64 protein-coding genes and 2 pseudogenes are annotated in these 55503 nt (G+C 58.4%); 2 read left to right on the forward strand and 64 right to left on the reverse strand.

Going from position 1 to position 55503, the window contains the following annotated elements; all coding sequences use genetic code 11:
- Nucleotides 1-286: 286 nt before the first annotated feature.
- The 41 genes and pseudogenes from RIN49_RS25515 to rimP all read right to left on the reverse strand — a co-directional run bounded on the left by RIN49_RS25515 (nt 287) and on the right by rimP (nt 41483).
- Entirely contained in the window at nt 287-1228 is a 942-nt protein-coding gene (locus RIN49_RS25515) for a dipeptidase (RefSeq protein WP_309122955.1), read from the reverse strand.
- A 123-nt stretch (nt 1229-1351) separates the two neighbouring features.
- A complete protein-coding gene (locus RIN49_RS25520; RefSeq protein ID WP_006211249.1) occupies nt 1352-1612 on the reverse strand; it encodes a stage V sporulation protein S in 261 nt (86 codons plus the stop codon).
- A 147-nt stretch (nt 1613-1759) separates the two neighbouring features.
- Nucleotides 1760-2554, reverse strand: a complete 795-nt coding sequence (locus RIN49_RS25525; protein WP_309122956.1) for a TIGR00282 family metallophosphoesterase — start codon at nt 2552-2554, stop codon at nt 1760-1762.
- Nucleotides 2555-2645: 91 nt separating this feature from the next.
- On the reverse strand, nt 2646-4190 hold the full coding sequence (gene rny / locus RIN49_RS25530) for a ribonuclease Y (RefSeq protein WP_138193930.1): 1545 nt from the start codon (nt 4188-4190) through the stop codon (nt 2646-2648).
- A gap of 199 nt (nt 4191-4389) precedes the next feature.
- Nucleotides 4390-5067, reverse strand: coding sequence for a RecX family transcriptional regulator (locus tag RIN49_RS25535; RefSeq protein ID WP_309122957.1), 678 nt, complete (start codon nt 5065-5067; stop codon nt 4390-4392).
- A gap of 104 nt (nt 5068-5171) precedes the next feature.
- Entirely contained in the window at nt 5172-6224 is a 1053-nt protein-coding gene (recA, locus tag RIN49_RS25540) for a recombinase RecA (protein WP_309122958.1), read from the reverse strand.
- Between the two features lie 411 nt (nt 6225-6635).
- Nucleotides 6636-7883, reverse strand: coding sequence for a competence/damage-inducible protein A (locus tag RIN49_RS25545; RefSeq protein WP_309122959.1), 1248 nt, complete (start codon nt 7881-7883; stop codon nt 6636-6638).
- Between the two features lie 79 nt (nt 7884-7962).
- On the reverse strand, nt 7963-8541 hold the full coding sequence (pgsA, locus tag RIN49_RS25550) for a CDP-diacylglycerol--glycerol-3-phosphate 3-phosphatidyltransferase (RefSeq protein WP_309122960.1): 579 nt from the start codon (nt 8539-8541) through the stop codon (nt 7963-7965).
- On the reverse strand, nt 8538-9869 hold the full coding sequence (rimO, locus tag RIN49_RS25555; RefSeq protein ID WP_309122961.1) for a 30S ribosomal protein S12 methylthiotransferase RimO: 1332 nt from the start codon (nt 9867-9869) through the stop codon (nt 8538-8540). Before rimO ends, pgsA begins: the two co-directional genes overlap by 4 nt.
- Before the next feature lie 126 nt (nt 9870-9995).
- Nucleotides 9996-10487, reverse strand: a complete 492-nt coding sequence (locus RIN49_RS25560) for a YajQ family cyclic di-GMP-binding protein (RefSeq protein ID WP_309122962.1) — start codon at nt 10485-10487, stop codon at nt 9996-9998.
- A 124-nt stretch (nt 10488-10611) separates the two neighbouring features.
- On the reverse strand, nt 10612-10776 hold the full coding sequence (locus RIN49_RS25565; protein ID WP_202914506.1) for a hypothetical protein: 165 nt from the start codon (nt 10774-10776) through the stop codon (nt 10612-10614).
- 74 nt (nt 10777-10850) lie between these two features.
- Entirely contained in the window at nt 10851-11756 is a 906-nt protein-coding gene (locus RIN49_RS25570) for a helix-turn-helix domain-containing protein (RefSeq protein ID WP_309122963.1), read from the reverse strand.
- Nucleotides 11757-11774: 18 nt separating this feature from the next.
- Nucleotides 11775-12539, reverse strand: coding sequence for a DUF3388 domain-containing protein (locus tag RIN49_RS25575; protein WP_309122964.1), 765 nt, complete (start codon nt 12537-12539; stop codon nt 11775-11777).
- 180 nt (nt 12540-12719) lie between these two features.
- On the reverse strand, nt 12720-12971 hold the full coding sequence (locus tag RIN49_RS25580; RefSeq protein ID WP_138193921.1) for a DUF3243 domain-containing protein: 252 nt from the start codon (nt 12969-12971) through the stop codon (nt 12720-12722).
- Between the two features lie 101 nt (nt 12972-13072).
- Nucleotides 13073-13822 (reverse strand): elongation factor P 5-aminopentanone reductase, encoded by a 750-nt coding sequence (ymfI, locus tag RIN49_RS25585; protein WP_309122965.1) that lies wholly within the window; start codon nt 13820-13822, stop codon nt 13073-13075.
- 11 nt (nt 13823-13833) lie between these two features.
- Complete coding sequence (gene yfmH, locus RIN49_RS25590) at nt 13834-15114, reverse strand: EF-P 5-aminopentanol modification-associated protein YfmH (protein ID WP_309122966.1); 1281 nt, start codon at nt 15112-15114, stop codon at nt 13834-13836.
- Between the two features lie 3 nt (nt 15115-15117).
- Entirely contained in the window at nt 15118-16401 is a 1284-nt protein-coding gene (gene yfmF, locus RIN49_RS25595) for an EF-P 5-aminopentanol modification-associated protein YfmF (RefSeq protein WP_309122967.1), read from the reverse strand.
- Nucleotides 16402-16576: 175 nt separating this feature from the next.
- Nucleotides 16577-17359, reverse strand: a complete 783-nt coding sequence (sleB, locus tag RIN49_RS25600) for a spore cortex-lytic enzyme (RefSeq protein ID WP_309122968.1) — start codon at nt 17357-17359, stop codon at nt 16577-16579.
- Nucleotides 17360-17440: 81 nt separating this feature from the next.
- Entirely contained in the window at nt 17441-20053 is a 2613-nt protein-coding gene (locus RIN49_RS25605; protein ID WP_483874284.1) for an FtsK/SpoIIIE family DNA translocase, read from the reverse strand.
- Nucleotides 20054-20102: 49 nt separating this feature from the next.
- Nucleotides 20103-20315, reverse strand: coding sequence for a YlzJ-like family protein (locus RIN49_RS25610; protein ID WP_309122970.1), 213 nt, complete (start codon nt 20313-20315; stop codon nt 20103-20105).
- Nucleotides 20312-21073, reverse strand: coding sequence for a ClpP family protease (locus tag RIN49_RS25615; RefSeq protein ID WP_309123013.1), 762 nt, complete (start codon nt 21071-21073; stop codon nt 20312-20314). The genes RIN49_RS25610 and RIN49_RS25615 overlap by 4 nt, the downstream gene beginning before the upstream one ends.
- Before the next feature lie 197 nt (nt 21074-21270).
- A complete protein-coding gene (locus RIN49_RS25620; protein WP_309122971.1) occupies nt 21271-22947 on the reverse strand; it encodes a ribonuclease J in 1677 nt (558 codons plus the stop codon).
- 241 nt (nt 22948-23188) lie between these two features.
- Nucleotides 23189-24079 carry a 4-hydroxy-tetrahydrodipicolinate synthase gene (gene dapA, locus RIN49_RS25625; RefSeq protein ID WP_309122972.1) on the reverse strand — a complete coding sequence of 297 codons (891 nt, stop codon included), beginning with the start codon at nt 24077-24079 and terminating at the stop codon, nt 23189-23191.
- Between the two features lie 93 nt (nt 24080-24172).
- The gene (gene dapG, locus RIN49_RS25630; RefSeq protein ID WP_309122973.1) at nt 24173-25387 is read right to left on the reverse strand and encodes an aspartate kinase; all 1215 of its coding nucleotides are present in this window, start codon (nt 25385-25387) and stop codon (nt 24173-24175) included.
- 55 nt (nt 25388-25442) lie between these two features.
- Nucleotides 25443-26039: a dipicolinate synthase subunit B gene (locus RIN49_RS25635; protein WP_309122974.1), complete on the reverse strand. Its 597-nt coding sequence runs from the start codon at nt 26037-26039 to the stop codon at nt 25443-25445.
- Nucleotides 26036-26935, reverse strand: coding sequence for a dipicolinate synthase subunit DpsA (dpsA, locus tag RIN49_RS25640; RefSeq protein ID WP_309122975.1), 900 nt, complete (start codon nt 26933-26935; stop codon nt 26036-26038). The genes RIN49_RS25635 and dpsA overlap by 4 nt, the downstream gene beginning before the upstream one ends.
- A 170-nt stretch (nt 26936-27105) precedes the next feature.
- A complete protein-coding gene (gene dut / locus RIN49_RS25645) occupies nt 27106-27558 on the reverse strand; it encodes a dUTP diphosphatase (RefSeq protein WP_309122976.1) in 453 nt (150 codons plus the stop codon).
- Entirely contained in the window at nt 27536-28807 is a 1272-nt protein-coding gene (locus RIN49_RS25650; protein ID WP_309122977.1) for a M16 family metallopeptidase, read from the reverse strand. The genes dut and RIN49_RS25650 overlap by 23 nt, the downstream gene beginning before the upstream one ends.
- Before the next feature lie 57 nt (nt 28808-28864).
- A complete protein-coding gene (locus tag RIN49_RS25655; RefSeq protein ID WP_309122978.1) occupies nt 28865-29902 on the reverse strand; it encodes a polysaccharide deacetylase family protein in 1038 nt (345 codons plus the stop codon).
- 142 nt (nt 29903-30044) lie between these two features.
- Nucleotides 30045-32183 (reverse strand): polyribonucleotide nucleotidyltransferase, encoded by a 2139-nt coding sequence (pnp, locus tag RIN49_RS25660; protein WP_309122979.1) that lies wholly within the window; start codon nt 32181-32183, stop codon nt 30045-30047.
- A gap of 204 nt (nt 32184-32387) precedes the next feature.
- Entirely contained in the window at nt 32388-32657 is a 270-nt protein-coding gene (gene rpsO, locus RIN49_RS25665; protein WP_138193905.1) for a 30S ribosomal protein S15, read from the reverse strand.
- Nucleotides 32658-32817: 160 nt separating this feature from the next.
- Nucleotides 32818-33783, reverse strand: a complete 966-nt coding sequence (locus RIN49_RS25670) for a bifunctional riboflavin kinase/FAD synthetase (protein WP_309122980.1) — start codon at nt 33781-33783, stop codon at nt 32818-32820.
- Between the two features lie 35 nt (nt 33784-33818).
- On the reverse strand, nt 33819-34736 hold the full coding sequence (truB, locus tag RIN49_RS25675; protein ID WP_309122981.1) for a tRNA pseudouridine(55) synthase TruB: 918 nt from the start codon (nt 34734-34736) through the stop codon (nt 33819-33821).
- Complete coding sequence (locus RIN49_RS25680) at nt 34733-35728, reverse strand: DHH family phosphoesterase (RefSeq protein WP_309122982.1); 996 nt, start codon at nt 35726-35728, stop codon at nt 34733-34735. Before RIN49_RS25680 ends, truB begins: the two co-directional genes overlap by 4 nt.
- Complete coding sequence (gene rbfA, locus RIN49_RS25685; protein WP_309122983.1) at nt 35725-36081, reverse strand: 30S ribosome-binding factor RbfA; 357 nt, start codon at nt 36079-36081, stop codon at nt 35725-35727. The genes RIN49_RS25680 and rbfA overlap by 4 nt, the downstream gene beginning before the upstream one ends.
- Nucleotides 36082-36087: 6 nt before the next feature.
- Nucleotides 36088-38952, reverse strand: coding sequence for a translation initiation factor IF-2 (gene infB / locus RIN49_RS25690; protein ID WP_483874285.1), 2865 nt, complete (start codon nt 38950-38952; stop codon nt 36088-36090).
- 108 nt (nt 38953-39060) lie between these two features.
- A pseudogene (locus RIN49_RS28945) lies at nt 39061-39171 on the reverse strand (translation initiation factor IF-2 N-terminal domain-containing protein); the annotation flags it as partial.
- Between the two features lie 23 nt (nt 39172-39194).
- Entirely contained in the window at nt 39195-39524 is a 330-nt protein-coding gene (locus RIN49_RS25695) for a L7Ae/L30e/S12e/Gadd45 family ribosomal protein (protein WP_309122985.1), read from the reverse strand.
- Entirely contained in the window at nt 39521-39853 is a 333-nt protein-coding gene (gene rnpM, locus RIN49_RS25700) for an RNase P modulator RnpM (RefSeq protein ID WP_138193898.1), read from the reverse strand. The genes RIN49_RS25695 and rnpM overlap by 4 nt, the downstream gene beginning before the upstream one ends.
- 28 nt (nt 39854-39881) lie before the next feature.
- The gene (gene nusA / locus RIN49_RS25705) at nt 39882-40976 is read right to left on the reverse strand and encodes a transcription termination factor NusA (protein WP_309122986.1); all 1095 of its coding nucleotides are present in this window, start codon (nt 40974-40976) and stop codon (nt 39882-39884) included.
- Nucleotides 40977-41009: 33 nt separating this feature from the next.
- Complete coding sequence (gene rimP, locus RIN49_RS25710) at nt 41010-41483, reverse strand: ribosome maturation factor RimP (protein WP_309122987.1); 474 nt, start codon at nt 41481-41483, stop codon at nt 41010-41012.
- Nucleotides 41484-41695: 212 nt separating this feature from the next.
- On the opposite strand from rimP, the gene RIN49_RS25715 reads away from it, so the two are divergent.
- Both RIN49_RS25715 and RIN49_RS25720 read left to right on the forward strand, forming a co-directional pair.
- Complete coding sequence (locus tag RIN49_RS25715; RefSeq protein WP_309122988.1) at nt 41696-42070, forward strand: MerR family transcriptional regulator; 375 nt, start codon at nt 41696-41698, stop codon at nt 42068-42070.
- Nucleotides 42067-42399: a thioredoxin family protein gene (locus RIN49_RS25720; protein ID WP_309122989.1), complete on the forward strand. Its 333-nt coding sequence runs from the start codon at nt 42067-42069 to the stop codon at nt 42397-42399. The genes RIN49_RS25715 and RIN49_RS25720 overlap by 4 nt, the downstream gene beginning before the upstream one ends.
- On the opposite strand, the gene RIN49_RS25725 is transcribed toward RIN49_RS25720, so the two are convergent.
- From RIN49_RS25725 to RIN49_RS25835, 23 genes and pseudogenes are all read right to left on the reverse strand, one after another.
- Nucleotides 42362-43051: a DUF6483 family protein gene (locus tag RIN49_RS25725; RefSeq protein ID WP_309122990.1), complete on the reverse strand. Its 690-nt coding sequence runs from the start codon at nt 43049-43051 to the stop codon at nt 42362-42364. The genes RIN49_RS25720 and RIN49_RS25725 overlap by 38 nt on opposite strands.
- A 5-nt stretch (nt 43052-43056) precedes the next feature.
- Nucleotides 43057-43458, reverse strand: coding sequence for a RidA family protein (locus RIN49_RS25730; RefSeq protein ID WP_309122991.1), 402 nt, complete (start codon nt 43456-43458; stop codon nt 43057-43059).
- A 12-nt stretch (nt 43459-43470) separates the two neighbouring features.
- Nucleotides 43471-44229: a class I SAM-dependent methyltransferase gene (locus tag RIN49_RS25735; RefSeq protein ID WP_309122992.1), complete on the reverse strand. Its 759-nt coding sequence runs from the start codon at nt 44227-44229 to the stop codon at nt 43471-43473.
- Nucleotides 44226-45023, reverse strand: a complete 798-nt coding sequence (murI, locus tag RIN49_RS25740; RefSeq protein WP_309122993.1) for a glutamate racemase — start codon at nt 45021-45023, stop codon at nt 44226-44228. The genes RIN49_RS25735 and murI overlap by 4 nt, the downstream gene beginning before the upstream one ends.
- A 114-nt stretch (nt 45024-45137) precedes the next feature.
- A complete protein-coding gene (locus RIN49_RS25745) occupies nt 45138-45524 on the reverse strand; it encodes a DUF5071 domain-containing protein (RefSeq protein ID WP_309122994.1) in 387 nt (128 codons plus the stop codon).
- Entirely contained in the window at nt 45524-46069 is a 546-nt protein-coding gene (locus RIN49_RS25750) for a GrpB family protein (protein WP_309122995.1), read from the reverse strand. The genes RIN49_RS25745 and RIN49_RS25750 overlap by 1 nt, the downstream gene beginning before the upstream one ends.
- Before the next feature lie 22 nt (nt 46070-46091).
- Nucleotides 46092-46232, reverse strand: coding sequence for a GNAT family protein (locus tag RIN49_RS25755; protein ID WP_309122996.1), 141 nt, complete (start codon nt 46230-46232; stop codon nt 46092-46094).
- A 105-nt stretch (nt 46233-46337) separates the two neighbouring features.
- Nucleotides 46338-46589, reverse strand: coding sequence for a hypothetical protein (locus tag RIN49_RS25760; RefSeq protein ID WP_309122997.1), 252 nt, complete (start codon nt 46587-46589; stop codon nt 46338-46340).
- Complete coding sequence (locus RIN49_RS25765) at nt 46586-47023, reverse strand: SRPBCC domain-containing protein (protein WP_309122998.1); 438 nt, start codon at nt 47021-47023, stop codon at nt 46586-46588. The genes RIN49_RS25760 and RIN49_RS25765 overlap by 4 nt, the downstream gene beginning before the upstream one ends.
- Nucleotides 47020-47394, reverse strand: coding sequence for a glyoxalase superfamily protein (locus RIN49_RS25770; protein ID WP_309122999.1), 375 nt, complete (start codon nt 47392-47394; stop codon nt 47020-47022). Before RIN49_RS25770 ends, RIN49_RS25765 begins: the two co-directional genes overlap by 4 nt.
- 103 nt (nt 47395-47497) lie before the next feature.
- Nucleotides 47498-47956 carry a GNAT family N-acetyltransferase gene (locus RIN49_RS25775; protein WP_309123000.1) on the reverse strand — a complete coding sequence of 153 codons (459 nt, stop codon included), beginning with the start codon at nt 47954-47956 and terminating at the stop codon, nt 47498-47500.
- Nucleotides 47953-48099, reverse strand: a pseudogene (locus tag RIN49_RS25780) (antibiotic biosynthesis monooxygenase); the annotation flags it as partial. The pseudogene RIN49_RS25780 and the gene RIN49_RS25775, both read right to left, overlap by 4 nt.
- Before the next feature lie 65 nt (nt 48100-48164).
- On the reverse strand, nt 48165-48626 hold the full coding sequence (locus tag RIN49_RS25785; RefSeq protein ID WP_309123002.1) for an NUDIX hydrolase: 462 nt from the start codon (nt 48624-48626) through the stop codon (nt 48165-48167).
- Nucleotides 48627-48652: 26 nt separating this feature from the next.
- Complete coding sequence (locus RIN49_RS25790; protein WP_309123003.1) at nt 48653-49078, reverse strand: GNAT family N-acetyltransferase; 426 nt, start codon at nt 49076-49078, stop codon at nt 48653-48655.
- A 30-nt stretch (nt 49079-49108) separates the two neighbouring features.
- Complete coding sequence (locus RIN49_RS25795) at nt 49109-49651, reverse strand: DUF6886 family protein (RefSeq protein ID WP_309123004.1); 543 nt, start codon at nt 49649-49651, stop codon at nt 49109-49111.
- A 49-nt stretch (nt 49652-49700) separates the two neighbouring features.
- Nucleotides 49701-50162 (reverse strand): DinB family protein, encoded by a 462-nt coding sequence (locus tag RIN49_RS25800; protein ID WP_309123005.1) that lies wholly within the window; start codon nt 50160-50162, stop codon nt 49701-49703.
- 35 nt (nt 50163-50197) lie between these two features.
- Nucleotides 50198-50728 carry a hypothetical protein gene (locus RIN49_RS25805; RefSeq protein WP_309123006.1) on the reverse strand — a complete coding sequence of 177 codons (531 nt, stop codon included), beginning with the start codon at nt 50726-50728 and terminating at the stop codon, nt 50198-50200.
- 32 nt (nt 50729-50760) lie between these two features.
- On the reverse strand, nt 50761-51156 hold the full coding sequence (locus tag RIN49_RS25810; protein WP_309123007.1) for a VOC family protein: 396 nt from the start codon (nt 51154-51156) through the stop codon (nt 50761-50763).
- 151 nt (nt 51157-51307) lie between these two features.
- Nucleotides 51308-52429 carry a glycoside hydrolase family 88 protein gene (locus RIN49_RS25815; RefSeq protein ID WP_309123008.1) on the reverse strand — a complete coding sequence of 374 codons (1122 nt, stop codon included), beginning with the start codon at nt 52427-52429 and terminating at the stop codon, nt 51308-51310.
- Between the two features lie 104 nt (nt 52430-52533).
- Nucleotides 52534-53472, reverse strand: a complete 939-nt coding sequence (locus tag RIN49_RS25820; RefSeq protein WP_309123009.1) for an acetamidase/formamidase family protein — start codon at nt 53470-53472, stop codon at nt 52534-52536.
- Between the two features lie 2 nt (nt 53473-53474).
- Nucleotides 53475-54053 carry a histidine phosphatase family protein gene (locus tag RIN49_RS25825; RefSeq protein ID WP_309123010.1) on the reverse strand — a complete coding sequence of 193 codons (579 nt, stop codon included), beginning with the start codon at nt 54051-54053 and terminating at the stop codon, nt 53475-53477.
- A 72-nt stretch (nt 54054-54125) separates the two neighbouring features.
- Nucleotides 54126-54770: a pyridoxamine 5'-phosphate oxidase family protein gene (locus tag RIN49_RS25830; protein WP_309123011.1), complete on the reverse strand. Its 645-nt coding sequence runs from the start codon at nt 54768-54770 to the stop codon at nt 54126-54128.
- Nucleotides 54771-54803: 33 nt separating this feature from the next.
- A complete protein-coding gene (locus RIN49_RS25835; protein WP_309123012.1) occupies nt 54804-55388 on the reverse strand; it encodes an SDR family NAD(P)-dependent oxidoreductase in 585 nt (194 codons plus the stop codon).
- Nucleotides 55389-55503 lie beyond the last annotated feature (115 nt).

Consider the following 55503-nt stretch of genomic DNA (forward strand, 5'->3'; position numbering starts at 1 on the left):
CGAGCCGGTTGAGCGCAGTCGAGAAAATACGGTCGGTACTTTCAACGCCTTCCCCTTGTTGTCCGCCGATTTTCCATGACAATTGGCTAATCAAGAAAGTCCACTCCTTTGGAGGCCGAAAAATAGTTACGTTCGAAGTGAAACCATGAAAATCAGTTTCATATGTCAGTAGTTAGTTTATGATGCCGACATATAAAAAGCAAGAGCTTTCAAGTATCTCAAAAGATAGTATTTTTCGATTGTATCCATACCGTTTCGAGATGGGTTGAGCAACGGACGTTCCGGATTACATAAAGCGCCCTTGATAATAGGATAACCAATTTCGCCGCAGAAAGCCCTCTACTTGCTCGGAAGTGTAATTTTTTTCGAGTCGTTCCGCTAGCGTCTCATATCCGCCCGGATGCTCCAGCCCTTTCACCCACGTCTCGATGCCGTCGAAGTCCGAACCGAAGCCGACATGATCCGCCCCGCCCAAGCCGCAGACATAATCGAGATGGCGCAGCACGTCGTCGATCCCGGCTTCGCGTCCGTCGCTTCGAAGGAAATACGGGACGAACGTAATGCCAATGCGGCCGCTCGCCGCGATCAGCGCTCGAATTTGATCGTTGGACAAGTTGCGGGGATGGTCGCAGAGCGACTTCGCATTGGAATGCGAAGCGATCGGGGCGTACCGCGACGTCTCGATTATGTCCCAGAACCCCTTCACCGACAAATGAGAAACGTCGAGCGCCATGCCCAACCGATCGCATTCGGCGACCAGTCTTCTGCCCGCCGCCGTAAGCCCGCCGCCTCTCGGCTCCCGGACGCCGTCCGCGGCCCAGTTCGCGACGTTCCACGTCACGCCGAGCGTCCGCACGCCGAGCGCGTACGCGATGCGTAAGTACGCGAGATTTCCCTCCAGCGCATCGGCGCCCTCCATCGTCAGCATCGCGCCGATTCTCGTCTCCCCGGGACGCATGAGCGTCTCGATGTCCTGCTTCGACCGAATCGGCAGGATGTCGGGCCTGGCCGCGACGCGCTGTTCGAACGCGTCGATGCTGGCAAGCACCGCGTCGAACGGCCTCCCCTTCCACGCTTCGGGGACGTAGATCGCGAACGCTTGCAGTTGGACGCTCCCCTCTTTCAGCCGTTTCGCCGTGACGTCCAGGCGTCGGTCGTCCTCGAAGCGGATATCCGAGGCAAGAATCATTTTACTTAAGGCGTCGCAATGCAGGTCCCAACGTTTCATCTCGAATCGCCCCTTCCTCAACCCTTGGTTTGGACAAAAGAAAAAGCCTCTCAGGGAGGCCATGCGAGCGGAAACGCGTTATGAATGCGGGATGCCGATGTCCCGGGATGAACGAGGTTCGAACTACCGCGGTTCTACGATCAGCTTGATCGCCGTCCGGTCTTCCCCGTCGATGACGATATCGGTGAATGCCGGGATGCAGATCAGGTCGACGCCGCTCGGCGCCACGAAGCCCCTGGCGATCGCTACCGCCTTGATCGCTTGATTCAGCGCTCCCGCGCCGATCGCTTGCAACTCCGCCCCTCCCCGCTCTCGCAACACCCCTGCCAATGCGCCAGCCACCGAGTTCGGATTCGATTTCGCTGATACTTTTAATACTTCCATGAATTGGACCTCCTCGGGAAAGCTTCACTCATTCCGGTATTCATGTATATTCGCATGTTTTCGGAATCATTCCACCCGAGGAGGCTTGGCTTGGGTCTCTTTTTGATTTATCTCACAATTCTGAATAGTTCCACATGGAACAATCGATTAGAACATCTTAAACTCGCCTTCGTAGATTCGAATCGACTTTATCGACTTCGCCTTGCCCGTCGACTCGTCGATGTCGATCACGACGCCGTGAAACTGGTACTTCCCTTCGGCGGCCGCGAACCGGACAGGCAGCTGCGTTAGAAATTTCGTCAGGACGGCTTCCCGTTCCATCCCGAGAATCCCTTCTCTAGAGCCCGTCATCCCGACGTCCGTAATGTACGCCGTTCCGTTCGGCAGCAGCTGCTCGTCGTTCGTCTGCACATGCGTATGCGTCCCGACGACCGCGGACGCCTTGCCGTCCAAATACCATCCGACCGCCAGCTTCTCGGAGGTCGCCTCCGCGTGGACGTCGACGAGCGTCGCGACGGGACGCTTCTTCGACTTGTCGAACAACTTGTCGAGCGTTCGGAACGGACAATCGAGCGGCGGCAGGAAGGCGCGCCCCATTATGTTGATCAGCAGCAGCTCCTTCCCGTTCGCCTTCAGCGTCACGCTGCCTTGGCCGGGCGTACCCGGCGGGAAGTTCGCCGGTCGGATGAGCCTCGGCTCCTTATCGATAAACTCGAAGATGTCTTTATTATCCCACGTATGGTTGCCCATGGAGATGCCGTGCACGCCCAGCTCGAAAAATTCGTTCGCGATCGCGCCCGTAATTCCCTTGCCGCCTGCGGCGTTCTCGCCGTTCACGACGATGAAATCCGGCTTATGCGTTTGTTTCAACGCCGGCAAATTTTCCTTCAGCGCCCGCCGGCCCGTCGAGCCGACGATATCGCCGATAAACAATACTTTCACTTTCGTCCCAGCTCCTTTTCGTGCGCGACTGTCGCGAAACAGGAACGGCTGTCCCAGTCGGAATCGCACCGGGACAGCCGCCTTGTCGATATTATTTTGCGTATTCCACCGCGCGGGTTTCGCGAATGACCGTGACCTTAATATGCCCCGGATAATCGAGTTCGTTCTCGATTTTCTTCGTGATGTCCCGTGCCAGACGGAACGATTCCGCATCGTCGATGCGCTCCGGCTGCACCATGACGCGAATTTCGCGTCCGGCTTGGATCGCGTACGACTTCTCGACGCCTTCGAACGACTCTGAGATTTCCTCGAGACGCTGCAGACGCTTGATATACGTCTCCAACGTTTCGCGGCGCGCTCCCGGTCTTGCCGCGGACAAGGCGTCCGCCGCGCCGACGAGCATCGCGATGACCGACGTCGCCTCCGTATCGCCGTGATGCGATGCGATACTGTTGACGACGACCGGATGCTCCTTGTATTTCTTGCCGATCTCGACGCCGATCTCGACGTGGGAGCCTTCGACCTCGTGGTCCAGCGCTTTCCCGATATCGTGCAGTAAGCCCGCACGCTTCGCGAGGGTGATGTCCTCGCCCAGCTCTCCGGCCATCAGACCGGCCAAGTAGGCGACCTCCATCGAATGCTTCAGCACGTTCTGGCCGTAGCTTGTACGGAACTTCAGGCGACCCAAGATCTTGATCAAATCCGGATGCAACCCGTGAACGCCGACCTCGAACGTCGCTTGCTCGCCGTATTCGCGAATCCGCTCGTCCACTTCCTTGCGGGATTTCTCCACCATCTCTTCGATCCGAGCCGGGTGAATCCGTCCGTCCGCGACGAGCTTCTCGAGCGCGTTGCGAGCGATCTCTCTTCGAATCGGATCGAAGCCCGACAAGATGACGGCCTCCGGCGTATCGTCGATAATGAGATCGATGCCCGTCAGCGTCTCGAGCGCGCGAATGTTGCGACCTTCGCGACCGATAATGCGGCCCTTCATCTCCTCGTTCGGCAGCGCGACGACGGATACCGTCGTCTCCGCGACGTGGTCCGCCGCGCAGCGCTGGATCGACAAGGTGATAATTTCCCGCGCCTTCTTGTCCGCTTCTTCTTTCGCTTGCTGCTCGATTTCCTTCATCAACTGAGCCGCTTCGAGACGTACTTCGCTCTCGACGTTGCTCAGAATCATCTGCTTCGCATCTTCCTGCGTCAAGCCGGAGATGCGCTCCAGTTCCTCGACTTGCTTGCGATAGAGAGCGTCGATCTGCTGTTGCGTCTCTTCTACGCGCTTCTCTTTGTTGGCAAGCTGCTCTTCTTTACGCTCTAAAGAATCGAGTTTCTTATCCAGCGTTTCCTCTTTCTGCTGTAACCTTCGTTCCTGTCGTTGCGTTTCGTTGCGACGTTCGCGAATGTCTCGTTCGGCTTCGGAGCGAAGCTTATGGATTTCGTCTTTCGCTTCCAGGACCGCTTCTTTCTTCAGCGCCTCGGCTTCTTTCGAAGCGTTATCGAGAATATTCCGAGCCGCTTCCTCCGCACTTGAGATTTTGGCTTCGGCAATGGACTTGCGAATAAGGTAACCGATCCCAAAGCATGCTGCGCCAACAAGGAGAGCGATGATGAGCGTGACCCACCAGTAGGTCATCTAGTTCACCTCCCCGTTGCCACACAACGATTGAGCTTATCCTTCGAGGCCCAACGATGTGTTCTTTTTTAGTTGTAGTTGCGTTCGCTTTGACATTGCAGTTCTCTCTTCTCGCGCGTTCCGTAAAGAATTGGCGAAAATGAAAATTGAATATACCATTTCATTGTAGCTGTCACTAAAGAAAATTGTCAAGCAACGACTATTCCCATCCCCAATCCTCTTCCTCGGCGCCGGTCGGCTCGTCCGCCGTCGCCTCGCGCACCGCTTCCCGGACCGCGGCCGCGGAGAAGCCTCGCCGAGCCAAGTACGCATACAGTTTCCGCTTCGCGGCGACGCGATCCTCTTGTCCGGACAGCGTCCTCCACCGCTTGCGCGCGACCGTCGTCGCGGACGCCTTCTCCTCCTCGGGGTCGATGTCTCCCACCGCTTCTTGAACGGTAGCTTTGGCGACGCCCTTCTGCAGCAGCTCCTGCTTGATCCACTGCTTGCCCTTGCCCTGCCGCTGCAGCCGCTCCTCCGCCAGCGATCGGCTGAACCGTTCGTCGTCTACGTACCGCTGCTCGGTCAGCCGCCTCACGCAGTCGTCGATCGCAGACGGTTCGTATTCCTTGCGGACCAGGTACGTCCGGATTTCCTTCTCGGTTCGGGGACGGTTGCCGAGCCAACGTACGGCCTTCACGTACGCGTCCTGACGTTCTTCGTCACGCAGCACCTCTTCCAACCGGTCCGGCGGTACGGACTGCCCCTTGAACAGGCGGTGCCGCATCAAGACGTCCTCATGAACCGCGAAGGCGAACTCGTCGTCGATGAACACGTTATATCGATACTGCTGTTTCTTCTGCTTCTCTACCGATGTAATGACGCCTTGCGGTTCCATTCGTCTCTTCCTCCTTACGCAACCGAAAACCGGCACCCGACGGTGGCCGGGTGCCGGTGCGTATTGTTCTTATGAGAGTTCTTACAACGGATCTACAACGATTCTTACGCTTCCGCTTCCTCGTCGAAATCGTCGTCTTCGTCCTCGGCAGCTATGCCTGCAGGCAATCCGGGCGCGACGACCGTCGCTTCGCGGATCTTCTTGTCGATCACTTCCGCGATCTTCGGATTGTCCTTCAAGAATTGCTTCGCATTCTCCCGTCCTTGACCGAGGCGTTCGCCGTCGAACGAGAACCACGCGCCGCTCTTCTGAACGATATCGAGCTCCGTCCCGATGTCGATGATGCTGCCCTCTCGCGAGATGCCTTCGCCGTACATGATGTCGATCTCCGCTTGCTTGAACGGCGGAGCGACTTTATTCTTCACGACCTTGATCCGCGTGCGGTTACCGACCATGTCGTTGCCTTGCTTGATCGTCTCGATCCGTCGAACTTCCAAACGGACGGAGGAGTAGAACTTCAATGCGCGGCCGCCCGGCGTCGTCTCCGGGTTGCCGAACATGACGCCGACCTTCTCGCGAAGCTGGTTGATGAAGATCGCGATCGTCTTGGACTTGCTGATCGCGCCGGACAGCTTCCGCAGCGCCTGCGACATGAGTCGCGCTTGCAAGCCTACGTGAGAATCGCCCATCTCGCCTTCGATCTCGGCCTTCGGCACGAGCGCCGCGACGGAGTCGATGACGATAATGTCGACGGCGCCGCTGCGAACGAGCGCTTCGGCGATCTCGAGCGCCTGCTCGCCCGTATCCGGCTGGGACAGAAGCAGCTCGTCGATGTTGATGCCGAGCTTCGAAGCGTACACCGGATCGAGCGCATGCTCGGCGTCGATGAAGGCGGCTTGTCCGCCTCTCTTCTGTACTTCCGCAATCGCGTGCAGCGCGACCGTCGTCTTACCGGACGATTCCGGTCCGTAAATCTCAATGATTCGGCCTCTCGGGAAGCCGCCTACCCCGAGCGATATATCAAGCGCGAGCGATCCGCTGGACACGGTCTCGACTTGCATATGCGCGCTTTCTCCAAGCTTCATGATTGAACCCTTGCCGAATTGTTTCTCGATCTGGCGGAGCGCCATCTCTAATGCGGCTTTCCGATCGCTCACAATGAACACTTCCTTTTCTCTGATAATTGTATGATACCTTCTTTTCGTCTCCTTGCCAACCATTTTTTCGAACATACATTCGACTTTTTTTGTTTCGCGTCGCTGTTGACGTTCGCTTCCATATCGTCCGCGCAACGGTGTGTATACCGCCGCCGTCGATCTTCCTTCGGCAGACGCCTACTACTCCGCCGCACTGCGCACGCTGTACGCAAATCTTCTTTCGCGCACTTCCTGCGCGCACTCGCCTAGCGTCGGTAACGGCGCTGCCCAACGGTCCACGCCGCTTGACCGCAGTCATGCCCCTTCGCGCATCCCCGGCCGGGAGACAGCAAAAAAACCGCGGCAAATCACGATTCGCCACGGTTCTTCCGTACCCCCATCATACCCCGAACGCCGCCGATTTGGCAAGCATTACCGGAGGCGCTTCCACAGCTCATAGAAGCCGGCGCGGCAGGCGCGCAGCTTTACGATCTCGCGGCTGCCGGACAGCTTCAGCTCGCGCACCTCCGTCGCCTTCCCCTCCTCGGCGACGCCGAGGTATACGAGTCCGGCCGGCTTGCCGTCGGCGGATGGTCCGGGCCCGGCCACGCCCGTGAACGACACCGCGAACGTCGTCCCGAGCCGCTTCCGCGCGCCTTCCGCCATGCTCGCCGCCGTCTCGGCGCTGACCGCTCCAGGGGCGCCTGGGCCGCTCAGGAGCGACTCCGACACGCCGAGAAGCGCCGTCTTCGCGGCGTTCGTGTAGCTGACGATGCCGCCGGCGAACGCCTCGGAGCTTCCCGGATGCGACGTCGTCATGTCCGCGAACAAGCCGCCCGTGCAGCTCTCCGCCGCGGCGAGCGTCGCTCCGCGCTCGCGCAGCAGCCGCACGATGACCGCGTCCAAGCTGACGTCCTCCTCGGCGTACAGATGGTCTCCGACGCGACGACGGATTTCCGCCTCCGTCTCCGCCATCTTGGCGAACGCCTCGGCTTCGGTCGAAGCGCGCGACGTCAGCCGAATCATCACTTCGCCTTCCTTCGCGTACGGCGCGATCGTCGGATCCGCTTGGGATTCGATCAGATCGAGCAGCGCATGCTCGAGACCCGACTCCCCGATCCCTGCGAACTTCAGAGATTTCGAGAATAACGGCAGCGCGTCGTTCATATTCGCCCGGAGCCACGGCTTGGCGTACCGGTCGAACATCGGCTTCAGCTCCCGCGGCGGCCCCGGCAGCAGCACGTACAGCTTGCCGTCCCGGCGGAGCGCCGTGCCGACGGCCATCCCCGTATCGTTCGGCAGCACGTCCGCACCCGCAAGCGTCAGCGCTTGACGGCGGTTGCTCTCCACCATGACGGCTCCCCGCTCGGCGAAATACGCTTCGATCTTCCGCATGCCTTCGTCGTCCATCACAAGCTCCGCCCCGACGTGTTGGCCGAGCGCGTCCCGCGTCAGGTCGTCCATCGTCGGACCGAGCCCGCCCGTGCAGATGACGATGTCCGCCCGCTCCGACGCGATCCGAAGCGCCGACACGATGCGATCCACGTTATCGCCTACCACAGTCTGGTAGTAGACGTCGATGCCGATGCCGGCGCAAGATTCCGCCAAATATTGCGCGTTCGTATTCACGATCTGTCCGAGCAGCAGCTCCGTGCCGACCGCTACGATTTCCGCCTTCATGCCGCAACACTCCCCTGTTTAGAAAAAAAGAAAAGCCGATCGGACGCAAGCGCGCGGCGCTTCCTTCGATTCGGCCTCCTTACCTTACGTCGTCGATGACGTTTTTGTTTTGCACGAAATAATCGATCCCCGAATAAATCGTGATCGCCGCAGCCGCCCAGCTCGAAATCAAATCGAACGGGATGCCGAGGAAATAAAACGGAAAATTGTTAAGCAAAAGCGCGATGATCATCGTAATCTGAATGCCGGTCTTCCACTTGCCCCAAGCGCTCGCCGCGACGACCTTCCCTTCGAGCAGAGCGACTTGGCGCAGGCCGGTGATCGCGAATTCGCGCGAAATGATGACGACGGCGATCCACGCGTCGACCTTATGCATCTCGACGAGCGAAATGAGCACCGCCGCGACGAGCAGCTTATCGGCGAGCGGGTCGAGCAGCTTTCCGAGGTTCGTCACCATTTTACGGGAACGCGCGATATAACCGTCGAGCCCGTCCGTCGCGGCCGCGACGATGAAAATCAGCGTCGCGATGATCTGGTTGTATGTAATGTGGAACTCGCCCAAGCGGAGCTCGGGCAAGTTGAAGCTGACCAGCAGGAAAAACATGATGATCGGAACGAGAAAGATACGCGCCAGCGTAATCCGATTCGCTAAATTCATGCGGATACACCGACTCCCGATAAATCGTAATCGAGCGAATGCGTGATGCGGACTCTCTGCAGCTGGCCGATTTCCGGCGTGCAGCCGGTGACGAACACTTCGCCGTCGATCTCCGGCGCGTCGTATTGCGATCGGCCGATGAAGACGTCGTTGCGGCCGTCGTACCGTTCGATCAGCACGTCCATCGTCTGGCCGATGAACCGGCCGTTCGCGGCCTTCGCTACCTCGCGCTGCACTTCCATCAATCGGGACGCGCGGTATTCCTTCACGTCTTCCGGCACTTGATTCGGCAGGCGCGAAGCCGGCGTATCCTCTTCCTTCGAGTAGGTGAAGACGCCGAGGCGATCGAACTTGACTTCGCGCACGAACGAGACGAGATTTTCGAAATCTTCTTCGGTTTCTCCCGGGAAGCCGACGATGATCGACGTGCGCAGCACCGCATCGGGAATTCGGGCGCGGATCTTCGCGACGAGCTCGCGCACGTCCCGGCCGCGGCCCGGACGGCGCATCCGCTTCAGGATACTGTCCTCGCTGTGCTGCAGCGGCATGTCGATGTATTTGCAAATCTTCGGATTCGAAGCGATCGCGTCGATCAGCTCGTCCGTGAAGAAGCCCGGGTACGCATAGTGCAGACGGACCCACTCGATCCCTTCCACTTCGCTAACGCGGTGAAGCAGCGTCGGCAGCATGAACGAATCATATAGGTCAGTACCGTAATTCGTGGAATCCTGCGCGATCAACGATACTTCCTTCACGCCTTGCTTCGCCAATTGTTCCACCTCGGCGAGAATCGACTCCACGGAACGGCTGCGGAACGCGCCGCGCATGAGCGGAATCGAGCAGAACGTACAAGCGTTGTCGCAGCCTTCCGCGATTTTCACGTATGCGGTATATCGAGGCGTCGACAGCTTCCGCGGCAGCGCTTGATCGTAATTGAAGATCGGATTGCCGACGGCGACAGGCTTCTTGCCCCGAAGCGCTTCGTCGACGATGTCGTTGATCTTGTCGAAGTCGCCCGTGCCGACGATCCCGTCGATTTCGGGCATCTCCTGCATCAGCTGTTCCTTATACCGCTGCGTCAAGCAGCCCGAGACGATCAACGCCTTCAGCGCCCCCGTCTCCTTCAGCTCGGCCATCTCCAGAATCGTATTGACGGACTCTTCCTTCGCGGCGTCGATGAAACCGCAAGTGTTGACGATGATGACCGTCGCATCTTCTTTATTATCTACAAGCTCAAACCCGCGCTGCGCGACGAGGCCGGACATAATTTCCGAGTCGACCAAGTTTTTCTCGCAGCCGAGCGTCACCATCTTAATTTTCTCGGTCATGCATGGTATCCCCCAATGTTTATCCCATTCCAATCGATGCCATTATAATATAACCATGCTAGAGAGGTCAAAAGGATGTCCGTACCATGGAAGAGAGCCGACCCCGTCGGAATCGGCTCAACGACCTTACTTAAAATTAACGAACTGCAGCTCCAGCGGCAAGTCCGCTCCGCGCAGCAGCGCCATGACCGCTTGCAAATCGTCCTTGCTCTTGCCCGTCACGCGCAGTTGATCGCCTTGGATTTGGGACTTGACCTTCAGCTTCGAATCGCGAATCAAAATGTTTATCTTCTTGGCGTCTTCTTGGCCGATCCCTTGCTTCAGCTTCACCTGCTGACGCACCGTACCGCCGGAGGCGGGCTCGAGCTTGCCGAAGTCCATATTTTTGATCGAGATGCCGCGTTTGACCATTTTGCTCTGCAGGATGTCGACGACGCTGTTCAACTTATACTCGTCGTCGGAGACGAGGATGAGGGCTTCCTTTTCCAACTTGATTTCGCTCTTGCTCCCCTTGAAGTCGAATCGCGTGGCGATCTCCTTCTCCGCTTGCGTCACCGCGTTCTGCAGCTCATTCATGTCCACCTTCGATACGATGTCGAACGAGTATTCCGATGCCATGTGTATGTGAACTCCTTCCGAAAAAATGGATATGTCCCATAAGTATATCAAGAAATTCGACGGAAGCCAAAAGACGGCAAAAGAGCGCCCGCCGGGAACGGCGAACGCTCTTTTATGTAAAGCATTACGTGCGGCTGCGGGCCGGATCCCGGAACATGTCCAGAATGCCGAGGACGATATGGGCAAGGCCGAATCCGAAGATGCCGTATCCCCATGCGTCAGGCGTCAAATACCAGCCTAACAGGCTGACGACGACGCCTAGTCCCGTGACGATCCAACTGATGGTCATGGATATCCCTCGCTATCGTTGTAGAATGGTGACATTCTTGCTGACGTTAGGATGTCCCGATGACCGTCGATTATTCAGTTGCCCGTCGCTCCGGCGTCGGACGTCGATTGGGCGAGTTCGAATTGGAATTTTCGCGGATTCGGCTCGGTCCCCATCTCGACGACGACGCCGTTGACGGTCAGCTCCACCGCATTCGCCCGGCCGATGTTCAGATACACGTTATGATCGTATTCTTCGGAATACGTATCTCCGTTCTTCAGTCCGCCTTGATGCAAATATTTCGTCTTCGCGTCCGCATGCGTAATGCCGATCCACGCTTCCGGCCCGACGATTTTGATCTCGAGCTTGATTTTGTCCGCGTTGCGCACCTCGAAACGTTCCACCGTATTTTTGCTATAAGTGAACTTGTCGACGAACGTAACGTCCGGTTCCGGTTCGGTCGGCGGGGGCAGCGGCGTCTCGACCGCGTCCGGCTCCGAGGGCGTCTCCGACGGTTCGTCGGACCCGTCCGCGCCGCCGAGCGTCGCTCCTTGTTCGGCGGCGGAGCTGTCCGTGATCGGCTCGTTCGGAAGCACGTTGTCGCGCGACTCCATATTCATATTGAGGTAGTAATAAATCACGCCGATAATGAGAATCGGAAAGGCGATCATCAGGAGCGCCGACGCCCACTTGCCCACCCGCTCCGGCGGATTGACCGCGGTGCGGCGCGCCATGCGAATCGGCTCGTTCGACGGCTCGGGATCCGCGGACGGAATGACGTGCGCATACAGTCGAAACACCTCGTCCGGATCGAGTCCGACCGCTTCGGAATATTGTTTTATGAATGCTCGAACATAAAACGTGCCGGGTAAGATCTTGTAATTGCCTTCCTCGATCGCTTCCAAATACCGTTTGCGGATTTTGGTCGTCTCCTGGAGCTGGTCCAAACTGATATTTTTCTCCGTGCGCGCTTTACGAAGCAGTTGCCCGAGGTCAGACACTCCTGTCACCTCCTGAGATTAGAATCCCTCGTAATTGTTCGTGAAAGACTCGTACGAAATTTCTTCGTCCGGCGCATTGCGAAGTTCGATAATATAATCGAAGCGATTCATATCGAAACCCGATTCTTTCACGAAAATGTCCGGATGCTCGACGACCTTCGTCGACGGCATCTCCATAATTTCTTGAAGCAGCGTGTAATGCTTCTCGTTCGAGCGGATCGTGCTGACGATGCCGTCGATGATGAACACGTTATTCGGATTGAATTCGTCCTCGGACAGCTGGCTCCGCACCGTCTGGCGCAGCAGCGTCGAGGAGACGAACGTCCAGCGCTTGTTCGCGCATACGCTTCCGGCGATGATCGACTCGGTCTTGCCGACGCGCGGCATGCCGCGAAGCCCGATCACTTGGTTGCCTTCGCGCTTGAATACCTCGCCGAGGAAGTCGACGAGCAGTCCGAGCTCGTCGCGCGTGAAGCGGAACGTCTTGCGGTCGTCCGAATCGCGTTCGATGTAACGCCCGTGGCGCACTGCCAAAATGTCGACCAGCTTCGGCGCGCGAAGCGCCGTTACGGTTATATTATCCACCTTTTTCAACATCTTACCCATGATTTCGATTTTCTCGTCGTCGTCCGTCTGCAGCAGCATGCCCCGCGTCATGTCCTCGACGCCGTTGATCGTAATGATGTTGATGGACATCATGCCCATGAGGGAAGCGATATCGCCGAGCAAGCCCGGCCGGTTCTTATGTATTTTATATTCCATATACCATTGTTTCTGTTCCACAGATCGTCACTCCATCCCAAAATGCAAGAAAAACCGCGTATTTCGATTATATTCTACAAATTTCAGGCCATTCCTTCCCTCCGTCAAAAAAAAGCGAAGAAAAAGCCCCTTGCGAAGACGCGCGCGACCGGATTGCCGATCGCGCGCCCTTCGGGCGGGGCTCGCATGGACTATGGCTCGTTAGTCGACAAGCTTCATCATAATGCCGGCCATGACTTTCTTTTCGTTTTCGTCGCTGACCGCCCAGAGCTCCTTCAACACGCGCTCTTCGTCGTTCTTCGGATCGACTTTGTTCGCAAGGAAGTCGCCGATGTCCGTCGCGAGCTTCTGGATCGTGGAATCGTTCATGCCTGCGGCGCGAGCGTTCTTCACGCGATCCCCTAAGAACTGCTTCCATTTATCATACGTGCTCAATACCGATGTCGTCGACATGCTTCTACGTCCTCCCTTTTCGGAATATGTGATGGATGGTGACCATCTCTAATATTCGCGGAAAGAGGTTACGTTATGCACGGGAGCGCTCGGTCGGGGTCTTAGGTCAGCCATCCGCCGTTCGGGGAGATGATCTGACCGTTAATGTATCCGGATTCCGGCAGCGCCAGGAAATACACGAGCGAGGCGATCTCCTCGGGCAACGCGAACCGGCCCGCGGGAATATCCTCCGCGATCCGTTCCTTCTCCCCCGCCTCGAATCCGCTCATCATCTCGGTGTCGACCGGCCCGGGGGCGACGGCGTTGACGGTAATGCCCGACGGCGCGAGCTCCTTCGCTAGCGCCTTCGTGAACGCATTCACGCCGCCCTTCGCGGTGGAATACAACACTTCGCAGGACGCGCCGGCGATGCCCCATACGGACGAAACGTTAATGATCCGGCCGTACTTCTGCGACACCATATGCGGCATGAACGCCTGCGTACACAAAAACATGCCCTTCAGGTTAATGTCCATGACGTGATCCCAATCCGCTTCCGTCGCGTCCGCGAGCATCCCGTAATGGGAGATGCCCGCGTTGTTGACGACGATGTCCGGAATCATGCCGTGCTTCTCCAGCTTCTCTTGCATGCGCTCGATCTGCTCCCTGCTGCGCAGATCGGCCGTGGCCGTCAGCACCTCGGCGCCGTAGCGCAGGCAGCGCCGAGCCGTCTCATTGGCCGACTCGTGCTGCTCCAAATAGTGGATCGCCACCTTCATCCCGACGGAGGCGAACCGTTCGGCGATCGCGGCTCCGATGCCGCGGCTGCCGCCCGTCACGAGGACGGTCGTTTCTCGAAGAGACTTGTTCATTCGGTGTAAGTTCACTCGCTTTTGACGATACAGACGGAAAGCTGCTCCCAATTGAAATGCTCCTGCAATCGCGCTTCCACTTCGTCCAATGTGATTTGCTCATACAATTCTAACACATCGAACACGTTCGTGCCTCTAAACCGATGTTTCGTGAATTCCCCGGCGATCGCTTCCGGCGAATTCAACATACGGTAGAAGCCCCCGATCTTCTTTCGGCGCGTCCGCTCGAACAGCTCCTCGGGGATGCCCGACGTCTTCCATGCTTCGACCTCTTCCCGCACGCGAGCGACGAGCGCCTCGGGATCTCTCGTATCCCCGCCGATGACGGAGAACGCGTATTGTTCGCTTGCGTTGTATTCGGCGCCGAAGCTGTCGGTGATCAGCTTCTCGTCGTACAGCGATTGGTACAGTCTCGAGCTCGGGCTGAACAGCATGTCGAACAGCAGCTTCGTCGCAAGCTCGCGGCGGAGCAGCTCGGCGCCGTAGTACCCGACCTTCGTCTCCTTCACCCCGAACAGGCACTTCGGGATCGACACCGGCAACTTGACGAGCTTCTCCTTCAACCGAACGCCGGCCGGCTCTTCGTCGAAGATGCGATGAATTTCGCCTTGCGGCTCGAACGTCTTTCCCGCCTGATTTTCCTTTACGAGGTCGATCATCTCTTGCGGATCGACGCCGCCGACGATGAACACCGTCATGTTCGACGGGTGGTAGAACGTTCGATAGCATTGATACAACGTTTCCTTGCTGATTTCGTGGATCGACTCGACCGTGCCGGCGATGTCGATGTGGACCGGATGACGTTCGTACATCGCTTCGATCAAGCCGAAGTAGACGCGCCAGTCGGGTTGATCGGCGTACATCTTGATTTCTTGGCCGATGATCCCTTTTTCCTTAAAGACATTCTCGTCCGTGAAATACGGGTTTTGCACGAAATTCAGCAGCGTGGTGACGTTCTCCCGAATACGGTTCGTCGCGGAGAACAAGTACACCGTTCTGTCGAAGCTCGTGTACGCATTCGCGGAAGCGCCGTTAGACGCGAACGTCGCGAAGACGTCGCCTTCCGGCTCCTCGAACATCTTATGTTCTAGAAAATGGGCGATGCCGTCCGGCACCCGGATCGGCGGTTCGTCGCCGACCGCGAAGTGGTTGTCGACGGAGCCGTATTTCGTGGAAAACGTGGCGAACGTCTTCGAAAAACCTTCCTTCGGCAGCACATAGACGGTTAATCCGTTGTCGAGCGTCTCGGAGTATACGGTCTCTTGGACTTTCGGGTATTCGTGTTTGTTCACGGCTTAGTCCTCCTTCCGATCGCGCAAGAAGTAGACGGTGTCGAGCTGTACGTCCTGGGCGAACGCGGCGATGTCCGGAACGCTTACGCGCCCGATCTCGCTAAGCAGCGACTCGGCCGTCCGTTCCTTCCCGGACAGTACCGTGTTGAAATCGAAGCCGATCATCTCGTAGGCGCTGTCGTTCATCTCGCGCAGATGGTTCGAAATCATCGCTTTCGTTTGGTTCATCTCGAGCTCCGAAATATCGCCCGCGCGCATCGCTTCGAGCTGCTTCTTGATAATCTCGACCGCCCGCTCGTACTTGTCGATTTCGATGCCGGACGAGATCGTGATGATTCCCTTGTGACCGTCCAGACGGGACGAGGCGTAGTACGCCAAGCTCTCTTTCTCCCGCACGTTCAGGAACAGCTTGGAATGCGGGAAGCTGCCCAAGATGCCGTTATATAACAATGCCGTCGCATAGCTCGGCTCCGCGTAAGCGGTCGGCGTGCGAATGCCCATATTCAGCTTGCCTTGGCCGACCTCCATCCGTTCGATGACGGTGTTGACGTCCGCGACGCGCTTCGTCCGACGGGACGCCGTATACGGCGTCGGCGCGTCGGCGCCGCGAACCGCGAACGCTTCTTGTACGAGACGCTTCACCTCGTCGATCGTCGTGTTGCCGACGACGTATACGTCGATCGGCGCCCCGGCGAGCCAGCTTTGGTACGAGGCGTACAACGATTCAGGAGTAATCCCCGCAAGATCTTCCTTCTGGCCGAGCGGATGCAGACGGTAAGGCTCGTCCTTGCACATCTCCTCGATGCAGCGCTCCGCGGCGTACCGTCCCTTGTCGTTGACGATCGCCTCCAGCTTCTTCTGCACCATATGCTTCTCCGCTTCCACGTAGGAGGCGAGGAAGCGGCCTTCCTCGAGGGCCGGCTTCGTCAGCGTTTCGCCGAGGAAGCCGATCGCCTGCTGCAGCAGCGGCGCGCCTCCGGCGGCGAATTCGTTCCGGATGACGTCCATGCGGAAGTTGACGATCTGGTAATCGCCACGCTTGTAAATATCGAAGCCGAAGCCTGCGCCGTACAAATCGTCCAGCGCCTCTCGGAACGCCTTGGTCTCCGGATAACTCGCGTTGCCTCGGCGCAGGACGAACGGAGCCAGCGCTACCGACGTAACGGTCGATTCTTGCAGGAGCGTGCCGACGAAGACGGAGACGGCCGTCGTCTTGAAGCGATCGGTGGAGAGCACGTGCAGGCGGATGCCGCCGACGGCATCCCGTTCAAAGCGTGTCGTTCCCATGGGGCGGAAACTCCTTCCATTTCGAATGTCTTCCGTTATTATAAGTAAAACGGTTCTCGAAGTACAATCAGGGAAGCCGGTTCCTTCAGATACGTCCTATAACCGGCTCTGAAACGGAAAAGAAGCAACCCGACGGTTACTTCTTTCCCGTTGTTCTCTTCCGGAAGTGTATGTCTTACCGGCAGAAAATATGTTTTCCGATCTGTTTGTATTGCGGTCTTGTCCAAATCCACTTGGACGTGGCCGTCACCGGGTTGAAGTAGTACAGGCAGCCGTCGGACGGGTCCCAACCGTTCAACGCGTCTTGAACGGCCTTCATCGCGCTTTCGTTCGGCGTCAGCCAAATTTGTCCGTCGGCGACCGCTGTGAACGCGCCCGGCTGGAATATGACGCCCGACGGCGTATTCGGAAAGCTCGCGCTGTCCACCCGGTTCAAGATGACGGCCGCTACGGCGACCTGTCCTTCGTACGGCTCGCCGCGCGCTTCGCCGTACACCGCGTTCGCCATCATCTTCAAGTCGTTGCTCGAGAAGCCCCGATGGGACGACTGTTGAATCTGCTTCGCGGCGCCGGCGCTTTCCGCTTTCGGCTTCGCCGCGGTCGCCCCGCCGCCTCCCGTATCGGCACCGGGTCTCCAACTTTTCGTAGCGTTATACAGCTTTAGCTTCGTCGAACCGCCGACGATTCCATCCGCCTTCATGCCGAACTTCCACTGGAAGTTCTTGACGGATTTGAGCGTCGAATAGCCGAAGTCGCCGTCGATCGCACCGTTATAATACCCTAGGAACTTAAGCCTGCCTTGCAGTTCCCGAACATCCTGCCCGACGGCGCCGTATTTTAAGGTCGTCTTGCTGAACGCTTCCTCCGCACCATGGTCGGCGGTTCGCTGCTTCGCTTGGAAAGCGAAGGCAAGCCCGACGACGAGACAGAGCGTAACCAAGAGCAGTCTAGTTCGCATGCGTGGATTCAACCTTTCTCTACATAAGTTGCAGCCTGTTTCCTTATGTAGTATGAGAAAGGTGAATTTGTTCTATGCGTCCTAGGAGCTCAATCGACCGCCTTGATATTGCTCGTAAGACAGAAGCACCTCGCGAGGCTTGCTTCCCTCGTAAGGGCCGACGACGCCCTTCGCCTCCATCTGATCGATAAGACGGGCCGCGCGGGTGTATCCGATGCGCATGCGGCGCTGCAGCAGCGAGACGGACGCCTGCTTCGCTTCGAGTACGATAACGACGGCCTGATCGAACAGCTCGTCCAGCTGATCGTCGTCCTCCTCGCCGCTCTCTTGAATTTCCGGGACGAGTTCCTCCCGGTATTGCGCCTTCTCTTGGTCCCGGCAGAACGTGACGACCGCCTCGACCTCGTTATCCGACAAGAACGCGCCCTGCACCCGCACCGCCTTGGACGCGCCGACCGGCACGAACAGCATGTCGCCGCGCCCGAGCAGCTTCTCCGCCCCCGCCATATCCAGAATCGTGCGGGAGTCGACCTGCGACGACACGCCGAACGCGATCCGCGACGGAATGTTCGCCTTGATGACGCCGGTAATGACGTCGACGGACGGACGCTGCGTCGCGATGATGAGGTGAATGCCGGCTGCGCGCGCCATCTGCGCGAGACGAGTAATCGCGTCTTCGACGTCGCCGGCTGCGACCATCATCAGGTCCGCAAGCTCGTCGACGATGACGACGATGTACGGCAGCGGCGTCTCGCCCTTCTCGATCAGCTGTGCGTTGTAGCCTTCGATATTCCGCGTCGACGACTTCGAGAACGCCTCGTAGCGCTTCTCCATCTCGACGACGATCTTCTTCAGCGCCAGCGACGCCCGTCGCGGATCGGTGACGACCGGCGCCAGCAGATGCGGGATGCCGTTATACACGTTCAGTTCGACCATCTTCGGGTCGATCATCAAAAACTTCACTTCGTCCGGCTTCGCCTTATACAGCACGCTAGTGATGATGCCGTTGATGCAGACGGACTTGCCCGAGCCGGTCGCGCCGGCGACGAGCAAGTGAGGCATCTTGGCGAGATTGGCGACGATCGGTTGACCGGAAATGTCGCGTCCCAGCGCGATCGTAAGACGAGCGTCCGATTCGTGGAACGCGGACGTCTCCATGACTTCGCGGAGAGAGACGATCGATACCTCCGTATTCGGCACCTCGATGCCGATCGCGGATTTGCCCGGAATCGGCGCCTCCATCCGAATGTCCTTCGCCGCGAGCGCCAACGCGATATCGTCGGTCAAGCTTACGATCCGGCTGACCTTCACCCCGACGTCCGGTTGAATTTCGTACCGGGTTACCGCCGGACCTCGGACGACTTGCAGCACCTTCGCGCGCACGCCGAAGCTCTCGAGCGTCGTCTCCAGCTTGCGGGCGTTCTCGCGGGCGAGCGTGTCGGCCGACTCTCCGCCCTTGCCGCCTCCGGGCCGCGAGAGCAGATGGAACGGCGGCAGCACGTACGGTTTCGGCGGCGGCGCGGCGGCCGCCGGAATCAACGCGCCGGCGAGCGCATCGTCCGCAAGATCCGCCCCCGCGTCGTCCCCGGGCGCTTGCCCCGCCGCGAGGGCGGCGGTCGGCGACGGCGGAACGAGCGACGGCTCCGGCCCGGGCTCCGGTTCGTAGCCGGCCGCACGCTGCACCGACTCGCGAACCTGGTCCAAGAAGTCGACGAAGACCGGCTCGTGCCGCTCCTCCGTCTCCGATACCGGCGGTTCGGGCGCCGACGGCGCCGTGCGCGTCGCTTCGCTTACGACCTCCGGCGCCCGGTAGACGACCTCCTCGATCGGCGGCTGCTCGTCTTCCTCCTCGGCGTCGTCTCGGGACGCGGCGTCCTCGGTCGGCTTATCTCCGAATCCCGATAGCTTATGGAACCACGTCTTCTTCTGGGGCTTGTCCGGCTTCCAATACTCCTCGTCGAACTCGTCGTCGAGCGCGACGTCCGGCCTGGCGGGCTTCGCCTTCCGCTTCGTGACGGCGGCTCCGCGAGACGCCGAGCCGCGATCGTTCAGCAGCTGGAACGTCTCTTTCGTCGAGCGGCCCAGCCTGCCGAGCAGCCTCGCGACGAAGCGGCGCACCGCGCCGATGATCTGCACGTACGACCAGCCGGTGAACAGCAACACGCCGATCGCGTATAACGCGAATTGGATCAGCATCGCGCCGACCGTGCCGAACAAGACGTAAATCGCAGCGTAGGCGAAGCCGCCGACCATGCCGCCGCCGGCGTCGGCCGTAAACTCCAACCCGCCCCCGGTCATGTGGCTCTTCAGCACTTCCCACGTCTGCGAGACGATCCAACCGCCCGTGTATCCGCCTTCAGGCATCAACGTTCCGAATAAACCGTTATGTAAACTGACCATCCATCCGAGCAGAAAGAGCGCGATGCCCGAAGCCTTGACGGACCAGCCGGACGGCCACTGTCTGCGAATCATGAAATGGTATACCGCTATGTAAATCAGCACGATCGACAAGACGGGTTCCAAATTGCCGACGAGCACCCGGAACAGGAACGCGATCGACTTGCCGACCGATCCTTCCCTCGCCAGCGTAATGACGGAAAACAGCAACAGCAAGATGCCGTATAATTCGTATTTCAGGTTGGAGGATAATGGCTTTTTACGCTTTTTTCTACTAGATTTCCCCAACAAAAACACCCCCAGGAGAACATTATAGCACAGTTCTCCTGAGGTTTCGAACGTATGTTCAGCGTGTCAGACGGAACACCGTACCCGGCATATATGCCGGATTCATATAGTCTTCGGCGCGCGGCGAGATGAGCCGAACGACCCTTGCTTCGCCCTGCGCGAGCATCTCGACCTGCAGCGTCATGTCGCCGACGACGACCTCTTCCGGGCATTTCACGTCCTCGATGCCCTGGAACACCTGCTCCAACGGGACGGGGGTGTACAGGATCAATGCTCCAGCCTCCCCGCCGGCGCTCCTTCGCTTCCTTCGGGCTTCAACTTCGCCGCCCGCTGCTCCTCGATGCGGCGGTTCAACTCCCGGATGGCGTCCCCTAGACCGCCTACAGCGTTGATGAGTCCGTAGTTGACCGCTTCCTGTCCGATGACCGTCGTCCCGATGTCCCGCGTCAGTTCGCCCGTCTTGAACATCAGTTCCTTCAGCTTCTCTTCGGAGACGGTCGAGTGCGATTGAATGAAGCGTAGCACGCGTTCCTGCATCTTGTCCAAATACTCGAACGTTTGCGGAACGCTGATCACGAGCCCCGTGAGACGGATCGGATGAATCGTCATCGTCGCCGTAGGGGCGATGAACGAATAGTCGGCGCTGACGGCGATCGGCACGCCGATCGAATGGCCGCCTCCCAACACGATGGCGACGGTCGGCTTCGAGAGCGATGCGATCATCTCGGCGATGGCGAGGCCGGCTTCGACGTCGCCTCCGACCGTATTCAAGATGATGAGGATGCCTTCGATCTTCGGATTTTGCTCGGCGGCGACGAGCTGCGGAATGAGATGCTCGTATTTGGTCGTTTTGTTTTGCGGCGGAAGAACGACATGGCCTTCGACTTGGCCGATGATCGTCATGCAATAGAGGTTCGACTGCTCGCTCGTCGGCGGGTTCGGGTTGCCGAGAGCGGTTATGTTTTCAACAACGGTGCTCTTTCGTTCTCCGTAAGGATCCGGCTGCTGCTCCGATCTGGTCGTCTTCATGTCGATGTCGTACCGTTCCATGCGTAAGCCCTCCATTCGAAATACGGAAGCAATCCGTCATAGTATGAAGGTGAAAGCAGGAATCTATACAATAAAACGGACGCCCTCCCTCCCAGCGAACTGTAACCTTCTTACAGGTAACAGTTCGCTGGGGCGGGAAGGCGTCCGTCCCGGTGACTTCAGCAACGGGGAAAACGTTACACTTCCATGATGATCGGCAAAATCATCGGTCTTCTTCTGGTTTGTTCATATAAGAATCGTCCGAGTGCATCCCTGACTTGCGTCTTCAACGAAGCCCATTCGTTCACGTTCTCGCCCATCAGACGAGCCAGCGTGTTGGACACGATCTTGTTCGCTTCCTCTAACAGGCCTTCGGATTCGCGGACGTACACGAAGCCGCGGGAGATGATGTCCGGGCCGGAAATAATCTTCCCTTCCTGCTTGCTGAGCGTCACGACGACGACGAGAATGCCGTCCTGCGATAGAAGCTTCCGATCGCGCAAGACGATGTTCCCTACGTCGCCGACGCCGAGTCCGTCGATCAGCACGTTGCCGGCCGGAATCTTGCTGCCTCTGCGCGCGATGCCGTTCTGGATCTCTACCGTATCTCCGATGTCGAGAATGAATGTATTCTCCCGTTCGACGCCGACGGATACCGCTAAGTTCGTATGCTGCTTCAGCATCCGGTACTCGCCGTGGATCGGGATGAAATACTTGGGCTTCATCATGTTAAGCATCAGCTTCAGCTCTTCTTGGCTGCCGTGCCCGGATACGTGAACTCCCGTAATCGTGCCGGGACCGTAAATGACGTTCGCGCCGAGGCGGAACAGCTCGTCCACCGTGCGCCCGACGTACCGTTCGTTGCCGGGGATCGGAGTAGCCGCGATAATGACCGTATCGCCGGGAAGAATGTCCAACTTCTTATGCGTGGACCGTGCCATACGCGTCAAGGCGGACATCGGCTCGCCTTGGCTGCCCGTAGACAAGATCACGACCTCGTCGGCCGGAAGGCTGTTGACCTCCTCCGGTTCGATCAACATGCCTTCCGGGATGTCCAAATATCCGAGCTCATTGGCGATCGTCACGACGTTCACCATGCTCCGGCCGATGACGGTTACCTTCCGGTTCGTTAGCATCGCGGCTTCGAATACTTGCTGCACGCGGTGAATGTTCGAGGCGAACGTCGCGACGACGACGCGCTGCTTCGCGCGCCGGAACACTTCGACGAGCTCTTGTCCGACGGACTTCTCCGAAGGCGTGAAGCCGGACCGTTCCGCGTTCGTGCTCTCCGACAGCAGGCACAAGACGCCTCTGCTGCCGAGTTCGGCCATCCGATGCAAGTCCGCGTACTGCTGATTGACCGGAGTAAAGTCGAACTTGAAGTCTCCCGTATGAACGATCAGGCCTTCCGGCGTGTCGAGCGCGACGCCTACCGAATCCGGAATGCTATGGTTCGTCCTGAAGAACGACGCAGTAATGGAGCCGAGATTCAGCTCGGAGTCGGGATGAATAAGAATGCGCTTCGTCTCGCCGAGCAAGTTCGCTTCCTTCAGCTTGGCTTCGATCAAGCCGAGCGTCAACTTCGTGCCGTACACCGGAACGTTCAGATGCTTCAAAATGTAAGGCAAGCCGCCGATATGATCCTCGTGTCCGTGCGTAACGAGAATCCCGCGCACCTTGTCCCGGTTCTCGGTCAAATACGATATATCCGGGATGACGACGTCGATGCCGAGCATATCTTCTTCCGGAAACTTCAGACCGGCGTCGATGACGACGATATCGTTGGCATATTGAACTACGTACATGTTTTTACCAATTTCGCCTACGCCGCCAAGGGCGAAAATGGTGACTTTCTCAGAACTCTTCTTAGACAAAAAGGTAACCTCCTCTAATGGATTGGCGACGATCTATATGAATACAAACCATGCCGAGCAAAATGTAAGGAAACAGGAAATCCGCACCAAGTCACTTAACGTTCATTATACATGATCAAAAACGCGAAACACAAGTCGCCTGCGTCCCGCCGCCGGTATCCATAGAATGTCCAGCGCTAACGAAACGATGCCCGCCGCGTCCTCTCCCATAAAGGGAAATAACGCAAGCGGGCATCGTCGATTACCCCTCGTATGAAGCGACCAAAGCGTCGATGAAATTCGCTTCTTCCGGCGTTACGCCGACCAACGGAAGCCGAACGCCGCCGCAATCGATTCCTCGATGCTTCATCGCATATTTGACCGGCACCGGATTCGGCACGCGATGCGGGCAGAAGAACATGCCCTTGAACATCGGCGACAGCCGAAGGTGCAGCTTCGACGCGCGCTCCGGCTGCCCGGATACGTGAGCGTCGATCATCTCGTTCATCAACTTGCCGACGAGGTGACTCGTCACGCTGACGATCCCGTACGCGCCGATCGACAGCGCCGGGAGCGTCAGACTGTCGTCGCCGCTGTACAACTTGAATCCGTCCGGCGCTCCCGCGAGAATGGCCGACATCTGATCCAGGTCGCCGCTCGATTCCTTGACGGCGACGATGTTCGGAATGTCCGCCAACGCCAGCATCGTCTTGGCTTCGATATTGACGCCCGTGCGGGACGGAATGTTATAAATCATAATCGGCAAGCCGACGGACGACGCTACCGCGCGGAAATGCGCCGACAGCCCGTCTTGGGACGTACGACTGTAGTACGGCGACACGAGCATGATCGCGTCTACGCCAAGCTTCTCCGCTTCTTGGGACAGGTGAATGGAATGCGCCGTGTCGTTGGAGCCGGTGCCCGCGATAATCTTCGCTCGTCCGTTCGCCTGACGGACGGCGAACCGGAACAACTCCAGCTTCTCCTCGTCGGTGAGCGTCGGGGACTCGCCCGTCGTTCCTGCGATTACGAGTCCGGTAGACCCCTGCTCGTCGATCAAGTAATCGATCAACTTCGCCGTCTGATTCCAATCGATCTTCAAGTCGCCGTCGAACGGCGTCACCATGGCAGTTAACAATCTTCCGAAATCCACTCTCGTTCCTCCTCGCCGCCACTCGTCCGGCCGCGCTGCGTTCTCAATTGTTCCCTATCATACGAAGGATATCGAATGATGTCAATTCGAAAATTACGCGTGCAATCGAAACTTCCGATGCAGCGCGTTGACCGCCTTCACCGTATCCGCGGAACGGACGAGTACCCAGATGGTCGTGTTCGAGTCGGCGGATTGCAGGATACCGACCTCTTCCTCCGTCAACGCCTCTATAATCATCGCCATGACGCCGGGAACGCCGTTCATCCCGCCGCCGATGACGGACACTTTCGTACAATCCTTGACCGCATGAGGCTCGTACCCGAGCTGCTTCAGCAAGCCGATCGCCCGCTCGGTTTCCGCATCGTATACGGTGTACGCGACGCCGGACGGGTTGACGTTAATCAAATCTACGCTGATGCCGTTCTCCGCCATCGTCTTGAAGACACGGAGCTGCAAGTCGTATTGGCCTTCCGCGGCGTGCACTTGAATTTGAGAGACGTTCACGGAATGCGCGATACCGGTGATCAAACGGTCTTGGACATGCCCTTTGCCGCGAAGCACAGACTGCCCGGCGACGAGCGTCCCGAGCCCGTCGGAGAACGTCGACCGGATGCGCACCGGGATGTCGGCTTCCATCGCGATCTCGACGGCTCTCGGATGAATGACCTTGGCTCCGTTGTTGGCCATATTGCATATTTCCATATAACTGACTTGATCGAGCGGCTTCGCGTCTCCGACGATGCGCGGATCCGCCGTCAGCACGCCCTCTACATCGGTGAATATATCGACGTACTCGGCTTTGAGCGCGGCGCCGAGCGCCGTGGCGGACGTATCGCTGCCGCCTCGTCCGAGCGTCGTGACGTCGCCGTTCGGCGCCGCCCCCTGAAAGCCGGTGACGATCGCGACCTTGCCCTCCTTCAGGATGGCCAGCAGCCGCTCCGTTCGGATGTCGGTAATGCGAGCGTTGCCGTATTCGTCCGTCGTCTCGATGCCTGCCAGCGCGCCCGTAAGCGCGACCGCGCCGATTCCGCGGGACTGAAGCATGGCGCACAGCGTCGCGGCCGAGATCGTCTCGCCGCAAGCCATGAGCAAGTCGCGCTCCCTGCTTGCGAGCGAGCCCCCGTTCGCATCGATTAAGCCGAGCAGCGAATCGGTGGCGTACGGGTCGCCGCGCCGGCCCATGGCCGACACGACGACGACTAGCGCGTATTGCTCTTCGAGCGCCCGACGAATATGTTTAATGGCATGTTCTCTGGCTTCTGTGGTAGAGAGGGACGTACCTCCGAACTTCTGAACCAAGATGCGCATAATACGACCTCCGGGAATCGACTCGAATAATTAATGACATGAATCGTTCGCATGATTAAGAATATAAAAATCTTTCGATCAGCATCGGCTGCAGCTGCTTCCCTTGCAGCGCGGCTTCGCACGTCTCCATGATCAAATCCATGCGGGCGACGAGCGAATTCGGCTTCGCCTGCGGATTATCTTGGCCGAAGGGAACGAAATAGATGTTCTTCGTGATCAACAGCTTCGCGATGTTCGCGCTGTTCAATCCCAAGCCGTCGTTCGTCGAAATCGCCAGCACGAGCGGCCGGCCGTTGCGCATCTGCGCCTTCGCGGCCATTAACACCGGGCTCTCGGTCATCGCATTCGCTAGCTTGCTAGTCGTATTGCCGGTGCACGGCGCGATCGCCATTACGTCCAAAAGCTTGGCCGGACCGAGCGGTTCGGCGTCCACAATTGAGGCAATAATATCATTTCCGGTCAGGTCTTTCAACTGCTTCTGCCAGTCCGCGGCCTTGCCGAATCGCGTATCCGTCATGGCAACGGAATGCGAGATGATCGGCACGACGTTCGCTCCGGCGTCTACGAATCTCTTGATTTGCGGCATGACTTCTTCCAGCGTGCAATGCGAACCCGTCAACGCGTATCCCACCGTAATTCCGTTCCAATTCATGCTTCATTCCCCCGTTTCGCGGTATCTTCCATAATCAGTTGACTGACGACCGCCGCAATGATGCGTCCCGCCGTCTTCGGAGCGACGATGCCCGGCAGCCCCGGCGCCAGCAGCGCCTTGACGCCGCGGCGCTCGGCGAACCGAAAGTCGGTCCCTCCCGGCTTCGACGCGAGATCGATGATGACCGCCCGCGGCGGCATCGCCGCGATCACCCGGGCGGTAAGAATCGGCGTCGGAACCGTGTTGAAGACGATATCCGCATCCCCGACGTGCTGCTGCAGCTCCGACGTATGGAACGGCTGAAAGCCCATTTCGTACGCTCTGGCGTAATGCTCCTCCTTCCGAACGCCGACCAGCACCCTCGCCCCGAGCCCTTGCAGCGTTCGGGCCATCGTCATGCCGGTTCGACCGAAGCCGAGGACGAGCGTATTCGAACCGTGGATCGTAATATCCGTGTTCTGGATCGCCAGCAGGAGCGCGCCTTCCGCTGTTGGAATAGAATTGTATATCGCCACATCGTCGCGTTCGAGCAGCTCGATCAAGGCGATGCCATGCTGCTGGCAGAGATTGCGTAAGTACGGCTTCGCGAGCCCGGCGTATACCTTGGCGCGCTTCGGCAGCCGCGCGAGGCAGGCGTCGGTGAGTCGCAGCTCCTTCGAGGTGAATACGCCCTCGACTCTCCCCTCGTCGTCCGTCCCGACCACCGGCAGCAGGACGGCGTCCAAGTCGGCGAACGCGTCTTCGGTGAGCTCCGCATGCGACGCGCCGTTGAACGTCTGCTTCAAATTATCGAAGCCGATCAACGTCACCGTCGCATCCAACTCCGTCAGCCGCTGGATCACCTCCAGCTGACGTGCGTCGCCGCCGATGAAAGCAACCTGGGTTCCGGTTAGCATTGCGAACACGCTCCTTTCGGTTGCCATGAAATATAGTCATATCCTATGACACCCGCCTAGATTTGGTTACAATGCGACGCGCTTCCCGCCGAACGTTGCTTTATCCATAGGAAAAGCCGACCGGCCTCAAAGGGCCGATCGGCTTCACGAACGATGCGTGTTATTCGATTTTAAACGCCGGTATGGCCGAAGCCGCCCGCGCCGCGCTTCGTCTCGTCCAGCTCCCGCACCTCGGACAAATCGATGTCCGGCACGGTCTGGAACACCATCTGCGCGATTCGCTCTCCGCGGCGGACGACGAACGGCTCTTGTCCTAAATTGACGAGCAGCACCTTCACCTCGCCGCGGTAATCCGCATCGATGGTTCCCGGCGTGTTCAACGTCGTGATGCCGTGTTTGTAAGCGAGTCCGCTGCGCGGCCGAATCTGCGCTTCTACGCCGTTGGGCATCGCGAGCGCGAAGCCGGTCGGCACGAGGCGCCGTTCTCCGGGCGGAATCTCGAGAGGCTCGGACACCGCGGCGTGCACGTCGTATCCGCTCGCTCCCGCGGACATCTTCAGCGGCAGCGGCACGTCCTCCGCCCCCGGCATTCGTTTAATCTCAACCTTGAACGGCTGCAGCATACCGATCTCTCCATTTCAACAACGGTTTGTCCGATCCGCCGACCATCGCGGTCGCGCACGGTCCGCCGAACATGCGGGAAGCGAGCGCCCGCACGTCGTCCATCGTCACCGATTCGATTCGCTCGATCAGATCGTCGAGCGTGAATTGCCGGCCTTGCATCAATTCGTTCTTGCCGTTGCGCGTCATTCGGCTGCTCGTGCTCTCCAGGCCGATAATGAGGCTCCCCTTCATCTGCTCCTTGCCCTTGCGAAGCTCTTCCGGCAAGATGCCGTTGTCCCGCACGTCCGCGATGACGCCTTGAATCAGGTCGAGCACCTCCGCCGTCTGCTTCGGCGTCGTTCCCGCATAAATCGTAAACAGTCCGCTGTCCGTATGCGACGTGTGATACGAATAAATCGAATACGCCAATCCGCGCTTCTCGCGAACTTCCTGGAACAAGCGCGAGCTCATCCCGCCGCCGATCGCGTTGTTCAGGAGGATCATCCCGTACAGCAGCGGATCGTCCTGCGAGAGACCGGGCATCGCGATGCAAATATGGTTCTGCTCGGTTTTCTTCCGCAGATGCTGATGTCCGCCGGAGAACGCCGGCGCGACGGAAGGCTCCGTCGCGCTCGGCCGGTTCGGCTGCGCGGCTCCGCCGAAGTGACGTTCGAACAAGTCCATCATCGATTCGCCGATATTGCCGGCGGCGCTGATGACGATCGCGTCGCTGCCGTAATGCGTCTCGATGAAGCGGCGCAGATCGTCCGACGACATCGCGGTCAGGTTCGGCTCCGTGCCGAGGATCGGCATGCCGAGCGGGTGATCGCCGTACGCGGCCTTCGCGATCATATCGTGGACGATGTCGTCCGGCGTATCCTCGTACATCGAGATTTCCTCGATGATGACGTTCTTCTCTTTCGCCAGATCGTCCCCGGCCAGCTTCGAACGAAAGAACATGTCCGCGAGCACGTCGACGGCGATCGGGACGTGCTCATCCAATACCTTCGCGTAGTAGCATGTATATTCTTTGGACGTGAACGCGTTGACGTTGCCGCCGATCCCGTCGAAGACGTCCGCGATATCCTTGGCGCTGAACCGTTCCGTTCCTTTGAACAGCATGTGTTCGATGAAATGCGAGATCCCGTTGTTGGCTTCCTTCTCGTTGCGGGACCCCGTCTTGACCCAAATGCCGAAGGAGACCGAGCGGCTTGTCGGCATATTCTCCAACACGACTCGGATTCCGTTACTTAACTGCCTTCTTTCCACCTGTTCTCCCCTCGCTTCCGCCTTCCGTATGACAACTGTTCCTGAAGATTGATATTATCAGAAACCCGTCGGCGTCTCAACCGTCAAGGCCGGCGACGGCGAGATCGTCTCGGAGACGGTGCCGAGGGCGTAGCCTTGCCGCTTCGCCTCCTGGATCATTCCGCGCAGCGCGCCGCTCGCGCTTTCCGTAGGATGCATGAGAATCAGGGACCCCGGTTCGAGACGCGCGGCGACCTTCCGTACGATCGTCTCCGCCCCGGGTTCTTTCCAGTCGATCGTGTCCAACGACCATAAAATCGTACGAAGTCCTAGATCGTGCGCGACCTTGACCGTATTCGCGTCGAAGTCGCCGGACGGCGGCGCGAACAACGTCCCCTCGACGCCCAGCGTCTCCTTCAGCAGCTTCTGCGTATCCAAGATTTCCTTCCGCACCGCCTCGTCGGACAACTGACTGAGCGGCGTCTTATGCCAATACGCGTGGTTCGCCAGCTCGTGCCCTTCCGCGGCGATTCGCTTCGCCTCTTCCGGATGCGTCTTCAGCCACGACCCGAGGAAGAAGAACGTCGCTTTCACGTTCTCGTCCCGCAGCGTCTTCAGCATGCCGGGCAAATTTTCTTCCTTCCATGCGACGTTAATCATAAGCGACACCATCGGCTTGCGCGGATTGCCTTTATAAATCGGGAGCGGCCCCAAATCGTCCAACGTCACCTTCGCGGGAATCTCCCGAAAGACGAACGGGATCGGCTCCTTGCCTCCATTCTTTACGGCGGCTTCGAACGTCGCGTCGACGTCCACCTCGCGCCCGTTGAGCGCCGGAATCGCTTTCCACACCGGATCCTCTTTAGCGTCGATCGGCTCCGTACGGAGCTTCTCGGCGGCCGCGGCCACGCGATCGTACAATGCCCGGCGTTCCGGGTCGAGCTTCGCCGGATCGACGTCGAAGGTCGTGCCGCCGGCCGACTCGCCGACGACCGCCGCCGGATTCGGCTGCAGGCCGGCTACCTGATGCGCGATCGTCCCGGACCGGCTGACGGCGACGAACGCGAAGGCGAAAAACGCGACGACGACGAACCCCTTTTTCCACATCCCGTTCATTCGGACTCTTCCCCTTCCTCCGCGAACGCGGCAGACGGCTCGCGGACAAACTCTTATCCTCAAATGTATGCAATAAAAAAAGAGACAGAACGTGATTCTGACTCTTTCCGTTTCATGCTTATTCGGTTGTATCGACTTCCGGTTATTGCCCGACCGTCGTCTTGCCGTCCGAAGCCGCTCCGCCTTCCGCGACCAATACCGCCTTGCGGGACAAGTTGACGCGGCCCTGCTGATCGATTTCGGTCACCTTGACGGTAATCGTATCCCCGATCGCCACGACGTCTTCCGTCTTCGCTACGCGCTCGGTCGACAGCTGGGAGATGTGTACGAGACCTTCCTTGCCCGGCAAAATTTCGACGAACGCGCCGAACTTCTCTACGCGCTTCACCTTGCCGAGATAGATTTCGCCGACGACGACTTCCTTCACGATGCCTTCGATGATCGCCTTGGCTTTGTCGTTCGCCTCCGCGTTCGGGGATGCGATGAAGACGCGGCCGTCCTGCTCGATATCGATCTTGACGCCGGTTTCCTCGATGATCTTGTTGATCACCTTGCCGCCCGCGCCGATGACGTCGCGAATCTTGTCCGGATTGATCTGCATGACCGTGATCTTCGGCGCGTACGGAGACAGCTGCTTCCGGGGCTCCGAGATGGCGGCCAGCATCTTGTTCAGGATGAACATGCGGCCTTCCTTCGCTTGCGCCAACGCTTCGCTCAGGATGTTCCGGTTGATGCCGTCGATCTTGATGTCCATCTGAATCGCCGTTACGCCTTCCGCCGTGCCCGCCACCTTGAAGTCCATATCGCCGAGATGATCTTCCATCCCTTGGATGTCCGTCAATACGGTGTAATGCTCGTCGTTCTTGATGAGACCCATCGCGATGCCCGCGACCGGCGCCTTAATCGGCACGCCTGCGTCCATGAGCGCCATCGTGCTCGCGCAGATGCTCGCCTGGGACGTCGAGCCGTTGGACTCCAAGCACTCGGAGACGAGACGGATCGTGTACGGGAACTTCTCTTCGGACGGGATAACCTTCGACAACGCGCGCTCGCCGAGCGCCCCGTGGCCGATCTCGCGGCGTCCCGGCGGACGAAGCGGTCTCGCTTCCCCGACGGAGAACGGCGGGAAGTTGTAGTGGTGCATGAACCGCTTGCGATCCTCGAGGTCGAGGCCGTCGAGAATTTGCTCGTCGCCGAGGGCGCCTAACGTGCAGACGCTGAGCGCCTGCGTCTGGCCGCGCGTGAACAGGCCGGACCCGTGCGTTCTCGGCAGAATGGCGACGTCGCAGTCGATCGGGCGGATTTCGTCGATCTTCCGGCCGTCCGGACGCACCTTGTCGACGGTGATGAGGCGGCGTACTTCCTCTTTCACGATGTCGTACAGCACTTCCTTGACGTCCTTCAGCTTCGCCGCATCGCCGGCGTATACTTCCGCGAAGTGGGTCGTCGTCTCTTCGTTGATCGCGGAAATCGCGTCGCTGCGTTCGTGTTTTCCTTGAATCTTGACCGCTTCGATCAGACGGTCCGATGCGTAGGCGCGAACCGCGGCGTTCACTTCCGCGTCGACCTGATGCAGCTTCACTTCCATCTTCTCGCGGCCCGCGAGGCCCACGAACTCTTCTTGCAGCGCGACGATCTTCTTGATTTCTTCGTGACCGAACATGATCGCCTCGAGCATGTCCTCTTCCGGCACTTCGTTCGCTTCGGCTTCGACCATCATGATGGCGTCCTTCGTGCCGGCTACGACGAGGTAGATGTCGGATTTGTCTTCTTGCTCGACCGTCGGGTTAATGACGAATTGTCCGTCCACCCGACCGACGATGACCCCGCCGATAGGACCGTCGAACGGTACGTCGGAGATGCTGAGCGCCGCCGAAGTGCCGATCATCGCCGCGATTTCCGGCGAGCAGTCTTGGTCCACGCTCATGACGAGCGATACGATCTGCACGTCGTTGCGGAAGCCTTCCGGGAACAACGGGCGGATCGGACGGTCCGTCAGACGGCTGGCGAGAATCGCTTTCTCGCTCGGGCGTCCTTCGCGCTTGATGAAGCCGCCCGGGATTTTCCCGACGGAATAGAGTCGCTCTTCGTAGTTCACGGTGAGCGGGAAGAAATCGAGGTCCTTCGGCTCGGTCGAAGCCGTGACCGTGGAGAGCACGACCGTCTCGCCGTAGCGGACGAACACCGCGCCGTTCGCCTGCTTCGCGAGGCGGCCCGTTTCCAACGTCAGTGGCCGGCCGGCCAAGTCCATCTTTACTTGCTTTACGTTACCGGATTCCATACATTGCCTCCTTCGTTTCGATCTATCATACATTCTGCATCGTATGTATTATTTCCTTCTTCAGCCAAATCATTTCATCCAACCCCCGCGCGCGACAAAAGAAAAAGCAACCGAACTCTCGCGAGTTTCGGACCGGAAGGCCGGTCCGAGAACGAGAGACGGTTGCTTTCGGTTGTGCGCTTGCGTTCGGTTGGGTCCTATCCCTTAGCGTCTCAGACCGAGCTTTTCGATCAAAGCGCTGTACCGTTTCACATCTTTGTTCTTCAGGTATGCGAGCAGCTTGCGGCGCTGGCCTACCATCTTGAGCAAACCGCGGCGGGAGTGGTGGTCCTTCTTGTGCTCCCGAAGATGTTGCGTCAAGTTGTTGATGTTTTCGGTAAGGATAGCGACTTGCACCTCCGGGGAACCCGTGTCCGTGTTATGGACCTTGTGCTCCTCGATCAGTTGCGTCTTGCGTTCTTGAGTCAATGCCATCCTTCGTCACCTCCTTCGTATGATCCCCGATTGCCTAGCCGTCCGTCGGTGAGTCGGATCGCCAAGCAACGGTTCGTTCGTCGCCCGCGCGGGTGGTAACACTCGCGATTCGAACAACGTCTCGTAGTATATCATACATAATAGCCTAGATTCAACGATTTTATGCTTGGGCGCCGATTCTCCGTTTCGCCTCTTGCATATCGCGTCCGATCTGCTCGATGAGCGCCGCCACGGAATCGAACTTTCGCTCGTCCCGAATGCGCGAGACGAACGAAACCGTTAGACGCTGCCCGTACAGATCTCCCTCGAAGTCGAATAGATGGACCTCCCAGGTCGGTACGGGGAGCGCGCTGTGGAACGTCGGCTTCATGCCGACGTTCATGACCCCGGCATACGTCCGTCCCGTCGAAGGCCCCGTCTCGATCGTCGCGTTCACCGCGTATACCCCGTTGGCCGGCTTCACGGAACGAGCGTCGATCGACAGGTTCGCGGTCGGCACGCCGATCGTGCGCCCTCGGCCGTCGCCGGTCACGACTTCGCCGGAGACGTCGAAGGGCCGTCCGAGCAGCTTCAGGGCTTGTTCGACGTCGCCGAGGGCGAGCGCCTCGCGAATGAGCGTCGAGCTCACCCGCTCGTCCTCGACCCGATACGGCTGAACGATCTCCGCGTCGAATCGGCCTTCGCCGAGCTGCTTCAGCAGCGCGGACGTGCCGAGTCCCCGGTGGCCGAACGTGAAATTAAAACCTACGGCGACAGACTTGACGCGCAGCGGCACGAGCACTTCATCCACGAACGCTTCCGGGGAAAGCGCCGCCAGCGTCGTCGTGAAGGAGACCACGTATACCGTATCCAGTCCGAGCTCGCGAAACCGCTCCAGCTTCCGGTCCAACGGCGTGATCGAAGTCGAATACGCCTTCGCCCCGAGTACCTCCCGCGGATGCGGGTGGAACGTCATGACGGAGGCCGCGAGCCCGCGTCTCCGCGCCGCGTTCACCGCCCGGCCGATCACTTCGCGATGGCCGAGATGTACGCCGTCGAAATCGCCGATCGCCATCGACTGTCCTTCGGCCGGCACGCTCTCCAACGCGTGCGCGGGCACCGGATATTCGAGATTTACGATATTCATGCCGCCACTCCCCCACTCACCGAACATCCAAGAATTTAAGTAAACAGCTTTAACGGAACGAACATGTCCTCGTCCGCGTCTTTGCGATACAACCCGATCAAGCGTTCGCCGCCGTATAACCGATAGACCGCCAGGTCGTCGGCTGGTTCGGACGCCGATCGCACCGCTTTCGCGTACAGCTTCCGGCCTTGCAGCGCAGGTACGACCGCGGCTTCCGACACGTCGCCTCTCGGCAGGAACGACAGCGCCTCCCCGATCGGAAGAAGCGCTTCCCCGAGGCGCTCTTCCCCTGCGAGCCGCGCCGCCTCCGCCAGCGTGAGGCATTGCTCGCGCCGAATCGGCCCCGAGCCGGTGCGCACGAGCGCCGACATGACGGCGGGATACCCGAGGGAACGCCCCAGATCGGCGCATAACGTGCGAATATACGTCCCTTTCGAGCAGACGACGGTCATCGCTACCTTATAAAACGGTCCGTCGCGCCGAATCTCCGTAACATCGATCGAATGGATCGTCACGACCCGCGATTTCCGCTCGACCTCGAGACCGGCCCGGGCAAGCTCGTACAGCCGCTTGCCGTCCACCTTCACGGCGGAGTACATGGGCGGCGTCTGTTCGATCTCGCCGACGAATCGCCCCGCCGCGGCGCGAATGTCCGCTTCCGTCAGATCGACCGCTTCGACGCGCTCCACCACCGCGCCGGTCGCGTCCTCGGTATCTGTCGCGTATCCGATCGTCATCTCGGCTTCGTACGTCTTCGGGAGCTCTTGCAAATACTCGACGATGCGCGTCGCCCGCCCCAAACAAAGCGGAAGCACGCCGGACACCTCAGGATCCAGCGTGCCCGTATGACCGATGCGCTTCATGCGAAACAGCTTTCTCGCCTTCGACACGCAATCGTGCGATGTCATGCCGACGTCCTTCCACAACGGAAATACGCCTTCCCATTCCGTCATAACCGTTCCTTCACCGCTTCCACCACACGCCGGATCGCTTCGTCCAACGTACCGTTGATCGTGCACCCCGCCGCGCGCACATGGCCGCCGCCGCCGAGCGTCTTCGCAAGACTCGAGACGTTCACCAAGCCCGCGGAGCGAAGGCTCACCTTCACATTGCCGGGAGCCTTCTCCTTGAACAGCAAGCCGACCTCGACGCCTGCCACGTTCCGCGGCAGGTTCACGAGTCCTTCGGTATCTTCGTCCGCGGCTCCGACGGCGTCGAGCGTATCGCGCGTCACCGACAGCCACCCGATCTTGCGATCCTCCGTGAACGACAGCGTCGACAGCGCCTCCTTCAGCAGAAGCATCTGCGCGTACGTCATCGTCTCCAGCAGCTGCTCGGCGAGAACGGCGCCTTCGGCCCCGTGCCGAAGCATCCGCTCGGCTACCGCCATGACATCGGGCGTCGTATTGGAATACCGGAAGCCGCCCGTGTCCGTCAGCAGCCCGGCATAGATACAGGTGGCCAGCGGCTTCGTCCATTCGATGCCGAGCGTCTCCGCCAGCTCATAGATAATCTCGACCGTCGCCGCGGCCGAAGGCTTGACCACGTTATGCGTGCCGAAGCCGTCGTTCGTCGGATGATGGTCGATATTCAGAAGAAGCCTAGATTCCGCGAAAAGGGTATGTACCCCGCCGATCCGCTCGAAATCCGCGCAATCGACGGCGATGACGCGTTCGAACCGCCGGTTTGGCGCCGATCGACCGTAGTCGATGATCGGCTGCCCGCCCAGCAGTCCCGCGTACTTATCCGGCGTTCTGTCTTCGTTGATCAACGTATAGGACTTGCCCAGCGCCTTCAAAATGAAACCGATGGCGCCCGTCGAGCTGATCGCGTCGCCGTCCGGCGACAGGTGAGAGACGACGAGAAAGTCGTCTCCCTCCCGGAGGAACTCCGCCGCTTGGCGGAGCGCCTCGCGATAGCTGTCCTCATGAAACGTTACGCTCATGGACGATCCGCCTCTTGGTTGATCGTACCCAACAGCTTCTCGATCTTGCTGCCGTATTCGATCGAACTGTCGAAGTGAAACAGGAGGTCCGGGACGTGGCGAAGGCGCATCCGCTTGCCGAGCTCGGTGCGAAGGAAGCCCTTGCCGCGGGACAGCGACTTGAGCGTCGTCTCCTTCTGCTCCTCGTTGCCCAGCACGCTGATGAACACCTTGGCTTGCGACAAGTCGTTCGTCACGTCCACGCCGGTCACCGTCACGAAACCGATGCCCGGATCCTTCCAATCGAATTGGATGATATGGCTAAGCTCTTTCTTAAGCTGCTCGCCCACCCGTCCGACACGCACCTTGGCCATGCGTCATCACCTCTCTACGGTTTCCATCACGAACGCTTCGATGATGTCTCCCTCTTTCACGTCGTTGAACTTATCGATGCCGATGCCGCACTCGTAGCCTTGCGCGACTTCTTTCGCGTCGTCCTTGAACCGCTTGAGGGAGTCCAGCTTGCCTTCGTGTACGACTACGCTGTCCCGAATGACGCGCACTTCGGCGTTCCGGGCGATCTTGCCTTGCGTGACCATACACCCTGCAATGGTGCCCACTTTCGTGATTTTGAATACGTTGCGGACTTCCGCCTGACCGATGACGACTTCCTTGAAGATCGGGTCGAGCAACCCTTTCATCGCGGATTCGATCTCGTCGATCACGTTGTAGATGATGCGGTGCTGACGAATGTCCACGCCTTCCTGATCGGCGGTCGCTTTCGCGGCCGGCTCCGGACGAACGTTGAAGCCGATGATGATCGCGTTCGAAGCCGATGCGAACGTGACGTCCGATTCGGTGATGGCGCCGACGCCCGTATGCAGAATGCGCACGCGCGCGCCCTCCACGTCGATCTTCGCGAGCGAGCCTTTCAGCGCCTCGACGGAGCCTTGCACGTCGCCCTTGATGATGACGTTCAGTTCCTTCAGATCGCCTTCCTTGATCTTGCTGAACAAGTCGTCGAGCGTCACCTTCGTGTTCGCTCCGAAATCCGCTTGACGCTGCTTGGACGTCCGGGACTCGGCGATTTCGCGCGCCTTCCGCTCGTCTTCGAACACCATGAACGGATCGCCGGCTTGCGGCACTTCCGTCAGACCGGTAATTTCGACCGGCGTCGACGGTCCGGCTTCCTTCACGCGGCGGCCCTTGTCGTTGACCATCGCCCGAACGCGGCCGAAGTTGTTGCCGATGACGAGCGCGTCGCCGACCTTCAGCGTGCCGTTCTGCACGAGTACGCGAGCCACGGCGCCTTTGCCCTTGTCGAGCTCGGCTTCGATGACCGTACCGCGCGCCCGCTTGTTCGGGTTCGCTTTGTATTCTTGCACGTCCGCTACGAGGAGAATCATCTCCAGCAGCGTATCGAGATTCTGGCGTTGCTTCGCGGAGATGTTCACGAAGATCGTGTCGCCGCCCCACTCTTCCGGCACGAGTTCGAACTCCGTCAACGCTTGCTTGATCTTATCCGGATCCGCGTCCGGCTTGTCGATCTTGTTCACCGCGACGATGATCGGCACGTTCGCCGCTTTCGCATGCGAGATCGCCTCTTTCGTCTGCGGCATGACGCCGTCGTCGGCAGCGACGACAAGAATCGTAATGTCCGTGACTTGAGCGCCTCGTGCGCGCATCGACGTGAACGCTTCGTGGCCCGGCGTATCGAGGAACGTAATTTTCCGGTTGTTGACTTCAACCTGGTACGCGCCGATATGCTGCGTAATGCCGCCGGCTTCGCCTTCGACGACGTTCGCTTCGCGAATCGCGTCGAGCAGCGTCGTCTTGCCGTGGTCGACGTGACCCATGATCGTGACGACCGGCGGGCGCTCTTCCAAGTCCGCTTCGTCGTCCGTCTCGACGATCTCGTCGTAGTTGTCGATTTCTTCCGCGATTTTCACATCGACTTCGACGCCGAATTCGCCGGCGAGCAGTTGAATGATATCGAGGTCGATCTCTTGGTTGATCGTCGCCATCGTGCCCATGAACAGCAGCTTCTTGATGACTTCGGAAGCGTCTTTATGAAGCAGCTTCGCCGCATCGCCGACCGTCATATTGCCGCGGACGATGATCTTCTTCGGCGTATTGTCGACCTTCGGACGCGCGGACTGCTGGCCGCGGTTGTTCTTGCCGCCCTTGCCGCCCTTGCGCCGGTTCCGACCCTTGCCGTCGCTGAACTCGCCCTCCATGAATCGGGACGTACGATCGCGATCGCGTTCCTTGTCCTTGTCGCGATCTCGCTCGCGCGTCGGTTGCGGTTGCGTCCGGTTATCGACCGGAGGCGCCGGAATTTTCGCCGCGCCGCCGAATCGGCCGCCGCCGCCGCCGGGACGACCGCCGCCGGGACGACCTGGACCGCCGCCGCCTTGCGGACGATTGCCGTAGCCGCCGCCGCCTTGCGGGCGGTTAGCGCCGTAGCCGCCGCCCTGCGGACGGTCGCCTTGCGGACGGTTACCGCCGTAGCCGCCGCCTTGCGGGCGGTCGCCTTGCGGGCGATTGCCGTAGCCGCCGCCTTGCGGACGGTCGCCCTGCGGGCGATTGCCGTAGCCGCCGCCTTGCGGACGGTCGCCTTGCGGGCGATTGCCGTAGCCGCCGCCTTGCGGACGGTCGCCTTGCGGGCGATTGCCGTAGCCACCGCCTTGCGGACGGTCGCCTTGCGGGCGATTGCCGTAGCCGCCGCCTTGCGGACGGTCGCCCTGCGGGCGGTTGCCGCCGTAACCGCCTTGCGGACGGTCGCCCTGCGGTCGGTCGCCTTGCGGGCGATTGCCGCCGTAACCGCCTTGCGGACGGTCTCCCTGAGGACGGTTGTTATACGGACGATCGCCTTGCGGGCGATTGTTGTACGGTCTGTCGCCCTGCGGACGATTGTTGTACGGACGGTCGCCTTGCGGACGATCCCCTTGCGGACGGTCGCCTTGCGGACGATCCCCTTGCGGGCGCTCGCCTTGCGGACGATCCCCTTGCGGGCGCTCGCCTTGCGGACGATCCCCTTGCGGACGTTCGCCCTGCGGACGATCGTTCTGCTGTTGACGTTCGCCCTGCGGACGATCGTTCTGCTGTTGACGTTCGCCCTGCGGACGATCGTTCTGTTGTTGGCGTTCGCCTTGCGGACGCTCGTTCTGCGTTCCGGATCGCTCATTCGACGTCCGGTTGTCGTCTCTTCCTCGAGACGGTTGATTTCTCGTGCTAGTTGCCACTGACGCACCCCCGCTGCTCGCTCCAGACCCTTGGCTATGGGTCTCCGCTGCTCGTTTCGCTGCGGCGTTCGCCTTGACGTCCTTAAAGAACTTCTCGACCGCATTCACCGCTTTGTCTTCCATTACGCTCATATGATTATTGACCGGCAAATCCAGCCGTTTCAAAATCGTAATAATCTCTTTACTGCTCATGTTTAAAGATTTTGCATATTCGTACACTCTTAACTTGTTATCAGCCTTGCTCAAAGAAACTCCACCTCCGCATGATTTGCCAAGCTCTTGCGGACAAGCTCGGATAATCCCTTATCCGTGACGGCGACCACCACCCGATCCGCTTTACCGATGCTTTGCCCTAATTCCTGACGGTCGAACGCGAGGCTGAACGGGACGCCGTAAAAATCGCACTTATCCCGATACTTCTTCTTCGCGTTGTCCGATGCATCGTTCGCTACGAATACAAGAAGCGCCGTGCGGCTGCGAACCGCCTTCATCACGCCTTCGTCTCCGCTCTCCAGCTTCCCCGCCCGCAGCGCGAGCCCAAGATAAGACAACGTTCGTTCCCGGTCGTTCATCCGGTCGGTTCGCCTTCTTCCTCGTCGTCGGGCAAGGTCGCTTGATAAGCGCGGAACTCGTCTTCCACGCGGATGAATTCCTGCGCCAACGTATCGTATACTTCGTCGCCGACCGTCACCTTCAGCGCCCGGTCGAGCGCGCGGCTTTTCTTCGCTAAGGCAAAGCAGCGGACCTTCCCGCATAAATACGCGCCCCGGCCGGACTTCTTGCCGGTGATGTCGATGAGCACCTCGCTCTGCGGCGTGCGGACGACGCGAATCAATTCCTTCTTCGGCTTGCCTTCTTGACATGCGACGCATTTCCGCAGCGGTACGCGCCGAACTCTCACGACGATCACCTCCTTAGGGCGTTATTCGTTAATCGAAGCTGACGGAATCCTGCGGCAGCGCTTCGTCGGTACGCGGACGGCCGAATTCCTCTTCCGCCTGCGTTTCGCTCTTGATATCGATCTTCCAGCCGGTGAGCTTCGCCGCGAGTCTCGCGTTCTGCCCTTTGATACCGATCGCCAGCGACAGCTGATAATCCGGCACGATGACGCGAGCCGTCTTCTCGTCCTCGAGCACCTTCACTTCGACGACCTTGGACGGGCTCAGGGCGTTCGCCACGAACTCATCCACGTTCTCGCTCCAGCGGACGATATCGATCTTCTCGCCGCGAAGCTCGTTCACGATCGTCTGGACGCGGGCGCCCTTCGGACCGACGCAGGAGCCTACCGGATCGACGTCCTCGTTCCGCGAGTGAACCGCGATTTTCGAACGGAATCCCGCTTCGCGAGCGACCGAACGAATCTCGACGACCCCGTCGTAAATCTCGGGCACCTCGAGCTCGAACAGCCGTTTCAGCAAACCGGGATGCGTTCGGGACAATACGATTTGAGGACCTTTGGTCGTGTTTTCCACGCGGGTGATGTACCCCTTGATCCGATCGTTCAGCTTGAACTTATCCGTCGGCATCATCTCGGCGAGCGGCATGACCGCCTCGACCTTCCCGAGATCGACGTACAAATTGCGCGTATCGAGCCGCTGTACGATCCCGGTGACGATGTCTTCTTCCTTATCGACGAAAGCGTTATAAATAAGTCCTCGCTCGGCCTCGCGAATGCGCTGCGTAACGACCTGCTTCGCGGTTTGGGCCGCGATCCGGCCGAAGTCGCGCGGCGTCACTTCGATCTCGACGATGTCGTCGATCGTGTAATTCGGGTTTATCTCCCTAGCGGCGTAAAGCGAGATTTCCATACGCGGGTCGAGCACCTCGTCGACGACCGTCTTGCGCGCGTAGACGCGAATGACGCCGGTCAACCGGTTGATATCCACGCGCACGTTCTGCGCCGTATTGAAATTCCGTTTATAGCTGGAGATGAGGGCCGCTTCGATCGCCTCGAGCAGCACCTCTTTGCCGATTCCTTTATCCCTCTCGATTTCCGCCAACGCCTCGATAAAATCCGTATTCATTGGAAAGTCATTCCCCCTCTCGCGAGTCTTGCCTTAGAAAATAATCGTCAAACGAGCGCTGGCGATCCGATCCGCGCCGAACGTAACGTCCTTCGCTTTGCCCTTCTTGCCCGCCTTCACCGTGACCGTCTCGCCGTCGTACGCGACGAGCGGACCTTCGAACTCTTTCATTCCTTCTATCGGCTCGTACGTCGTAATATAGACGTCCTTGCCGACCGCCCGTCGGAAATCTTCGGGCTTCTTGAGCGGGCGTTCGGCGCCCGGGGAGGAAACCTCCAGTATGTAAGCGTCCGGAATCGGATCGTTCTTATCCAATTGTTCGCTTAAATATTCGCTGACTCGTCCGCACTCGTCGATGTCGATGCCGCCTTCCTTGTCCACGTATACCCGCAAAAAGCGGTTCCCGCCCTCGGAAACATACTCTACATCGACAAGCTCGAAGCCCTCCCTGTCCAGGAACGGCGTCACCATATCGGCAACCGTCTGTTGCACTCCCGCTGCGCTCACAATCGAACCTCCTCTATAGGAAAACGTAAAGAGTGGGTTTCCCCACTCTCCAATGTTCGCAGTATCGACATCATCACTTGAAAAGTATACCACAAGCGGAAAGTGCGCACAAGAGGGAGGATGAAAGGCCGTTTTCAAAAAATAATCGTTGACCTTCACATCAATGGTAGGGTTTATTATGAGAAAAGACGATCGCATGGAGGCATCGCGGCATGAAAATCGGAGATTTGTCCAAGAAGACCGGCGTCAGTCTGCGTTCGCTCCGGTATTACGAAGAGCAGGGCTTGCTTCAACCGGAGCGAAGCGAGAATGGATACCGGCTATACAGCCCGTTCGCCGTCGACCAAGTACGCACGATTCAACTTTATCTTCGGCTCGGCTTATCGACCGAACAAATCGCCGGGTTTCTGCATTGCGTCATGAAAAATAAAGAAGCCTTCTGCCGCGAAATCATGCCCGTCTACGAAACCAAATTACGCGAAATCGACGAACAGATCGCTTCGTTGACCGCGATCCGATCGAATCTGATCGAGCGGATCGAAGCCATACGCGGCGAATCCGCGTCGACGAAAGGAGAAATCCCATGAGCATTCCGCATCTGACCGCGGATTCGTTCCGTGCCGCGGCTGCCGCACCGGGGCTGACCCTGATCGAATTTACGGCGCCGTGGTGCCCCCCTTGCAAGGCGCTGCTCCCGATTCTCGAGGAGCTCTCGCAGGAGGAACGCGACGCCGCGATTTACCAAGTGAACGTCGACGACGATCCGGAGCTAGCTTCCGAATTCGGCGTCATGGGCATGCCGACCGTGTTCCTCTTCCGCTCCGGCGAGCCGCTCGAGAAGCTGGTCGGCTTTCGCCCGAAGTCTGTGTATGCCGCCGTTATTCGGAAGCACGCGGCGGAGCGAACCGTCTCGTAAAATCGTCGAGCCCTTCCCGCACCTCTTCCGCGGGGAGGGCTCCTTGCGCGAGAAGCGCTTCGTCCATTCGCAGCAGCCGCTCGTAAAACTTCTCCCCCTGATCGTAGACGGTAGCGTACGCAACGTCCGAAACGCGCTCCATCGCGTCGAACCACCGATTTTCCGCTTCGTCGAACCGGCCGTACGCTTCGAAGGCATACGCCAAAGCGATGCACGCATCCGGTCCGAATCCCCTTCGATCCGCCTCTGCAAGCATGGAGGCGAGTTGTTCCGCCTCCGGCAGCGCCGTCCTCTGCATTCGGCAAATCCGAACCGCCTCGGCATAGATGCGAATCGCTTTATTCAACGAGGCGGACGCGGCTTCAAGCTCGCCCTCGTCGCGCGCTACGCCGGCTTCCTCGCGAAGCACCTTGGAGACGCCGATCAGCTTGTCCGTATTCACGACCCCGCGCTGCGTCAACAGGTCGATCACGTCGGGGACGGACAATCCCTTCAACACTTGGCGATTCGGCAGCGACAAACGGTGCAGCAGATCGTCGAGCGCTTCATAAGCGGCTTCGAACTTCTTCTGTTGACGAAGCCCGATCGCCGCGGCGAACGCTTCCGTCATCTGCCCGATCATCCGGAGCAAATAATCGTCTCGTTGGAACACGACCGCTACTCCTTCCGGCGATCGTCGACGATCGCCTGCGCCTCGATCTCGACAAGCAGCTCCGGATCGATCAGCGCCTTCACTTCCACCATCGTCGAGACCGGCCGCACGTCTCGGAACGCCTCCCCGTGCGCGCGGCCGATCTCCTCCCACCTGGACATATCCGTAACGAACATCCGGGTCCTCACGACGTCCGCCAGACTGCCGCCCAGCTCCTGCAGCGACCGTTCCACGATGCCGAGGATGTGCTTCGTCTGCAGATAGGCGTCTCCCTTCCCGACGACTTCGCCGTCTTGCATCGCGGTCGTCCCGGCCACCTCGATCACGGAACCGACCCGAATCGCGCGGCTGTATCCGACGATCGGCTCCCAAGGGGAACCCGTGCCTACGCGCCGCCGCTCCTCCATCGTACCGCCTCCCTAGACTTGTCCGTAAAACACTTCCGTCTCGTACTCGAACGCGATAAAGCCGTCCCGGGACGTCCGGGCGAACAACTCGTCCAGCGCCGCCATCAACGGTTCGTAATTCGCCTCGCCCGGTAGCGGGCAATACGAGGAAGAGAGCGTGCGTCCCTTCAACCCTTCCAAATCGTATGGCTGGCGGTGTCGGAATACGGCCTTCTCGTATTCGCCTTCCTTAAAGAACGATACGAAATGTTCATGCTGTATGTTTTTATGATTTACCTTCTCGTAATCGTGACCGTAGCGCTTCAACGACGCGTCGTACTCGACCGCGAAGTCGTCGGTATCGGTCAATCTGCGATTCCAGACCAAAGCCGTATACCCGCCCGGCTTCAAGATGCGCCCGAATTCCCGCTTGACGCGCGGGATATCGAACCAATGGAACGCTTGTGCGGAGACGATACCGTCCACGGCGTCATCCGCCAGCGACGTCTCCTCGGCCGAGCCGTCCGTCGAGCGGTAACGTTCGTAGGACGACAAGGCGGCCTCCGCGGCACGGCGCATGTCCGGATTCGGCTCCACCGCGACGACGGAGCTGCCTCGTTCCAACAACAGCTTCGTAAATATTCCCGTCCCCGCCCCGATATCCGCGATCGATTCCGCTTCGCCGAATCCGAGCCGTTCGTACAGGAAATCGATCGCTTCGACCGGATACCCCGGCCGGTAACGGACGTAATTGTCCACGCGATCGCTGAATCGCTGTTTACTATCGCTCATGCGCGCGCCTCCTCGTCTTTCGCCATAAGGGCGTAAAGCTTCAATGCGGTTTCCAGCTTCCGGACGTACGATTCGCTTCCATCGGAGCTAACGAAGCGGACGTCCCCCCGTTCGATTTCGGATGCCGTCGTCCTGCCAAGCACCTCTAGGAGACGATTTACCGTGCCGCGGCTCCCGTCGACCAGACGGATATGTTTCGGAAGCAATGCGCGAAGCGCCTTCCGATAAAACGGGAAATGCGTACAGCCGAGCACGATCGTTCCGTACTCCTCTAATTGGAAGCCGCGGAACGCCTTGCGGAAATACGCATCGACGTCCTCGCCCTCGAACCGAAGTCCTTCGCATAATTCCACGAGGCCGGGCAGCGGCAAGGAATCCACGATCGCTTGATCGTCTACCCGGTTAATCAACTCATGATACTTCGACTCCCGAAGCGTCAGCGGCGTCGCCGTAACGAGCACCCTGCGTCCGGTGTTGCGATTCCACTCGACGGCCGGCTTCACCGCCGGCTCCATCCCGATCACGGGAATCGAGTATGCCGCTCGTATGTCCTGTATGGCGATGCTCGTCGCCGTATTGCACGCGATGACGATCGCGCTCACCCGCTCCGGCTGCTCCATAATGTGCCGAATCGATGTCATCACGCAATCCTTCACGACTTCCTTCGGCTTCGTTCCATATGGGACGTGCAGCGTATCCGCATAGTATAGAAAGTTCTCCCCGGGCAACCGCTCTCTGGCCTCATGCAGCACCGAGAGCCCGCCCATCCCGGAATCGAATACCGCGATCGACATTGTAACGTTCCCCCGACGTTCAGAATCCTCTCTCCCTACTTTACGCGAAATCGGGCGATTTGCAACCGCCGCCGGCGACGTCCGCGAGAAAACCCTTCCGCGTCACGTTTCGCCTTAGAGCCAGCGCGCTAACATGTCCTCCGCAAGCTCGTCGACGCCTTCCTCCAGATCGGACTCCGACGCGCTCATCGCGAGCGTCAGCAAGTCCGGCGCCAACTCCAAGGCGATATCTTTCGGCATATCGGCGACGAGACGCTCCAGTACGGCCGCCTTCCATCGGGCGTCGCCGCCCTTCAAGATCGACCGGATCGGAACGACGAGCGCGTATTCCAACGGCAGCAGCGCCGCGGCCGCCTCCTCGCTCCCGGCGTCTCCCGTCTTCAGCCAAGCGAGCAGGGCCGGAATATGCGGTTCGAGCCGCTCCGGCTCCCATGCGCGAAGCGCCGCCCATCGTTCTCGGTCTTCCGCGCTGCGAGGCCAATATTCGTCTTCGTTGTTCATTATAAATCCGACTCCCCCGGCGCCCATCCCGTCGCTTGACTCCAACGCGACGCCCTGCGCATGATGTCCCAGATCATCGGCTCCTTCGCATCCACGTACGAATCGCGATCGAGGCGGAACCGCTGCGCCTGCTCGCGCTTCATCGCCGCGTACCCTCCCGCCTCCTCGGGGTTGCTCCGAAGATAGTCGCGGAACAGCAGCGCGAACTGCTCCGACCAGCTGCCCCGGACGCGCATGTGGATATGCGTTCGATCCATCCCCGGCGACTCCCGAAAGTAACGCTTCGTTCGATCGGGATTATCCGCGCGCCACGTATACCCGATGCCGATCATCCGTTCCGCGTAAGCCTCTGTCGGTTCCAAGCGATCGACCGACACTTGGATGTCGATGATCGGCTTCGCAGCCAGCCCGGGCACTGCGGTCGACCCGATATGGTCGATCCGGATCGCCGCCTCGCCTAGCGCTCGTCGCACCTGCGAACCGATCGTCCGGAATTGTTCCGGCCAGTCGGGAGAGTACGGCACGATCTCGATCGGAACCTTCACGCCGCGACCGCCTCCATCCTCGTTACTCCAACATCTCGTTCCGAAGCACCATATGGATATGGTCCTCCCATACGCCATTGATCTTTAAATACTTCTTCGCCATACCTTCTCTGTATAAGCCTAGCCTCTCAACCTCGCGCAGCGACGCCGCATTCCGAGGCATGACGTTCGCCTCGACGCGATGAAGCGTATCCGTATCGAAGGCGAACCGACGATCGCCTCGACCGCTTCCGTCATGTACCCTCTTCCGGTTTCGCGTTCATCCATTTTATACCCGAGGCGGCAAGATTGAAAGCTGCCTCTCATGATGTTGCTGAGCTCTGCCTTCGCGCCGCTGCTCCGCCTCGTCGATCAACGCTTCGCGATGAGACTCCAGCTTATGGTATAACGGAGTCCGAATCGGCTCCCACGGCTGTAGGAACGTACGGTTGCGCACCGCGTAATCGAGAGACAGCTCGGCTTCGTCCGCTTGCAGCGGTCGCGGCGTCAGACGCGCCGTACGGATTTCCAACGCGTTCATGGCCGAGCCTTTCGTTCAACCTCCGCAAGCGCCTGTCCGACGCGAGTGGAGACGTCTTCCCAATGCCGCTTCATCGCTTCTCTCGTCGCGGCGTCGGCGAGCCGATCTTGATGGAAGCTAATCGTCGTCTTGTCCGGCGACGCCTCGATCGTACGCACCTGTACCGTCGAGGACCGCTCCCACTCCGGCTTCCGCCACCCCAGTCTCACGTTGACCCGTTCGTTGACGACGCGGAACTCGCATCGGACGCCGTCTCTCGCCTCGAACGCGACGCCTGCCCCCGCCCGCCTAGGCGCGTCCGCATCCAACCACACGCTCATGCCTTCCGGCGATACGAGCCATAGCCAGGCGACTTCCAGCGGGACGGGCCACGTCCTTCTGACGCCGACTTGGTATCCGGCGTCGGCGGTTTTCCCCTTCTCCGCGGACGTCATGATCGGGGCTTCTCCCACTCGTAGAACACAATGCGGTTGCCGAACGGGTCGGACAGGCGGAGCTCCTTCGCTCCCCAGGGGGCGGATTCCAACCCCGGACGGGCGTACGGATATCGCTTCTCCAGCAGCTCTCGTTGGTATTGTTCGAGACCGGTCGTCTCGATCCGAATCGCACCGCCCGGCGTGCAATCGCCGTAATGCTCGGACAAATGGATCTTCGCCGCGCCCTTGGAGAGCTGAAGATATAACGGCAGGTCCGGCTCGAACCGATGCTCCCAGTCCACCTGAAAGCCTAGGAACTCAACATAAAATTGTTTCGCCTTGCCTTCGTCGAACATTCGGAAAATCGGAATGATCGAATGCGTCTCCATTCGGAGCCCTCCTCATGATCGATATGGAAATCCCGAACTTCCTTCATTTCCTGAGCAATCGCAGCATGCGATCCGTTTCGCTCATTTTCGACACTCGAAACCTCTATATGGAAAGAAAATAATCGATAAATTCCGTCTCCCGCACGTACCCGTTCCGCTCGTACAGGCGTTGAGCGACCGCATTATCGACCGCCGTCGAAAGCGCCAGCCCTTTCGCCCCCGTCTCCGCGGCATGCGCTTTCGCTCGATCCAGCAAACGCTGCGCCGCGCCTCTTCCGCGTTGTTCTTCCGACACGAACAAGTCGTTGAGAATCCAAACTCGCTTCATCGAGATCGACGAGAACGTCGGGTACAACTGCGTAAACCCTAGAATTCGGCCGTTCTTCGCGTCCGAAGCGAGGAAGATCGCGGACTCTTTCCGCTCAAGACGTTCCGTAAGATACGCGGCGGCACCCGCAAGATCGGAGCTCTGTCGGTAAAATTGTCGGTACTCGTCAAACAGGACGGCCACGTCCTCTACGTCCGCGAGGCCGGCTTGCCGGACTACGATGTCCTCGCTCATTCGGATCCACCCTCGCCGATCGGAACGGAAACATAATGCTCGACCGTCGGGAACGGATCGTAATGATCGTGCAGCAGCTTCTTCCATTCCGCATATGGTTCGGAGCCTCTGAACCCGACCGTGTGGTCCTCCACCGTTTCCCATTTAAACCTTTCGATGAACGCCTCGTCCATCCCGGGTTTCACTTGCAACATTACCGCTTCGAGTATCAAATCGTCCGCCTCCCGCCATTGCGATATACTTCTAGATGTTCCACATATCCTTGACCGATCGGTTGCGGAAGTCGGTCCAGATCGAAAAACCGCAAATCGCGAGTTTCCCCATGGTCGATCTTCAGACTGCCGGAATACTGGTCCGTCCGGAACAACGCCGTGACGGCGTAAAACTCGTCGCCGTTCGCGATTTTCCGATAATACGCCTTCCCCGAGAACACATCGACCAACGACAGCTCGCCCAGCGCCAATCCCGTCTCCTCGTACACCTCGCGGCGCGCCGTCTCTTCGAACGACTCGCCCAACTCCATTAATCCTCCCGGCAATCCCCAGGTTCCGTCATGTCGCGATTGCAAGAGAACTTCTCCGCCTGCGTTCGCGATGACGACCGTCGCCCCCGGCAGCAATAACGGACGGTGGCCTACAAGCTTCCTTACTTCTTTGTAATATTCCGCCATTGCGTCCCCTTCCCCGACGGGTTCCGTCACTCTGCCGCTCGGTACGTGCAGCGATATCGTTCCACGCCGGGATACCGCTCTCCCAAGCTCTCGATTTCGAAGCCGATCCGGCGGTAGAACTCAACCGCCTCTTCATCCGTCTCCGCTGCAACGAGGCGCGGCTTCGCCATCTCGATCAGCTCCAGAATCTGTCCTCGCCCGAAGCCGGCCCCTCTGCATTCCGGCTTGACGGCCAGATGCCGGATCAAGAGATCGTCCCCGCCATCCATGCGTTCGAAGCCGATGACGCCGACGATCTCCTCTTCGGATTCGTATCCGTACAGTCGCAGCTCGGGGTTATTTTCGTATTCGGCCACGACTTGTTCTAACCGCTCCGGGTCCGGGAAGACGCAAGTTTCCAGGATCTCGACGATCTCTTGCTCGCGAACCCGATGATTAATAGGCTTCAACAAGAATGCTCACTCCAATGGTTTCGTTAGTCGTTACCCGCTCGCCGGAGACGCCGACTCCGGCATCCCCTTCGCGTTTCGCAACCGGATCATCGAGAAATCGTCGATCGTGGAGCTCAGTATTTTCTCCCGAAGCGGAACGAGACTGGGCGTGAACCGAAGCTCGGCGCCCCATCTCATAATCTGTTTCACTAAGTTGCCGACGGGCTCCACGTCGATCGGCTCCACGGTCGTCTTCGCGATGTAATACCCTGCGATATCGTCGTACAACTCGAAGTTCGCCGCTTTGAACGTATAGCGATATAGGACGGTTTCGTTCATACGGTCCCACCACCCGTTCTCCGTAACGATCACCGTGTCGGCGGTCGTGTCGGAGAAGAAGCGCTCTCGGTCCTCGTCGCTCATCGTTTCCGATTTTCGATAGATAATACGAGGACATTCCCTCGGGAAGAAATAATTCACGGCGTGTTGCTCGTCGATCGCCCATACGACCTCGGAAGACGCATCCCCCCGCTCCGCTCTGCGCGGAACGAACGTCTGAATATCCGGATCTTCGCTGAAATGATATAGAAGCATAAGTCACATCCTTCTCTCCGGTGTGTCGTCCCGCGTCTGCGGAACGGCTCTAAGTTCGGTTCGCGAACGCTTCGATCTGTTTCATGTGATGCCGGTCATGCCCGATGAAATCCTTCAAGTACGTCTCTACCGTGAACGGATTTCCGTCTCCGTCCGCGCAGGCTTCGGAAAATTTCGATTCGTCTTGCGCTTCGATTTCGCGAACGAGTTCCGTACGGACATATTTGGCGAGACGAATAAGCTCTTCTTTCGGCAGCGACTTCCCGAGTTCGACGGCGCTGCGATTAAATTCATCGTAGTTGAGGTGTACGACCGTCGCCGGATCGCCCTTGGAGATCGGCTCGATGGCTTCTTTGAGGAAATAGTTATCCCAGAAGTAGATATGACACACGACGCCATGTATGTTCCATTTCCCCTCGCTAAGCGGTTGTTCCCAGTCCAATGCGGCGATTCGGTCGACGAATGCGTTCCATTCGGCGAATTGCTTCAGCAATTCGTTCTTGACTGTCAACTCTATCCCCTCCTCGGGACCCGAAACTTTTGATTTCAATTTAATAAACCCCTTATCTCCTCGATCCCTTTTAGAGCTCTGCTATTTAAGGATTTTTTGTCTTTAATGGAGGCTTGCGATAACTCATGACCCGGATCCAGCACTAACGGACCCGACATGATACTTTCAAACAGACGAACCGTTACCTTGCATGCTTCGAATAAAAGATCTCTTGAAACCACATTTCTACAGGCTTGAATGATTCGGATTATCCCTTCGGCATACATAAGCTTTACAAGACTGTCGGCACTCATCGTATTCCTTGCGGCGAAGGCGACGACCTTTTCGAGAATGGTACTGTCTTGATAACTTCTCGAGAGCGCTTCTAAGTGGATTACCGCATCCCAATTCCGAATCGACAACTCCTTCGCATGCATCATGACGAATTCTTCGCACCAAGCGACTTCGACTTCCCTCGGAATGTTATATCCCTTATACTCGTCCAAGTCCCCTTCGCGATACATTCGGGAGTGGCTTCCATGGTAAGTAAAAAATAATTGTTTCGCTCTGGATTCTTGATCTTCCATTATGGATCACAACCTTGCATACATTCTTTCTGTCAGTCCCCAAGTCGTTGCGTCGCGACGGACCAGAGGTTCCCTGCGAAATCCTTGAATGTCCCTCTCCGATCCGGATCCCCGTCTCGTTCCCTTGGCGCTTCCACCGAGACGCAGCCCAGTTCCAAAGCTCTGCGGAACGTCTCGTCTACATTCGGCACATACACATGCAGCAATAATGGATTGGGCGGGAAAAACTCGGAAGCGTCGCCGATCATGACGACCGAATCGTCAATCCGGACTTCAATATGCATAATGGTGCCGTCCTCCGCATCGTAACGTCTAAGGACTTGAGCGTGGAATAACTCCGCTAATAAATCGACGAGTTTCTGAGCTCCATTCACCACGAAGTAAGGGGACACCGACGTGTAACCGACAGGCTTGTGACTATTGACCATGCGTTTCCCTCCCGCTCCTCGTTCTTCCGAGGTACATATCACCATGGTGATTATACCATTTATCTCCTGCCGAATACAGAATGTTTGTTCGATAGACAAGGGAGAAAAAAAGACCCCTGACTCGGCTCCGTCAGGGATCTTCTTCGCTCGATTATTCGTACCAATACCCCTTATGACCTTTCTCCAGACGCATGAGCGCTTCTAAGTAGTAGTAGTCGCCCCAGATCATATAATCGTCCGGCGCATTCCCTCCGCGTACGCTGTACGAGCCTCTCTCGATGAACCCCTGCGCGTCGGGTTTCGACATCGTCGAATAGGATTGCACTAATCCCTTCAGGGAACGATGCGCCCCCTCCTCAAGCCAGTTTCTGTCGGCGTTCGCTTCCGGAAGATGCGATAAGATTTGCAAGATGCCGCAGGCCGCGATGGCGGAAGCCGAGCTGTCCCGTTTCGTCTCCGGCGTTACCGGGGCGTCGAAATCCCAATAGACGACATCGTCTTCCGGCAGCCGCTCGAGGAAATACTTCGCCAACCGAATCGCCGTCTCGAGGAACAGCGGATCGTTCGTATAATGATAAGATAACGCAAATCCATAGATGCCCCACGCTTGCCCGCGCGTCCATGTCGAACCGTTCGCGTACCCTTGGTGCGTTCCGCCCTTCAACGCTTCGCCTGTCTGTTGGTCGAAATAGAACGTGTGATAAGACGAGTCGTCGCCGCGAACGAGGAATCGCCGACTTTGCTCGGCATGCTTCACAGCCGCATCGTAGTACTTCTTCTCTCCCGTCTGCCCGTAGGCCCAGTACAGCAAGGGCAAATTCATTAAGCAGTCGATAATGATGCGCCCGCCGTTATGCTCGTCGCCCTCGGGCCCCCAAGCTTGAAGGATTTGCGTCTTCGTCCGCCAGCGCTTCATCAGCGTATCAGCCGCTTGAAGCGTCAATGCCTTCGCCGCTTCGTCCTTCTCGATCATCCACTGCGCCTTCGACGAGAGCGAATAGAGGAAGCCGATATCATGGTGATCCAAGGAAATATGCCGCTCCAGCCGCCGACGGAAGCTGTCTACCGTCCTCGCGGCGGCGTCGCGGAACTCCCGCTCCCCCGTGTATTCGTAACAGAGCCACAGGATCCCCGACCAAAATCCGTCCGTCCAATCGGTATTGTCGTTCAACAGGTACTGGTCGTCCTTGCTGACATGAGGGAACCGGTCCCCGAACCGCTCCATATTGACTCTCGTCTTCGCTACCGCGTCCTCGATCGCTGCCTTCCACATGCGACTCTCTCTCCCTTACCGTCAATTGCATCCAGTGTAACAGACGGGCCGGCGAAATATTTACGCTAGGTTGCCTGAAAATGTAGCTCTGTTGCAATCTCGGATTACTTCAAGATCCCATGCGGCAAGCAGGCGTGAACGCCCTTCACCCCGTTCACGATCTGCGTAATGCGTAAGTCGACGACCGAACTTCCTAACGCCATCGCCTCTACACGATTGAGGCCATATAACTCGCCCATCAGATGCAGCATCCCGTCCAGCGCTTGAACGGTCGCTTCGTCGAGATCCTCATGAAAGCCGAACGTAATCCAACCTGCCGGCGTATTCGCCCGAGGATTCGTCAGCGGCGCGCCTTTCGAGACATGAACCGTGATCTCAACCGCTTCCATAGGACATTCGATCGCCTGACAGCTGATTTCCCCGTCGCCCTGCGCCGCGTGTCCGTCGCCGATCGCAAGGTATGCCCCGTCGACGGGGACGGGTAAGTACAGCTTGCTTCCTTTCACGAGCTCTTTGCAATCGATATTGCCGCCGCAAAATCGGGGAGGCCAGGTCGTATGAATTCCCGTGTCTTCGGGAGGCATTCCGATGACGCCCATGAAAGGTCGTAACGATACCGCGAAGGCTTTCCCGTTGATATCGCAAGCGCCCGTCATCGCAGCGTTATCCAGTTTCCAGTCAAGGATGATTTCCTCGTAGTCGGTGAGCTGCAGCTTCCGATTTTGCCAGTTCGGATATTGGCCGGCTGAGGTAAATCCATAGGATCCAGGGATGATTTCATTGAATTGGATTTCCAGCGTATCACCCCGCTTCGCGTCGTCGATTAAGATCGGACCGATTAACGCATGACCGCCGTCGATCTTTTCCCTTCTGGAAAATGGTTTCCTCCGATCCGCGTTGCTTTCTCCCGTTCCCCAGCCTGCGTCGAGCGTCTCGAAACGAATCGTGTCCCCGGACGATACGGAGACGATCGGGGTCGCTTCTCTCGTGAACGAACCGATCAGCGATTGCTGCTTCAATTCGATCCGGTGCATCGCCGCCATCGTCAAGCCCCCTCCCACAATCGGTCGATCTTGTGCAGTCGTCCGTCAACGAACGTCATCTTATAAATATCCGGCTTCGAGGTACGGTTCCAGAACTCGAATCCATAGGAAGGATCGTAATAATTCATAATGATGGTCATGATGTTCCCGTGCGTGCCGATCGCGACGTTCTTCCCCTCGTATTCCTTGAGGAGGGTTCGAATGACGGGGATCGCTCTCTCTTGCGCCTGTCTCGTCGATTCTCCGCCTTCAAGCGCAAAGTCCGGATCTTTGAACGACTTCTCGATCGCGGCGAGCAGTTCCTCCCAAGGCGCTTGATAGTCCAACCCTTTAATAGGTCGCTCCCGCAGTTCTTCGTATTCGATAATCGGCAAATTGTTACGCTCCGCTAAACGCTGCACCGTCTGTTTCGCCCTGACGTAGCTGCTCGAAACAATGCCGTGAATCGCTTCCGACTCTAATCGATCCGCGACTTTCCTCGCTGCTTCGAACCCTTCCTCCGACAAGCCTCTCGATCGTTCTTCTCCGAATACGAATGGAGATTCGGCATGCCGTATCATATAGATTTGGGTGATGCTCATAGGTTCGTCATCTTCTCCTTCGTTTCGTTTACACGTTAAGTCTTCCTCTGCTTCAACAGCCATTCGAACAATTTAGTACAACCGTTTGGTATAGCTTTCGTTTAAGGATTGTTGGACTTCCCCTTCAGTAATTTGTATTTTATCGCCCACATGCGCGGCAATGATTCTAGCAGCCGAAGGTACGTCGCTCCTGGACAACCATCGCCCTGGATCCCATAAACCGGAACGCTTGAAAGCCTTCCCGCAATGCATGTAGCATTCCTCGATCGCGACGCCGATGCCCAGGAGCGGAAGCTTTCCGTTCGCGGCGGTTTTGTCGAGAAGCTCTTGATCTCGGCTAACGCATGCCTTGCCGTTCACGCGGAAAGTTTCTTCCAGACCGGGGATCATAAAGATAATCCCAACGTTAGGATTCGTCAAAATATTTCTGATCGAGTCCATCCGTTTATTCCCCGGTCTCTCCGGTATGAAGATGTGTTTCTCGTCGATTACATGTACGAAGCCTGCTTCGTCCCCTCTCGGAGATGCATCGCATTCCCCTTCTTGATTCGAAGTCGCTATGACGATGAACGGGGACTTTTTAATAAAATCTATACTATGAATATCCAATGAATGAATGACCTTTATCGCCGCGAACTTGCTAGGATACCCTATTTCGGAACGAGAGGCTTCCAGCTCGTCAAGCGTTTCGATTCGATTCTTGAATATGTTCTCCATCTCCTCTATGAATCAGCCGATATTTTCCCTTACTTACAATCTAACGATTTCTCCGGTTTTCACCTTACCTAATAAGGAGATAATTTCTTTGGCGACCGTATCTGTCTCCTTTAATTTCCCTTGGAGCTTCTGGGCCGCGAAATAATCCGATAGTCCGATACCCGCTTCCCTTGCAGTCGCTTGCATGGAAGTGTCCATCATCCCGGGATCGACCGCAACGATACTTGCCGGGTTTTCTCCGACTTGCTCCAATGCGGCGCATTTCGTGAGCATATCCAATCCGGCTTTGGCCGAGCCATACAAGCTCATTCCTCCGGCAGGGAACTGCGCTGAAGCCGAAGTGATGTTCACGATATTGCGCTTTTTCGCGCTTGCCGAAGTCAACCGGAGAAAAGTAGATTGGAGTACTGCGGGAGAAGTAAGGTTTATATTTATGTTCCTGACGATATCTTCATCCGAGTATCTCGATAAATCCGTAAGAGGGGATACTGTCGCGGCATTATTGATCAAAGTGATCGTTCCCGCTTCAGCCAATGGGATACCGGAGAGGATCTCTTGTAGACCTTTACTGGCCTCTTCCGGAGACGCTAGATCGATCGGGCAATACGGGTCTGTCAAGAATTTTGTGTAAACACTCCTAAAAGAAAATCTATGGACCGCTTAAGGTAGATGAGGTCCAATTCGGTCGGGGAAGAAGACTGAAAGCTGCAGCAGAATCTGTCCCCAGTTTTGG

It is taken from the genome of Paenibacillus sp. (assembly GCF_031177825.1).
GTDB lineage: Bacteria > Bacillota > Bacilli > Paenibacillales > YIM-B00363 > Paenibacillus_AE.

Coding starts and splice junctions, on each gene's coding strand:
- RIN49_RS25515 (WP_309122955.1), bottom strand. CDS start 1,228: ATGAAACGTTGGGACCTGCATTGCGACGCCTTAAGTAAAATGATTCTT.
- RIN49_RS25520 (WP_006211249.1), bottom strand. CDS start 1,612: ATGGAAGTATTAAAAGTATCAGCGAAATCGAATCCGAACTCGGTGGCT.
- rny (WP_138193930.1), bottom strand. CDS start 4,190: ATGACCTACTGGTGGGTCACGCTCATCATCGCTCTCCTTGTTGGCGCA.
- RIN49_RS25535 (WP_309122957.1), bottom strand. CDS start 5,067: ATGGAACCGCAAGGCGTCATTACATCGGTAGAGAAGCAGAAGAAACAG.
- RIN49_RS25545 (WP_309122959.1), bottom strand. CDS start 7,883: ATGAAGGCGGAAATCGTAGCGGTCGGCACGGAGCTGCTGCTCGGACAG.
- pgsA (WP_309122960.1), bottom strand. CDS start 8,541: ATGAATTTAGCGAATCGGATTACGCTGGCGCGTATCTTTCTCGTTCCG.
- rimO (WP_309122961.1), bottom strand. CDS start 9,869: ATGACCGAGAAAATTAAGATGGTGACGCTCGGCTGCGAGAAAAACTTG.
- RIN49_RS25560 (WP_309122962.1), bottom strand. CDS start 10,487: ATGGCATCGGAATACTCGTTCGACATCGTATCGAAGGTGGACATGAAT.
- RIN49_RS25565 (WP_202914506.1), bottom strand. CDS start 10,776: ATGACCATCAGTTGGATCGTCACGGGACTAGGCGTCGTCGTCAGCCTG.
- RIN49_RS25580 (WP_138193921.1), bottom strand. CDS start 12,971: ATGTCGACGACATCGGTATTGAGCACGTATGATAAATGGAAGCAGTTC.
- ymfI (WP_309122965.1), bottom strand. CDS start 13,822: ATGAACAAGTCTCTTCGAGAAACGACCGTCCTCGTGACGGGCGGCAGC.
- yfmF (WP_309122967.1), bottom strand. CDS start 16,401: ATGGGAACGACACGCTTTGAACGGGATGCCGTCGGCGGCATCCGCCTG.
- sleB (WP_309122968.1), bottom strand. CDS start 17,359: ATGCGAACTAGACTGCTCTTGGTTACGCTCTGTCTCGTCGTCGGGCTT.
- RIN49_RS25615 (WP_309123013.1), bottom strand. CDS start 21,073: ATGAAGACGACCAGATCGGAGCAGCAGCCGGATCCTTACGGAGAACGA.
- dapG (WP_309122973.1), bottom strand. CDS start 25,387: ATGCGCATCTTGGTTCAGAAGTTCGGAGGTACGTCCCTCTCTACCACA.
- RIN49_RS25635 (WP_309122974.1), bottom strand. CDS start 26,039: ATGAATTGGAACGGAATTACGGTGGGATACGCGTTGACGGGTTCGCAT.
- dpsA (WP_309122975.1), bottom strand. CDS start 26,935: ATGCTAACCGGAACCCAGGTTGCTTTCATCGGCGGCGACGCACGTCAG.
- dut (WP_309122976.1), bottom strand. CDS start 27,558: ATGCTGCAGCCGTTCAAGGTTGAGATTAAACGAATGCCGGGGGCGGAG.
- RIN49_RS25655 (WP_309122978.1), bottom strand. CDS start 29,902: ATGAACGGGATGTGGAAAAAGGGGTTCGTCGTCGTCGCGTTTTTCGCC.
- pnp (WP_309122979.1), bottom strand. CDS start 32,183: ATGGAATCCGGTAACGTAAAGCAAGTAAAGATGGACTTGGCCGGCCGG.
- rpsO (WP_138193905.1), bottom strand. CDS start 32,657: ATGGCATTGACTCAAGAACGCAAGACGCAACTGATCGAGGAGCACAAG.
- RIN49_RS25670 (WP_309122980.1), bottom strand. CDS start 33,783: ATGAATATCGTAAATCTCGAATATCCGGTGCCCGCGCACGCGTTGGAG.
- truB (WP_309122981.1), bottom strand. CDS start 34,736: ATGACGGAATGGGAAGGCGTATTTCCGTTGTGGAAGGACGTCGGCATG.
- RIN49_RS25680 (WP_309122982.1), bottom strand. CDS start 35,728: ATGAGCGTAACGTTTCATGAGGACAGCTATCGCGAGGCGCTCCGCCAA.
- rbfA (WP_309122983.1), bottom strand. CDS start 36,081: ATGGCCAAGGTGCGTGTCGGACGGGTGGGCGAGCAGCTTAAGAAAGAG.
- RIN49_RS25695 (WP_309122985.1), bottom strand. CDS start 39,524: ATGAACGACCGGGAACGAACGTTGTCTTATCTTGGGCTCGCGCTGCGG.
- nusA (WP_309122986.1), bottom strand. CDS start 40,976: ATGAATACGGATTTTATCGAGGCGTTGGCGGAAATCGAGAGGGATAAA.
- RIN49_RS25715 (WP_309122988.1), top strand. CDS start 41,696: ATGAAAATCGGAGATTTGTCCAAGAAGACCGGCGTCAGTCTGCGTTCG.
- RIN49_RS25720 (WP_309122989.1), top strand. CDS start 42,067: ATGAGCATTCCGCATCTGACCGCGGATTCGTTCCGTGCCGCGGCTGCC.
- RIN49_RS25730 (WP_309122991.1), bottom strand. CDS start 43,458: ATGGAGGAGCGGCGGCGCGTAGGCACGGGTTCCCCTTGGGAGCCGATC.
- RIN49_RS25735 (WP_309122992.1), bottom strand. CDS start 44,229: ATGAGCGATAGTAAACAGCGATTCAGCGATCGCGTGGACAATTACGTC.
- murI (WP_309122993.1), bottom strand. CDS start 45,023: ATGTCGATCGCGGTATTCGATTCCGGGATGGGCGGGCTCTCGGTGCTG.
- RIN49_RS25745 (WP_309122994.1), bottom strand. CDS start 45,524: ATGAACAACGAAGACGAATATTGGCCTCGCAGCGCGGAAGACCGAGAA.
- RIN49_RS25755 (WP_309122996.1), bottom strand. CDS start 46,232: ATGCCTCGGAATGCGGCGTCGCTGCGCGAGGTTGAGAGGCTAGGCTTA.
- RIN49_RS25760 (WP_309122997.1), bottom strand. CDS start 46,589: ATGAACGCGTTGGAAATCCGTACGGCGCGTCTGACGCCGCGACCGCTG.
- RIN49_RS25765 (WP_309122998.1), bottom strand. CDS start 47,023: ATGACGTCCGCGGAGAAGGGGAAAACCGCCGACGCCGGATACCAAGTC.
- RIN49_RS25770 (WP_309122999.1), bottom strand. CDS start 47,394: ATGGAGACGCATTCGATCATTCCGATTTTCCGAATGTTCGACGAAGGC.
- RIN49_RS25775 (WP_309123000.1), bottom strand. CDS start 47,956: ATGAGCGAGGACATCGTAGTCCGGCAAGCCGGCCTCGCGGACGTAGAG.
- RIN49_RS25785 (WP_309123002.1), bottom strand. CDS start 48,626: ATGGCGGAATATTACAAAGAAGTAAGGAAGCTTGTAGGCCACCGTCCG.
- RIN49_RS25795 (WP_309123004.1), bottom strand. CDS start 49,651: ATGCTTCTATATCATTTCAGCGAAGATCCGGATATTCAGACGTTCGTT.
- RIN49_RS25805 (WP_309123006.1), bottom strand. CDS start 50,728: ATGGAAGATCAAGAATCCAGAGCGAAACAATTATTTTTTACTTACCAT.
- RIN49_RS25810 (WP_309123007.1), bottom strand. CDS start 51,156: ATGGTCAATAGTCACAAGCCTGTCGGTTACACGTCGGTGTCCCCTTAC.
- RIN49_RS25815 (WP_309123008.1), bottom strand. CDS start 52,429: ATGTGGAAGGCAGCGATCGAGGACGCGGTAGCGAAGACGAGAGTCAAT.
- RIN49_RS25820 (WP_309123009.1), bottom strand. CDS start 53,472: ATGGCGGCGATGCACCGGATCGAATTGAAGCAGCAATCGCTGATCGGT.
- RIN49_RS25825 (WP_309123010.1), bottom strand. CDS start 54,053: ATGAGCATCACCCAAATCTATATGATACGGCATGCCGAATCTCCATTC.
- RIN49_RS25830 (WP_309123011.1), bottom strand. CDS start 54,770: ATGGAGAACATATTCAAGAATCGAATCGAAACGCTTGACGAGCTGGAA.